Here is a 54,303-nt window from a genome sequence, read left to right on the forward strand (position 1 = left end):
CTGGCTGTTTGCAATGGGCGGCGATCGCGTCAGCGCCCGCAATGCAGGCATTCCGACAAACCGCATGACCATCGCACTGTTCGTGCTGTCCGCCGTCAGCGCCACATTCGTTGGCATGTGCCAGGCGATCCTGTTCAACTCGGCCCAGGTTTCCGGCGGAATGAACTTCATCTTCAACGCGATCGTGTCCGTGGTGGTCGGCGGCGTGCTGCTCACGGGAGGGTTCGGCTCGGTCATCGGCATCTTCGTCGGTACCATCACGTTCGCCATTGTCAGCCAGGGCATCTACTTCACCCAGATCGATCGGAACTGGTCGAACCTGATCATCGGCGTGATGCTTTTGGCGGCGGTGCTGATGAATCAGTCATTCCGGGAGCTGGCTCTGTCTTACTGGCGAGGTTCAAAACAAAGCGTGCCGAGGGCGCCCATACAGCCTTGAGCAATGCGCCTGCAGTTGCGGTCAGCGACGGCTTGGAAGAACGAAAGGTGCGACAATTATGAGCGAAAAACCTGCCATTCTCGAACTGAAAAATGTCAACAAGTCTTTCGGCCCGATCGACGTGCTGCATAACATCTCGCTGCAAATTCGCCAGGGTGAGGTCTTGTGTCTCCTCGGCGACAACGGCGCCGGGAAGTCCACTCTCATCAAGGTATTGTCAGGCGTCCACAAGCCGACCAGCGGCGAGATCCTGATGGACGGAAAGGCGGTCAGCTTTGGCCGGCCAGGCGCTGCGCAGGAGCGGGGCATTGCCACCGTGCACCAGTTTGGCGGCACGTTCCCGCTGATGAGCATCGGCCGCTCCTTCTTCGTTGGGTTGGAGCCGACAAAGGGTTGGGGTCCGTTCAAGATCTACGACCGCAAGCGCGCCAACGAGATCGCGGTGAAAGCGGTGCGGGATTTCGGCATCACGCGTATCGACGACGGTGACCGGCTTGTTGGTGGCCTGTCAGGCGGGGAACGCCAGTCTTTGGCCATTGCCCGCGCCGTGCATTTCGGCGCTCGCGTTCTGATCCTCGATGAGCCGACGGCAGCGCTCGGCGTCAAGCAGGCAGCTCACGTGCTGCGCATCGTCAATGAAGCCAAGCGGCGCGGTCTCGCGGTCGTCTTCATCACTCACCAGGTGATGCACGCGATGGCGGTGGGAGACCATTTCGCCGTCCTCATTCGCGGTGCGATCGCCGCCGATTTCCGCAAGCGCGAGAAAACCCGCGAGGAGATCACCGACCTGATGGCCGGCGGAGAAACCATGGCGGACCTCGAGGTGGAAATCGAGCATGAATTGCATGCATGATCACAATGAGAATGCGCCGCCTCTCGAGCTGGATGGGCGGGCGGCTCGATCGTTCTCCTCGGGAAACCTCTGCCTTCGACCGGCCCTGATGACCCTTGGCGCCACCAGCCACTTCACATCGAACAAAGCAGAAGAAATATGACAATACGGATTGCGGTGATCGGTGCCGGTGTGATGGGCGCCGACCACGCCAGGATAGTGGCGGAAGACCTTCCCGGAGCAAGCCTTCAGCTGGTGTGCGACATGGATGAGGCGCGCGCCCGCACTGTTGCCGACACCTTTGGTGCGCTCGACATCTCCACCGATCCAGAAGGTGTTGCCGCGCGGAAGGACGTGGACGCAATCATCGTGGCGAGCCCCGATGCCACACATGCGCCGCTGTCGAAGGCCTGTATTGCCGCCGGCAAGCGTGTGTTGTGCGAAAAGCCCCTCTCCCAAGCGTCGGCTGACTGTATCGCGGTGATGGAGGCCGAACAGAAGTCGGGCGCGAAATTCGTCCAGCTTGGTTTCATGCGGCGCTACGATCGCTCCTACGAAGAGATGAAGCGGGCGCTCGCAGACGGCCGCCTTGGCCAGCCCCTGATGATGCACAATTTTCACCGCAATGTCGAAACGCCGGCTGCAGATTTCACCGGCGCTATGGCTATCACCAATTCGGCTCCACACGAGTTCGATGTCGTGCGCTATGTGCTCTCGACGGAATATGCGTCGATCTCGGCCTTCCAGCCGAAGCGCTCAGATGCCCGCGTCGCGCCTGTCTTCATGGTGCTGGAGACGGTCGATGGCCAACTCGTCAACATCGAGATCAACAACAATGCCGCCTATGGTTACGATGTCCGTGCCGAACTGATCGGCGAGCGGGGGACCGTTGCGATCAACAATGTCGCCTACACTCGCATCGATTCTGCGTTTGCACAGAGCACGAGCTACGACGCCGACTGGCGGACCCGCTATGCCGATGCCTACCGTCGGCAGAACCGCGACTTCCTACGCTTCGCCATGACTGGTGAGTTCCCGGCAACCGCTGCGAATTGCTGGGACGGTTATTGCGCCGCCGTCGTTGCCGAGGCGGGCGTGAAGGCGTTGCACGAGGGCCGCCGCGTACCCGTAGAAATGATCGCAAAGCCGGAGTTTTACGCGTGAAGCTGGGTTTCGTTTCAGACAGCCTCGGCAACCTGCCCTTCGAAACGATGCTGGATCATGCGAAGCGCATGGGTGTCTCCGGCGTCGAGGTAAACACCTGTGGCTGGTCCACCGCGCCGCATTTTCGGCTTTCGTCCATGCTGGGCAACAGGGAAGGCCAGAAGCGCTTCGTTGGCGCGTTCGAGGAGCGCGGGCTAGAAATCGTCAGCCTCAACGCAAACGGCAATCCGCTACACCCGACCGACCCGGCCCAGGGCGAAGGGCTGAAAACCACTATTCGCGTCGCGGGCGAAATGGGCATCCGGACGGTCTGCACCATGAGCGGCCTCCCGGCCGGCAACGCTGCAGATACCATGCCCAACTGGGTCGTCTCGTCGTGGCCTCCGGAAACACAGGCCATATTGAAATACCAGTGGGAAGAGAAGCTGATTCCCTTCTGGACCGAGATCGTGGCGTTGGCTGAAGAGAACGGCGTGGAGCGCATCGCGCTTGAACTCCACGGCAACCAGTGTGTCTTCAACGTGCCCTCGCTTCTGAAGTTGCGACAGGCGGTCGGACCGGTCGTGGGGGCGAATCTGGACCCTTCGCATCTGTTCTGGATGGGTGCCGACCCGCTGGCGGCGGCCCAATCGTTGGGCGAGGCGGTTTATCACGTTCATGCCAAGGACACGATGCTCAACGCACCAGTGCAGGCGACGACTTCTCTGCTCGAGAATGGCAACCTGATGGATCTTCCGGCCCGGTCATGGAGCTACATCACGCTTGGCTTCGGCCATGGCGAGGAGTGGTGGCGGCAATTCTGCTATCGCCTCAAGATGGCCGGCTATGACGGCTGGCTTTCCATCGAGCATGAGGACGTGCTCCTGAACTCCCTGGAAGGACTCGAAAAGTCCGTGGCGCTGCTGCAGGGGGTCATGCCGTCCGCCCCCGCCGACTACAAACCGCAAGCCATCTGAAGGAAGGTTCCATGCCTTGGATCGACGCCTGTGCCGCCGACGACATCGAAGCCGAGGAAGCCAAGCGCTTCGATCATGGCGGTCGCACCTTTGCGATCTTTCGAAATGATGCGGACGAATATTTCTGCACCGACGGGCTTTGCACGCACGAGAGTATTCACCTCGCTGACGGTCTCGTAATGGGGAATACAGTGGAGTGTCCTAAACACGCATCCGTCTTCGATTTCACGACTGGGGACGTAGAGACCCCGCCCGCTTGCGAGAATCTCAAGACGTACAAGACGAAGGTCGAAAATGGCCGCATCATGATCGAGATCTGAGCCATATGGACCAGCCGTTCCAGCTTGCAGCCTGCGCCGAGATGCTCTGGCGCGACCGCCCGATTACTTGGCGCGCCGAAATGAATTGGCCATTCATCGCCAAAGCGCTGTTTGACATACAAGGCTGCCTGATCCCCTGTGGAGGCTGATTATGGGCATGTATCACAACCGTCCTCATGTCGAGGACATCCGCAAGATGAAGAAGAGCGGACAGAAAATCTCCATGCTCTTCGTCAGCACCCCGGATGAGGCGGCTGCCGCAGCCGCCGCCGGCATCCATATGCTCTCCATCGAAGGTCGATATTTCGATCCGGAAATGCGCCAGGCAGCCGGCGATTGTTTCGTACAAGTCGGTTTGCCATATGGCAGCTATGGGAGTTTCGCGGGCCGCCCGCTCGCAACAGCGGAGGACTATCTGCGTGCAGCGTTCCACTTTGCCGGCATAGGCGGCGACGCCTTTTATTGTGCGGCGTCATACGACATCCAGAAGACGTTGTGCGATAACTACATTCCTGTCGTTGGCCATATCGGCCTGGTGCCGTCTTATATCACCTGGACGGGTTGGCGCGCAGTCGGCAAGACCGCCGACGAAGCAGTGCGCATTTGGCGACACACCCAAAAGCTGGAGCAAATAGGAGTCTTCGGCGCGGAGCTGGAAGTCGTCCCAGATCGCGTCGCGAAATTCCTCACCGAAAACTCCTCGCTTGTCATGCTAGGTATGGGCGCTGGCAAATATGCCGATGCGCAGTACCTCTTCACAGAAGATGTTTGCGGTTACGGCAAGAACCATAAGCCGCGACACGGAAAAGTTTATCGAAACCTTGGCCCTGAGCTGGAGAAGATTCAGGACGAGCGCGTCGCTGCCTTTAAGGATTACAAGGCAGACGTCGATTCAGGCAGATATCCCGGTTACGAGCACACGGTTCCGATTGTGGATGCCGAGTTCGATATCTTCATGAAGACAGTTAAAGGGTGAGAACTATGTCTGTGGGCTCATCTTATCCCTCACGGACATGCGGTCGACAGCGCGTATCAGCTGACAACCGACGAGCGCCATCGCTTGACGAGCTCAAAGCGCTGATTGCCAAAAGGGAACTGACACTTCCGGCGAAGTCGGAGGCTGTCGCCCGGGTGATATTTGCGGAGCCGGATTACGTGGCTTTCGAAAATGCCGCCGCAATCGCGCGCCGCTGCCATGTATCACCCGCGACCGTGTCCCGACTTGCATCGCGTCTCGGGTTTGGGTCGTTTGAGGAAATGCAGAGCTGCTTCCGAAATCATATACTGCATCGATTCAAGCTTCAGGAAGCACACGTGAAGGCGAACTGCTGAGAAGGACCATGGCATAACACGGGCAACATGTGGCGCTTGCCTGCTGCGGAACCATACGGAATGATACGGGAATGTTCCTCGATATGTGCCAACAAAAAGGACAATGAAATCAATAATTTGAACACGTCCTCCGGGCCTGCCAAAAACTTTCAATATCAATGGTTTATGGCCAACTTCGCGCCGAAGTGGGCCAATCGAGCTTCGCTATCCCTACAGCGCCCAGTTTGATTGTTCTCGCACGAATGCGATCCATGCCGGGAAGCCCAGTCATCGTCCGACGCCATCCCGGACGGGGTTGACCGACTTCTAACTCACTGCGATGCGCAGGCCGGTGTCATCGAAAAGATGCAGATGGCTGGTATCGAACTTCAGATCCACCGTGTCGCCTGAAGCCACCGGGCATTGTCCGGCGACAACCGCCAGCATGGTCTGGCCGCCGGTTGTCTTGGTGTGGACGATTGTCTCGGAGCCGAGGGCTTCCACCAGCGCGACACGGGCCGCAACGTCTCCCTTGCCGGCATCGGCGAGGCTGATGTGATGTGGCCGCAGCCCGAGCGTCACGTCGCCATTGGCCGCGCTGACGTTCCCGTCGATCTCGAATCCAGCTGAACCGTCCAGCGTGAGGCTTGACCGGCCAGTGCCTCCGGGTGCCACCTTTACAGGCAGGAAGTTCATACGCGGTGCACCGATGAAACCGGCGACGAACAGATTGGCCGGATGATTGTAGAGGTCGAGCGGCGTGCCGATCTGTTCGATGCGACCGGCGCGCAGCACGACGATGCGGTCGGCAAGCGTCATCGCCTCGATCTGGTCGTGCGTGACATAGACCATCGTCGCCGACAGCCGCTCGTGCAGCGCGGCCAGTTCGGCGCGTGTCGAGATGCGCAGCTCGGCGTCGAGATTGGACAAAGGCTCGTCAAGCAGAAAAGCGGTTGGATTGCGCACGATGGCGCGGCCGATCGCGACGCGCTGGCGCTGGCCGCCGGAGAGCTGGCCGGGGCGCCGGTCGAGATACGGCGCGATTTCCAGCATCCGCGCGGCTTCGGCGATGCGCGCATCGATTTCGGCGCGCGCCATACGGGCGTTCTCCAGTCCGAAGGCCAGGTTCTGGCGCACGCTCATGTGCGGGTAAAGCGCGTAGGATTGAAAAACCATCGCCAATCCCCTGTCGGCGGCCGGAACGGTGGTCACGTCCTTGCCGTCGATCGCGATGGCGCCGCCTGTAGGCCGGTCAAGCCCGGCGATGAGCCGCAGCAGCGTGGACTTGCCGCAGCCGGAGGGGCCGACGAAGACGATCAGCTCGCCGTCAAGGATGTCGAGATTTATGTCGTGCAGCACGCCGACCTTGCCGAATGCCCTCGATACGCCGGTGAGTGTGATCTGGCTCATGGTAGCCTCTATTTCAGACCGGAGCCGGCAATGCCGGTGGTGATGAAGCGCTGAAGGAAAATGAACACCAGCACGACCGGGATCATGGTGACGACGGTCATGGCCAGGATGTAATGCCACTGCACGTTGAGTTGGCCGGCATAGGTGTTGAGACCAACCTGCAGCGTATAGACCTCCTTGCGCGACAAGACGATCAGTGGCCAGAGGAAGTCGTTCCAGCGCCAGACCACGGAAAAGATCGCCAGTACCGCCAGCGCGGGGGCGGTCAGCGGCAGGATGATGCGCCAGTAGATCTGCCATTCCGACGCCTTGTCCATGCGCGCTGCCTCGATCAGCTCGTCGGGGATCGTCAGCATGTACTGGCGTAGCATGAAGACGCCCGTGGGCGTCGCCACTGTGGGCAGGATCACGCCCCATAGCGAATTGAACAGTCCCATTGCCGAGACGACGGAATAGAGCGGCACCAGAATGACGGAAAGCGGCACCATCAGCGTCGCGACGATGAGCATCATCACAGCCGAGCGTCCCCGAAAATTGTACTTCGACAGTGCGAACGCGGCCATCGAATTGGTCAGGAGCGTAATCAGGGTCGCGACCACGGTGACGAAGACCGAGTTGCGCAGATAGAGGAAGAAGTCAAAGGCGAGGAAAGGCTGGACATAATTGTCGAGCGCGAAGGCGATGCTGCGCTTGGGCGTACGGTTCTTGATGTTGACGCGTATGATCTCGCCCGGATTGGCGGGATCGACCATCTGCGCGACGGTGCCGAGGCGGCGCACCTCGGCGAGCACGCGCACGCTGCCGTCGTCATTGCGCACTTCGAAGAGCTGCAGCGGCTCCTCGTAGCCTTCCACGACAGCTTCGGCGGTGACATAGGGCAAAACAGTCGGCGGGAACTCCGCCAGCGCCGCGGGCGTCTTGAACGACGAGTTGACCAGCCAGAGCGCCGGGCCGAACATGACAAGCAGCCCGCCGATCAGCCAGAACCAGGTGAAAACGTCGGTCCAGTGCCAGCCGGAGCCGCCGCGCCGGCGTAACAGAAATTCCGCAACCCTGCTCATCGCATCTTGCCCCGCTGCTCGTTGCGCCTTGCGATGCCTAGCTGGATCAAGGTCAGCACGACCAGCACCGCTCCCATGAGGATCGAGGCCGCGGAGGCGAGCCCCGGATTGCGCAGCAGCGAGGCGAAGCCGACCTCGTAGATGTACTGCGTGAGGAACAGCGTGCTGGTGCCGGGACCGCCGCCGGTCAGCACATAGACCTCGTCGAATATCTGCACGGCGCGGATGAGTGTCAGCACCAGCACGACCAGGAGGTTGGGTGCCAGCAAGGGCAGCGTTATGCGCCAGAAGACGCGCATGGGCCGCGTGCCGTCCATCTCGGCGGCCTCATAGAGGTCTTTCGGAATGGCCTGAAGGCCGGCGAGAAGGATCAGCGCATAGAAGCCGACATGGGCCCAGACCGACACCATGATCGTCGCCGTGAAGGCCCAGTTGCGCTCCACCAGCCAGTTGACCGGGGTTCCCCCCGCCTCGAACACCATCAGGTTGAGCAGTCCCTGCCGCTGCAGGATCCAGCGCCAGATGAGACCGACCACGACCGGCGACAAAAGCACCGGGAAGAAGAACACGGCGCGCCAGAAACTGCGCGCACGCAACTCACGGTTGAGCACGAGCGCGGTGACAAGCGCCACGGCGACCATCATCGCCACTTGCAGCACTACGAAGGCCAGGGTGTTCCAAACCGCGATCCAGAACAGGTCCTCGGTGCAGCTCTTCGGATCGAGATAGCTGCCGCAACTGAACAGCCGGCCATACTGATCGGCGCCGACGAAGGTGCGGTCGCCGAGGAACAGCGCCCCGCCACCGGTCATCGAATAGAGGATGTTGATAACCAGCGGAAACAGCACGAAAATGCCGAACACCAGCATGTTCGGCGCCAGGAAGAACACGGCCATGCCATTGCTGCCGGTGCGCCGTTGCAACATGCGCAGTGGCGCATCGAAAACATTCGCAAGCCAGCCGACCGGCGCCAGGATCATGGTGCCGGCGCGGGTTGCTATACCGTTTCGGACGTCTGCCATGACACTGCCGCGACGCTACTTCGATGCCTCGGCCACCTGTGCCTTGATGTCCTCGTCGATGCGGACGAAAGCCTCGTCGAGCTCCAACTCGCCCGCCATGACCTGACTGATGCGGGTCACCAGCGCGCCATAAACCGGAGTTCCCCATTTCCATGCCGGCAGGGCGGCGGCATTCGGCGCGATCTTGCCCGATGCCTTCAGGAAGGCTTCGAGCGACGCCTTGACGTTCTCGTCATCGGTCTTGTAATCGATCTTGCCGGCGAGAACGCCCTTGTGCGCGGGCAGGAACAGGGTGCGCTCGGTGAATTCGCGCATGATGTCCTCGCGGCCCAGGAAGTCCATCACCTTGCCGACTTCAGCGGCGTTCTTCGTGTATTTGACGGCGACCAATGCGGCGCCGCCCGGCATGCCGGTGCAGGCGGCGGGGCCGCACGGCGAGCCGGTCGCCACCCAGTCGAAGTTCTTGCCGATCTTGCCGGCGAGGTTGGCAACCTGCCAACTGCCCGAATAATAGTAGGCAATCTGCCCATTGATGAAGTCGTCGGCCCCGGCGCGATAGGTGGTGCCCGACGCCGACACCCAGATTTCCTTGTTCATGCGGCCGTCGGCAACCCAATTGACCAGCTTTTCGGCGAAGGCTTTCGTGCCGGCGTCGATCGGCGCCGGCAGTCGATCGCCGCCGATGTAATTGGCGCCATAAGAAATGTTCGCCGCCGAGATACGATGGCCGCTGCGGTCGATGGCAAAGGCAGCATTGAGCTGCTGGCTCTGCTGCACCTTGCCGGCAGCATCGACCCATTCGTCCCAGGTTGCGGTGTCGGCCGGGATCGGCACGCCGGCCTGTTCGAAAAGCGTCTTGTTGACGAAGCCGCCGGTCAGCGTGATCTGGGTCATGAAGCCTGGAATGACCTTGGAACCGTCAGGGCGCATCCAGTCGAACTGGTCGCCGAAATTCGTCTGCCAGTATGCTGGATCGGCAACCACAGGCGTCAGGTCGAGCCAATGATCGGCGAGTTCCTTGATGTTGGTGACGCGGGCGATATCAGGGCCCCGTCCTGCCTCGAGTTCGACCGGAAGCTGCTCCTGAACAACCTTGTAGGCGACATTGTCGAGAATGACGTTGATGTCCGGATTGTCTTTCATGAAGCGGTTGAGCAGGTCCTGTATGACCTCGCCCTCGACGCCGTCCGAGTACCACATCACGCGAACGTCGCCTGCAAACGCGGTCGACGACAGAAGGCCCGCCGAAAGGCCCAGGATTATCGAATTCATTCTCATGGTTCTCTCCTCCGCTTTTGCGGTCTTCACCGCTTGATTGTCGCTGTCCGAACTGCTTGTCGGGCTCCTTTTGATCCGATCCTCACCTGGTTGCGATGGCGTCGGCTGTGAAGAACGTGGCTTCGCCCGTGACCTGCCAGTCGGCCGGATCGACGACACGGTCCTCAGCCTCCATGCGGCCATCCGGATGGAACAGCACGTCGCCGTATTCCGGGTCATTGACATGCAGAAGGTCGTTTTTTCCATGGCCGAGGGCGAGCTGAGAAAACTGCGCCTCGAATTCCTCCAGCGACCCATATTGCCGGCGCCGGCCCAAGCGGATGATCCATGCGGCTTGGTGGCCCGGCACGCGCAGCTCGTTTCCAGCTGTCGGCCCGCGGCCGACCAGCTCGAAGGCGCTGTCGGCCTTCAGCATCGCGAACCCATCGCCGCCGCGCGCCGAAGCGATATTTTTCTTGACCCACGCTTCATCGAACGCGCTCTGTGGGAACCAGGCATGGGTAAAGTCGGGTTGCTCGGCAGCGCAGCTGAACAGCACAACGGCCAGGTCGCGGTATTGATGCACGCGCGGCAGAGATCCGGAGCCGCCCCAGTAGGACGGCCGGCCATAGCCCGAATGAATTGTCTCGCCCGGATGGTTGATCCATATCTGCGCGTCGGGATTGCCGCCGAGGCGCAGGTGCAGCACCGTTTCCTGATAACCCCATTCGTTCCAGCGATAGGCTGCTGCGCTTCCCATGGCGAAATCGCGGGTCTTGTAGTGGTAGAGCTTGGCGATCCGGTTCTGGCCCTGCGCGAAGCACCATTCCTGCGCGTCGTCGCCCGCCATGCAAGCGATGCCGGTCAGCTCTTGCGGGACGTCGAGCCCATGGTCGCGCAGGCAGAGCGCAAGCTGCGGCAGGGCATGGAAGCGCATGCCGTAGAAACCTTTGCCCCACAGCATGCGTGCAATGCCGGAAAGTTCCAGCGAACGGGCGGCGCGCAGCGTGTGTTCGTAGGAGCGGCCCTGCGCGCCGGTAAGCATGCCCTGCTGAGCCGAGCGGGCGACGATCTCGAGCAGGCGGTTGATCGCAGCCCCGGCACGCCGGCTGACGTCAGCGTCTGGCCCAAGCGCGTACAGGATGGTCAACCCCTTGAGATCGATCGGGAAATAAGGGGCGGAGTTGAATTCCGCCATTTCCCATGCCTCGAAATGATCGAGCCAAGCGCGCACGCGCGCAAGGCCCACGGTCGACTGCTCCGCGCCGGTGCGCCCCGAGCGGACAAAGCGGGCATCGGGCAAGAGATGGCCGCCGAGATAAGCGGCGGTGTGAAACAGAAGCGCATGGTTTTCGGAGAAGTACCACTGCACGTCATTGCCCGGCTCATCCATCCAATAGCGATAATTGAGGATCGCCTTGTCAATGCGGTGACGCAGATCGACCGCAATCCTGTCGCCATAGGCACCACGGCACCAGAGAAGTGGAACCAGGATGAAATCGGCGCAGTCGTGGCAATCTTCGATCGCCGGCAGTGCAGCAGCAATGATGGCGTCGGTTTCAGGGCTGCCGCGGCCCGTCGCCAGCCGCGCCAGCGCCCGCACGGTATCGGCCTCGGCGAAATTGGAGACCTGTTCCAGGGCTTCGACGATCCTGTCGGCAAGGATGGCAGGGGCGCGGCCCTGACGCGCCGCATGACAGATTTCGACGCCGAAGACCCGCCGGGCAACAAAGCCTGACGATGAGAGCGATACGGCAAAATGCCGGAAGTCGGCGGGAAGGTCTTCCGTTGCGGCAATCGTGATGCGTCTTGCCCCCGCTTCGATGCGGCGGCGAAAGACCACGGGCGCCTCGATCGACATGAAGTCGCCCTCGATCACGATCGCTACATCCATCGCAACCGGCAGCGCGACATCCGTCACCAGCGCCACTTCGCCGCCGGAATAAAATGGATGCTCGAAATGCATTGCATCGAGAGCGGCTTCCATGGCCGCCGCGACGTCGCCTTTGACGGTCGTGGGCAAGACTTGTTCGGCAGCTGGGCCTCGGAGATAGTCGAGTTGGAAGAAGTAGCGTGCGTCACGCTCGGCGAGATCGTCGAACCAGATGCTGATCTCGTTGGCGCCGGCGACGAGATCGACCTCGAAATCCTGGGAAGCCTCGAGATTGCGCCCGTAGGGCGCCATCCAGCCGGCCTCTACCCCGTTGACGAACAAGACGGCGCCGCCGCAGGTGCGCAGCCGCAGCCGCGCCCGGCCGTCCGAGACTGCGTCGAGCACGGCACTTGCCCAGGTGGCGACCACGGTCGGGCGGAACCAGAAGCCCGACAGGTCGACGCGCGGCGAACCGAACGGAAGCCAAACACGGTCCGGCTCGAACACGCCCTGCGGCGTGGGCCGTTTCCCGCGGCGTTCGGCGGCAAACTCGGTTCGGCAGGGATATTCGTGCGGGATGAAATTCTTGTGCTTGGTCAGGAAGAAGAAGGGATCCATCTCCCCTTGCATCGGCTGATCTGCAACATCGTAGCGCTGCTCAGACGTCGTGCCGACGAGCCAATAAACGACGGAGCCGCCGAGCGCGAGCGGCCGGCGCAGCGCAAGATCATGCGTAATCGGTTCCACGGTGTTCATCGCAGCGTCTCAACGGGCACGGGCGACACGTCGTTATAGGCCTGGTTCTCGCCCGTCATGCCCCAGACGAAGGCGTAGGGCCCGGTTCCGCTGCCCATATGGATCGACCAGGCCGGCGAGATGACACAGTCGCCATTGGCCACGATCAGATGGCGGGTATTGTCCGGCCGTCCCATCAGATGGATCACCCGGTCTTCCGCCGCGAGATCGAAATAGAGATAGGCTTCCATGCGCCGCTCATGCAGGTGAGGGGGCATGGTGTTCCAGACGCTGCCGGCAGCAAGATCCGTGATGCCCATCAGCAGCAGACAGGATGGCGCGACTTCGGGATGAATGTACATGCGCAGTGTGCGCTTGTTGGCGCGTCGCTCCTCGCCGAGTTCAAGCGGCTTCGCCTCGGATTTCGTGATCACCCGATGCTTGATGTCTGCGCCGGCCGGAACCGAGTTCATATAGAACCAGGCGGGGTGCGCTGCGCTGTCGCTTTCGAGCGTCACTTGTTTAGCGCCGCGCCCGACATAGAGCACATCGCGGTTGGCGAGCGCGAAGCGCTGCTGGTCGACGCTTACCGTTCCTGCGCCGCCGAGATTGGCGATGCCCATCTCGCGCGCGGTGAACAGATGAGGCGTGCCGACGTCCGCGCCATCGCCGAAACTCAGCGGCTCTCCGGTTGGGCAGGCGCCGCCGACGATCATCCGGTCGACATGGGTGTAAGCGAAGGCGATACGGCCGGGCTCGAACAGCTGCTCCACCAGAAACTCGGCGCGCAGCCGCTCCGTCCCGTAGCCATCGATGTCGCCAGGACCGGCGCCGAAGAGAACGCGCATCGTCATGCCGCTGCCTCGTCAGCTTCGGCATGGATCATCCCCTCGGTGAGGCAGAGGATCGCCAGGGCCTGGCCATAGCCGGTAGGCTGGATCGGGATGTCGCGGTAGAATTGGAGATCATGGCCCATGCGGGTGCCATAGGAAACGTTTCCGAGCACGCCGTTCTCGTCGATGCTGGCCAGCACCGCGTCGAGTGCGCGCCGGCCCGCCGGACCGCACGCCTTGGGCCCGACGCCCAGGCGCGCAGCTTTCATGAGACCATAGCCGATGCCGGCGGTGGCCGACATCTCCTCATAGGAGGTCGGGTCATCGAGCAAAGTGTGCCATGCTCCCGATGGCGCCTGCAGGCGCAGCAGCGCTTCGATCTGCGCTTCCAGCACGCCGAGCAGATAGGCTTCGACTGGCTTGCCGACACCACCATTTTCGATCAGGTCGAGGATGCCGACCGTGATCCAGGCGTTGCCGCGGGCCCAGAGAGCGCCGGCAAAATTATGTCGGCCGGCAAATGTCCAGCCATGGAACCACAAGCCGGTTTTCGGGTCGGCGAGATAGCGCGCATGGACGAGGAACTGGCGAACAGCCTCGTCGATGCAAGCTTGCCGGCCGGCCGCGCGGCCGTGGAAAGCGAGGAACAGGCCGGCCATGAACAACGTGTCGTCCCACAATTCGTCGTCGTTGATCTTGTCTGAGACATTGTGCTGGAACCCGCCCTCGGGCGTGCGAGGCATGTCGCGAAGCAGCCTTTCGGCCCATTGGCAGAGAGGCGTTTCCCAGCGCGGATCGCGTGTCTCGCCCCAGAGCAATGCCAGCGCCATCATCGGAGCGGTGGTGTTGATGTTCATCGGCGGCAGGCCCGCCCTTAAATGGCGCTCGTACCAGTCGTCGATTGTCTTTAGGAGTTTCGGGTCGCGATTGTGCCGCCAGAGGCAAACGAGGCCGTAGAGCCCCACACCCTGCGGCCATTCCCAGGAATCGAAGCTGATGTAGTCGCCGGCCGTGCCGTCGAGGTTGGGCTCGTCGAAACGGCCGTCATGGCGCAGGCCGGTCATGCCGTGCACGAGCAGGTCCAGCTTTGAGCGCATATCTCTCATGGACGACGCCACTACTCCTCCCAGGCTTGCGCGATGTCGGGCAAATGGGTGCCACAGACATTTTTATTGCGCAATCTGAAAATTTTTTGCAGCATGAAGGTCTGGTGAGGAAACAGCCGATGGTCGTCAAGGTCGAAAGCGGGAAGCGCGGCACGCCCAGCCGGCGCGTGCGGCTCGAAGACGTCGCCGCGCGCTGTGGCGTTTCCGTCAGCACGGCGTCGCGGGCGCTTGCCGGCGGCAAGGGCGTGCGCGGTGACCTCCGGTCGACGATCATCGAAACTGCCAGGAAGTTGAATTATGCGATCCCCACTTCGATCGCCGGCCGCAAGGTGATCCTCGCCGCAAGCAACGCTGCCATGATCGACTATGGCCGCAACCAGTTCACCTTCTATGTGCTCGACGGACTGAACGAGCGTGCAAAAACTCTCGGTGTCGAGCTGGTGCCGCGCTCGATCGCCGACGCCGATGATCAGATCGCGCTGCTCGATGATGCCAGGCAAGACAAGAGCGTCGTCGGCTGCCTGTTTCTGACGCTTGACGACGAGGCGGTGCTGACGCTGACCGGCGGTTTCGGCAAGCCGATCGTGCTGATAAACGGCGACGACCCGGCGATGCACCATTCGAGCTTGACGCCATGCAACCGCTCGGCGGCGCATCTCGCGACGCAGCACCTGCTCGGCCTCGGCCACCGGCGCATCCTGTTCCTGATGCGGCGCGGGCGGCGCACGATCGAGCGTCGCTTCGAAGGCTGGCAGGATGCACTGCGAGAGCGCGGCCTGGCGGCCGGCGACCTGGCTGTGGAAGTGGCGGATTGGCTGCCGGACCTTGCGGCCGAAGCGATTGCGCGGCGCATCGAGGCGCGTGGCCTCGACTTCACAGCTGTGCTCGCCGCGGGCGACAGCCTTGCTATCGGCGCGATGATGGCGATCCGGAAGTCGGGTTACGAGGTGCCGGCCGACGTGTCGATCATGGGCATGGATGACCTTCCGCAGGCGGCTTTCCAAAACCCGCCCCTCACGACGATGCATATCCCGATGCGCGAGATCGGCGCGGCGTCGCTCGACCTCCTGCTCGCCGATCTCGGCGGGGACCTACCGCCGCGCCGTATCGAATTCGCCTGCCATATCGTGCAACGCCAGTCGACCGGCCCGGTTCGCGCCTGAGACGTAAGGTTCACGCCGCTGTCCGGGCCAGGCCATCACTACATCGATGGGGTCACGTTCGAACCGTCTTCGAAGCGTCCGTAACCTCCGCCGAAGAAAAGCAGAGGTTCGCCGTCTCGCAAGGTCGCGGCGGTTACGCGGGCAACGACGATCAAATGGTCGCCGCCCTCATGCCCGGAGATCCGCACGCATTCGAACCGCGACAGGCAGCCACCCAACAGCGGCACGCCGGCATCGTTCAACTCGTGCGGGAGGCCGTCGAAAGCTTGACCGACGCGAGCGAAGCGCTGGCTCAGCTCGATCTGCTCCGCGCCCAGAACATGAACCGCGAAATGCTCGCAACCTGCGAAGGCGGCAAAGCGCCTCGAATGCCGGCCGATCGACCAGAGCACGATCGGCGGGTCGAGGGACACCGATGCAAAGCTGTTCGCGGTGATGCCGACGGGGCCATCATGCGTCATCGTGGTGACGACGGTGATACCGGTCGCAAACCGGCCGAGCGCGTCGCGGAACTCGCGCTTGCGGTCGGGGCCGGGCACGAAGCTTTTCATCGGTTGCTGCTCGGGATCGAGGAAGTGGTACATCAGGCGCCCTCCTGGCCAAGGGCCGCGGTCGAAGCTTCAATCTCGTTGAGGCGCATTCGCAGCATCATCATCGCCGCTCCCCGGTTCCGAGCGGAGTCGGCGGGGTGGTTTCCGGCACCCGGCCATAGGCATGCGGCAGCGAGCAGGTGTTGATGTTCGGCAGCACGCGCTTGCCGAAGGACATGGCCTCGTCGAGATGCGGATAGCCGGAGAAGATGAAGGCGCGGATGCCCATTTTCCGGTATTCCTCGATCTCGCACATGACCTGGTCGGTCGAGCCGACGATCGCGGCGCCGCAACCGGAGCGTGCGCGGCCCACGCCGGTCCACAGATGCGGCTCGACATAGCCTTGTGCGTCGGCGCCGGCGCGGTTCTTCGCCTGGTGCGCGACGCCCAAGGATGTCGCGTCCAGTGCGCGGGCGCGGATAATTCTGCCCTGCTCGTCGTCGAGTTTCGAAACCAGCTCCTCGGCATATTCGCGGGCTTCGGCTTCGGTGTCGCGCACAATCACGTGGACGCGCAGGCCATAATCCAATGTGCGGCCATGGGCGGCTGCACGCTCGTGAACGTCACGCATGCGGTGCGCCAACACGTCCTTCGCCTCCGGCCACATCAGATACACGTCACACTGTGCGCCGCAGAGTTCGAGCGCGTCGGGCGAATAGCCGCCGAAATAGAGCAGCGGCCCGCCATTCTGTTGGTAGGGCTTTGCGGGGTCGGCGGTTACTTTCCTGAATTGGTAGACCTCGCCCTGATGGTCGATTTCATCGCGCGTCCAGGCCTGACGCAGGATCTCGATGACCTCGCGCGAACGCCGATAGCGGAAGCGGCTGTCGGCGACTTCGCCGGGAAAGTCGGAAGAGATGACGTTTATAGTCAATCTGCCCTTCAGCATGTGGTCGAGCGTTGCGAGCGTGCGCGCCAGCATGATCGGTTGCATTTCGCCGCAACGCACCGCCGCGAGAAGGTTGATCGTCGAGGTTATCGGAGCGCAGCCCGCCACGAAGGACAGAGTATCCTGGCCAACCTGGTAGGACGACGGACAAAGGATATTGCGAAAGCCTAGTCCTTCGGCTGTCTTGACGATGTCGGAGCAGTGCTCCCAACTCGACCGCAGCGCGCCATCCGGTACGCCGAGATAGCGGAAATCATCGGAACACAAAGCGGAAAACCACGACACTTCAGCAGCATCGAGATCTGCGGACGTCACCGGAACGACCGTCAATGTCGGCACTCCCTCGTTGTCAGAGACTTGATTTCCCTGTTGCATATCATTGTTGTTTGTGTAGATCAATAGTGTATCAATTTTGCGTTGGAGACAATGTGACCACGTCCAGAAACGCCTACGCGCTTCCGATGCATCAAAAGGTCAGCGAAATGCTCATCCGCGAGATCGCGGCCGGGCGGATGATCGAGGGCGAGAAGCTTCCGCCGGAGCGCGACATGGCTGCGGGCCTCGGAATAGCGGTCGGTACATTGCGCAAGGCGCTCGGCGATCTCGAGCGCAAGGGCTTGCTCAGCCGCATCCAGGGTTCCGGCAACTACGTGCGTTCGCAACCCGAAGTGGCCAGTGTCTATTCGATGTTCCGGCTGGAACTCCTGGAGGGAGGCGGGCTGCCGACGGCGCGCGTTCTGTCAGTCGATCGGCTGGCGAAACCGGTGGACCTGCCGGTGTTCGGGTCGAGCAGCGAGGCCCATAGAATAAGGCGGCTGCGGAGCCTCGGCGGCAAGCCGGCGGCGCTGGAGGAGATCTGGCTTGACGGTTCCCGGGCGGAGACGGTTGCTATCGAAGAGCTGTCGGATTCGCTCTATCTCTACTACCGCAAGGCGCTCGGCATCTGGATCTTGCGTGCAGAGGACCGCGTCGGGGTCGACCAGGTGCCCGGATGGGCGCCGCCTGAGTTCGGCCTGGCGCCGGGCGCCGCCGCCGGTTTCATCGAGCGGACCGGCTGGATGCAGGACGGCGCCAGCGCGGAGTTTTCCAGGACCTGGTTTGATCATGGCGTCGCACGCTACGTCGCGCGGCTGCGATAGGGAACGGCTATGGCGAAGCACATTTCCTACGGCATCATCGGCTGCGGAATGATGGGGCAGGAGCATCTTCGCAATATCGCGCTGCTGCCCGATGTCGGCGTCGCGGCGATCTTCGAGCCCGACGCGACAATGCGCGCACGCGCGGCAGGCCTTGCCCCGCAAGCGTCGATCGCCGGCTCGGTCGCGGAGGTGGCGGCCGATCCGCGCGTCGATTGCTTGCTCATCGCCAGTCCGAACTATGTGCATTTCGCGCAGCTTAGGGAAATCGCTGCTATCCGGGCGCTGCCCATCCTGGTCGAGAAGCCGCTTTTCACCGATCCGGTCGACGCAGCCGCGGTGAAGGCGTTCGCCGCGACCTGTACCGCACCAGTCTGGGTCGCGATGGAATACCGCTATATGCCGCCGGTCGCTCGATTCATCGAGCAGGCGCAGGACGCCACCGGCGGCATCCGGATGCTGACAATCCGCGAACATCGCTACCCGTTCCTGAACAAGGTGGCCCACTGGAACCGCTTCAACCGTCGATCGGGAGGCACGTTCGTCGAAAAATGCTGCCATTTCTTCGATCTCATGCGGCTGATTCTGAAATCGGAACCGGTAAGGATCATGGCGTCGGCCGGACAGGAAGTGAACCATCTCAACGAAAATTATGATGGCGAGACACCCGATATCTGGGATTGCGGCTACGTCCTGGTCGATTTCGCCAGCGGCGCGCGCGCCATGCTGGAACTATGCATGTATGCAGAGGGCAGCCGCTATCAGGAGGAGATCAGCGCCGTCGGTGCGCGAGGTAAAATCGAATGCCTGGTGCCGGGTCCCGGCCGCTTCTGGCCAGCTCATCTCGGCGCGGCGCCGACGCCGCAGTTGATCGTCAGCCCGCGCTTTCCGCAGGGACCGTACACCGTCGAGATCCCGGTCGACCCACAATTGTTGACGGCCGGCGATCACAACGGCTCGACTTTCTATCAGCATCAGCGGTTCTGCGCCGCCCTGCGGGGCGAAGGGCGGGTTGAGGTGACGCTGGATGATGGCTGGAAAGCTGTCGCCATGGGTATGGCCGCACAATTGTCGGCAAACCAGGGCGCGGCCATTTCCAACCCGCTCGATGCCTGCGAGAGCGCCCAGTGTGGCTGATGGTAGCTCACGTGACCGCTTGATCTTACTGACCAAGTGGCAGCGGAGACGGCTAAATCGCAAGATCCACGGCGTGAGCCGCCTAAAGCGCGTCGCGTTTGACCGGCCTCATGCGACGCGCTTTAGGTTGTTGTTTTTATGCATGTCGTTGTCGCAAAACCGCTGCACACTTTTGCGCGACATGCATTAGTGGGATCAGTCAACCTTGCCTCCGATTGCCGCTATGGTTCGGACCAGCCTGTCCGCGACACAGGTCGATGCTCCAGCCGCCATGAGCATCTGCGGCAAGATCAACCATTCCAGCGTCCAGGCTGCACCAGAGCGCTCTTGCTCATGGATCAGCGCATGATGCATTCCCGACAATTGGACTGCGTTGTAGCGGGCAAGCGTCACCAGCATCTCGGCGTCGATGGGATTGCGCTTGTGCGCCATGGCGGACGATGAACCGCCGCCCGCCCGTTGCAGCTCGTCGCCTGCCTGCGCCATCAGCGCGATGTCCTGCCCGAACTTGCCGAGGCCGCCCGTCACAAGCGACAGCCAGTTGGCCAGCTCGGCGATGCGGTCGCGCTGGCTGTGCCATTGCGGCGCGTCGCCGAGGCTTAGCCGCCGGGCCAGCGCGGCACGGATGGCGGCGCCCTTGTTTGCGAACTTCTCGAGTGTCCCGACGGCGCCGCCGAACTGGACGACGAGAACCGATCCTCGCACCGATTGAAGCCGCTCGTGGTGGCGCTCGAGCGGTTCGCGCCAGCTTGTGACGCGGTCGGCTACGGAAATCGGAATCGCTGCCTGCATTCGGGTTCGGGCCATCAGCGGGCGATCGCCAAACCGATGGCCGAGATCGGCGAAGGCGACCACCAGAGCCGAAAGCCGTGCTTCCAACAGGTCGATACAGGCGCGAATTCTCAGGATCATGGCCGTGTCGATCACGTCCTGGCTGGTCGCACCGAAATGCACATGCTCCGAATGCGGCTCTCCCACAGCATGCCTGATCTGCCGCACGAGCTCCGGCACCATGACGCCGTCGCGCGCCGTTCCGTCCCTCAGGGCCGGGATTTCCGGCCGGAAGTTGTCGAGGACGCGTCCGATTGCGCTTGCTGCAGCCGCCGGGACGATGCCGAGTGCAGCTTCTGCGTCGGCGAGCGCTTTCTCGAATTGCAGCATCGTCGCAAGTTCGGCTTCGACGCCGAGCAGCGTCGCCATCTTCTCATCGCCGAGAAGCCCGGACAGGAGGGGATTGTCGAATGCTGCGATCATATGTCGAAGAAGACCGTCTCGTTGATGCCCTGGAGATGAATGTCGAACTTATAGATGTCGCCATCGCGCGGCGCGACCAGCGTTAACACGCGCTCTCTTTGCTCAATGCGCATCAGGACAGGATCCTCGGCGTTGGCCGTTTCCTCGTCGCTGAAATACATGCGGGTGTGAAGGCCAATGTTGATCCCACGCGCGACGATCCAGACCGTCAAATGCGGCGCCATCTTGCGGCCGTCAGAAAAGGGCACGCGACCGGGTTTGATGGTTTCGAACATGCATTCGCCCGTCGTCATGTCGGTGGGCAGCCGGCCCCAGCCGGTAAAATTCGGGTCGGCGGAGCCGCGCAGATCCGAGGGTGAATTGTAGATGCCGGCGGCGTCCGCCTGCCAGATCTCGACAAGCGCGTCGTTCAGCGGCGAGCCGGCGCCGTCGATCACACGGATGTTGACCCTGATGCGTTCGCCCCTGGTCTTGTCGTTGACCATCGCGGTGCCAAGGTCGCAATCATAAACGCCCGCGACACCGGCAAAGTTGGGCGTCAGCCCGATATGGAGGTAGGGTCCCGCGGTCTGCGAGGCGCTTTCCTTCAGCCGGCTGAGAGCCTGGACCATCAGTTGCCCTCGATGCGGTTTTCGAACAGCGTCGAGCGGCGGCCGCGCAGTACAATGTCGAATTTGTATGCCCGCGCATCCATCGGTATCGCTGCCGCCATGTCGAGTGCGGCGGTGAGGCCTTCAATAGCGCGGCGGTCGTTGATGGTCCGCACGATCGGGCACCTCCAGATCATCGGGTCGCCCTCGAAATACATCTGGGTGATCAAGCGCTGCGCGAAGCCGTGCCCGAAGATCGAGAAATGGATGTGAGCTGGACGCCAGTCGTTGGGTCCGTTGGGCCAGGGATATGGCCCCGGCTGGATAGTGCGGAAACAATAGGAGCCATCCTCGCCGGTGATGGTGCGGCCGCAGCCGCCGAAGTTCGGATCGAGTGGCGCGAGATAAGTCTCCTTCTTGTGTCGATAGCGTCCGCCGGCGTTGGCCTGCCATACCTCCAGCAACGCACCGGCGACGCCAATGCCGCGCTCGTCGAGCAGGTGGCCATAGACGAGGATGCGCGGCCCGATCGCGCTTTCGCCCGGCCCGGCAAAATTGTGTATGAGGTCATTGTCCAGTTCACCGAGGATGTTGTGGCCGAAGACCGGCCCCGTAAGCTCCGACAGGGTGTTGTCGAGGGAAAGAAGCGGCCGTTGCGGCGAGCGCAGCACGGAAGTCTTGTAGGCTGGCGTCAAGGCCGGCGGATGCCAGTTGCGGTCGCGCTGAAAGAAGGCGCCGATTTCCGGCGTGCGGTTGGCGGGAAAGCGCGACTTGGTCATGATTAGCCGGCTTGAGCGTCGATTTCGTCGAACGTCTTCCTGGCGATCTTCATCGCATGATTTGCCGCCGGTACCCCGGCATAGATTGCCACATGCAGCAGCGCCTCGCGTATGTCGTCGCGCGTCGCCCCGGTATTGACGCTGGCGCGGATATGCATCGCAACCTCTTCATCCTGCTTCAGCGCGGCGAGCAGCGCGATGGTGATCATGGAACGCTCGCGCCTGGTGATGTTAGGCCGCGACCAGACGTGGCTCCATGCAGCCTCCGTGATCAGTTCCTGGAAAGGAATGTCGAATTCGGTCTTGGCCGCCTCTGCGCGGTCGACATGGGCGTCACCCAGCACCGAACGGCGCGTCGCCATCCCTTCGAAATATCGGTCGCCGTGTCGTGGCTTGCTCATTTGCGCTCGCTTCGCATGTCGTTCAGGAAGCCACGGATCAGCCCGGTCAGCCTTTCCGGCTGCTCGACGCATGGGATGTGGCCCGCACCGGCGATGACCTCGAACCGTGCGGCGGGGATTGAGCGGGCCAGCGATTCCACCAGTTCAGGCGGCGTCGATCCGTCCTGATCACCGACGATGCAGAGTGTCGGCACTTTGATCGCGGCGCTCGTCGCAGTGAAATCGGCGTCGCGCATAGCCGCGCAGGCAGCAGCGTAGCCGGCCGGATCCTGGCGCGTCAGCATCGTTTTATAACCCGCCAGATCCTCGCCGCGATTCTTATGAAAATCCGGTGTGAACCATTTTCGCATCACGTCGTCGGCAAAGCTCGCGATGCCCTCCGACAGGGCCGCGTTGATGCGCCCGTTCCACATCTCGGCCGTGCCGATTTTCGCTGCCGTATCGCAAAGGATCAACCCCTCGATCAAATCCGGCCGCGTCTTGTAAAGGCATTGCGCAATGACGCCGCCGATCGAAAGCCCGCAGATCACCGCGCGCTTTACGCTGAGATGGTCGAGCAGCCCTGCAAGGTCTGTCGCATGGGTTTCGATTGTTTGCGGCGCGCCACCCAGTTCGCTCAGGCCGTGTCCGCGCTTGTCGAACGCAAGTGATGTACAGTCTTCGGTGAGCTTTCGCTCGACCTCGTTCCAGATGCGCATATCGGTGCCGAGCGAGTTCGCGAAGACGACCGTCGGCCTGCCGGCTGTGGGACGATGCCGGTAGTGGATCGTCGCGCCATTAATGCGAGCAAAGTTCATATCCGTCATAGCTTTGGCATTCCTTTGGGCCGCATCAGCCGTTTTTGTGCGGCAATGCGGAATGGTGCGTTCGGCGCACCATATCCTGCATACGCGCCGCGCCGTTCAACGAACTCGATAATAAACCCTTCTCCGAATGTCGGCGCATAGAGCTGGAAGAATTCGCCGTTGTCGTCGCGGTCATAAAGGATGTTGGCTGAGCGTAACCGATCGGCGACCTCCGGATCCAAACCGAAGCGCGCTTCTACGTCGTCGTAGTAGTTCATCGATATCTGAAGCGGTTCGAAGCCGTTGGCCTGCAGCTTCGCCGCCGTCGCAAAGATGTCATCCGTCGCGAGTGCCAGATGCTGGACGCCGGAACCAAAGGTTTCGGCGATGAAATGGCCGGCCAGGGTGCGGTGACTCTCGGCGCCGTTCAGCGTCAGGCGGAAGCGCCTGTCCAGACCTTCGATCACTTGACTGCGCACGAGGCCAGCCGGATCGACGATGTCGACCATCGGGGTCTTGGTCGTCCTGAAGATCGAGACATAGAACAGCAGCCAACTCGGCATCTCCTCCTGTGCCATCGTCTGCCCGACATGGTCGATACGGGTGAGGCCGACGCCATTGCCGGAACTTGCCGGCATCACCGGCGTGAACTCTATGTCCCAGACCTTCGCCAGGTCGGTCTTGGCATCGAGGAAGTAGATCAGTCCGCCGCCGACGCCGCGGATCGCCGGGATCGACAACTCGCCGGGCCCGACCCGCTGGTGAAAGATCTCGGCGCCCAGCGCCTCGGCGCGCGCCACCGTGGCGGCGGCGTCCTCGACCTTCAGGCCCATCGCGTATGCCGACGTGCCATGGACAACAAAGGAAGAATGGGCAAAGCCCTGCAGCTCGGTATTGATGACAATGTTGATCTCGCCCTGGCGGAAGAGCGTGACGTCCTTCGAGACGTGCCGGCCGGCCTCGACAAAGCCGAGCATGCGCAACAGCGAGCCAAGCTGTCCGGCGTCCTGGCGATCGGCCGCGAACTCGATGAACTCGACCCCTCCAACCCCGATGCGGTCGGGCATTGGCGGGATGGCCATGTCAAGTGCCGGTTCTTCACGCCGCACCTGATCCATCAACCAGACGAGCGAACGCCGTCCGTCGACGGAGATCGCCTTTGCCGACCCGCCACGGAACTGGTCGTTGAAAATCTCGAGCGACAGGTAGCCGTCATAACCGGTTGCGGCGACCGCCTGCATGAACTGTCGCACCGGCAGATCGCCTTCGCCTGGCATGTTGCGGAAGTGCCGGCTCCAATAGAGCAAGTCCATTTCGATCAGCGGCGCGTCGGCGAGTTGGACAATGAAGATCTTGTCCGCGGGTATCGAGCGGATCGAGCCGAGCTCAATCCTGCGGGCCAGCGTGTGGAAGGAATCGAGAACCAGCCCGACGTTCGGATGGTCAGTCCTGCGCACGATTTCCCACGCATCGCGATGATCGTTGACGTGACGCCCCCAGGCCAACGCCTCGTAGCCGACGCGCAGACCGCGCTTGGCGGCGCGCTCGCCAAGCTCGTGAAAGTCCATGGCCGCCCGGTCGATCCCGCCCAGCGAGACCGGCGACACCGACGAGCATACCAGCATCAGGTCGGTGCCGAGTTCCTGCATGACGTCGAACTTGCGCTCGGCACGATCAAACGCGCGGTTGCGCTGCGGCTCCGGCAACCCCTCAAAATCCCTGAACGGCTGGAAGAGCGTTATGGTCAGGCCTGTGTCACCAGCCATTCGGCCGACGTCGCGCGGTGAGCCGTCAAAGGCGAGGAAATCGTTTTCGAAGATTTCGACACCGTCGAAGCCCGCGGCGGAAATTGCCGCGAATTTCTCCGCCAGGTCACCGGCGATCGACACCGTCGCGATCGAAGTCTTCAAACGCGCCTCCTCCCTGGTTTGTTATGAACGAACCAGTTCGTACATAAACTAAGGCAACGCTGTCAGCATCGCAAGTTTCGGCGCGCTCAACGTTCTGCGGGAGCTTCGTCCTTGGCGACAAAACGCAACAGCATCTCGACGCTGTTGCGTTTGAGCCGTTCGAGTTGTGCCGGCGCGCCGAAGTCGCGTCCGAAGATCATCGAAAAGGTGGTGCGATTGGAAACGTTGAAGAAGCACAGCGCGCTTACTTGCCAATGGAGTTCGATCGCGTCGAGTCCCGGCCGGAAGACCCCCTCTTCGACACCGCGTGAATAGATGCGAGAGATGTGGTCGATCGCAGTCACGTTCAGTTCGCGGATCGCATCCGATTGTTCGAGGTATTGGCCGTGATGGATGTTCTCGATCATTACCATGCGGATGAATTCCTCGTGTCGGTGATGGTGGTCGAACGTGAACTCCACCAAGCGTGTCAGTGCCGCCACGGGGGGCAGGCCTTCGATGTCAAGTTGAGCCTCGCCCTCGCGCACCTGGCGATACGCGTTCTCGAGCGCGCGCAGGTAGAGACCTTCCTTGTCGCCGAAGTAGTAGTAGATCATGCGCTTGCTGAAGCGTGTGCGCGCTGCAATCTCGTCTATGCGCGCGCCCGACAAGCCGTTCAGGGCAAACTCCTTGGAGGCGATCTCCAGGATGTTGCGGCGCGTACCGTCAGGGTCCTGGATACGCGTCGTGCTCGCGTCCGGCTTCGGCTTTCGTTCTTTCTTGATAACGGCCATGCAGTTTGAGTTCCCGCCCCGGCGCAGCCGGCATTTGACTAAACTAACCAGTTAGTACATCATTCGCAAATCACGACGGCTCATTTACCGGCGCGTTTGGCGTGAACACAAGGGCGCGATCCAGGGGCGATCCAGGAATTGCCGCATTTGGGCTGGGAGGCGGCCCGCACAGGGAGGAATTTCGGGAGATGGGCGACAGCCTTGTCGACCTCCTTTGCCGTCTTGCGGACGAGCACAAGGGCGCCGCCGGCGGCGACAGCGAAAAGGTCGTGATTGGCCTCGTCGGACGCGGTATTCAGTCCTCGCGCACTCCCGGCATGCACGAGCGTGAAGCCCGGCGCCTCGGCATCGGCTATTCGTATCTTTTGCTCGATTTCGACCGGCTCGGATTTCCGGACGCGGCGATCGGCGACGTGATCGCGGCGGCGGAAATTGCCGGCTTTCACGGCCTCAACGTCACTCATCCGTTTAAACAGGCTGTCATTCCCGTCCTGGATGCGCTGTCGCCGGAAGCGCGCGCGATAGGCGCGGTGAATACGGTCGTCTTTGCCGGCGGGCGCAAGGAAGGCCACAACACCGACAGCTGGGGTTTCGCGGAGAGTTTTCGCGAAGCGATGACAGGCGCATCGATGGGCTGTGTCGCAATGTTCGGCGCCGGCGGAGCGGGCGCCGCAGTCGCACACGCGCTGATGCAAATGGGCGTTGGCCGGCTGTTCGTCCTCGACAGCCAACCCGGTCGCGCCTCGGAACTTGCGTCGCGCATGGGCGCCTTGTTCGGCGGCCGCGTCGAGACGTGGCCGGACCCGGCCGCAGCCGTGTTCATGGCCAACGGCATCGTCAACACGACGCCGATGGGCATGGCGAAATACCCCGGAACACCGTTCGACACGGCTCTCCTGAGAGCCGAAAAATGGGTCGCCGACATAATCTACTTTCCGACCGAAACAGAGTTGTTGGTCGCGGCCCGTGCGATCGGCTGCAGAACGCTGCCGGGCATCGGCATGGCGATCTATCAGGCCGTCCGCGCGTTCGAACTCTTCACCGGGCGCAAGGCCGACCGCCGCGCCATGGCAGATCATTTCGAGGCCGCCGCATGAAGGCAATGACGCCTATAATTGTATGAAGACCATAGGGAGGAAATCGACATGAAAGCTGAAATGAACCGACGCCTGTTTATGGTCGCCGCCGGCGCACTCGCCGCCGGGGCCGCCGTTCCCGCCTTCGCGCAGGACAAGCCGAAGCTGCGTTTCTCGGCCGTGTTCTCGGAACAGGACATCCGGGCCGAGATGATGAAGATGTTCGCCGAAGCCATCAAGGACGACTTTGCCTTCGAGGGTTATTACGGCGGCAACCTGTTCAAGCAGGGCACCGAACTTGTCGCCATCCAGCGCGGCAACCTCGAGATGGGCAATGTGGCCCCGCAGGACATCTCCAAGCAGATTCCGGCGTGGTCTATCGTCACCGCCGGCTACCTGTTCCGTGACGCCGCGCACGTGAAGGCGTTCTTTGCCAGCGATGCCGGTGCGGAGCTGAAGCGGATGACCGAGGACCAACTCGGCGTGAGGGTGCTCGGCCCTACCTATTTCGGCCTGCGCCAGGTCGGTCTGAAGCCGGACAAGGAAATCAAGACTCCCGCCGACATGTCAGGCATCAAGCTGCGTATGCCGGGTGGCGACGCCTGGCAATTCCTCGGCCAGGCGCTCGGTGCGAACCCGACGCCAATGGCCTACGCCGAGGTCTATACCGGCCTGCAGACAGGCGCAATCGACGGGCAGGACAACCCGTTGCCCAACGTCGAGAACATGAAGTTCTACGAGGTCATGTCGCAGATCGTACTTACCTCGCATCTTGTGGGTTTCGACCTTCTCAGCATCTCGAAAAAATTGTGGGACGAGATGGGGGCCGAGAAGCAGGCAAAGGTCCAGGCCGCGGCGGACAAGGCGATCGACTTCTCGACAGAGAAACACCTGAAGCGCGAGAAGGAACTCGTTGAAACGTTCAAGGGCAAGGGCCTGAAGATCTACGAGCCCGATGTCGCAGCATTCCGCAAGCATGTGCAGGAGCAATATCTTGCCTCCGACCTGGCCAAGGAATGGCCTGCCGGGATGGTCGACAAGATCAACGCGCTTTGACGCGACGAGCTCGCCGGCCGGTCCGCTTGCGACCGGCTGGCCGGTTTGGCCAGGCAGGGAGGCATCATGAACCCGGGATTGAGAAAGGTCGGCGGCTGGCTCTACCGGCGCGCCGAGAACGCCATCGCCATCGCAATCGGCGCCATGTTCGCCGCGTTTCTGCTGCAGGTTGCTTTTCGCTACCTTCTCAACTGGCCGACCGGCTGGAGCAACGAGCTCACCGTCGTACTCTGGATCTGGGTTGTGCTGTTCGGCGCAGCGTTCGTCGTTCGTGAAGAGGAGGAAATCCGTTTTGATCTCCTCTACGCCACAGTCGGTCCGGACATCAGGCGGGTAATGACGCTCGCCTTCGCAATCGCTCTCGTCGCGCTCTATGGCTGGTCCTTTCCGGCCGTCTTCAGCTACGTGACCTTCATGAAGGTCGAGAGCACCGCCTACCTCAAGATACGCTTCGACTGGCTGTTCTCGATCTATCTCGTCTTCGTGGTCGCCGTGATCGCCCGCTACCTATGGCTGGCGTGGCGTGCTCTGCGCGGCGAAGCACCGGCGGAATTCGACCCCACGAAAGCGAGCTCCGGCGTATGAATCTCGCGAGTCCCTTTTCGCTGTCAGTCGTTGCGATCACAGCGCTGGCCCTGCTTGGCCTGCCGATCGGTCACTCGATGATCGCCGGGTCGATCCTCTATCTCTGGCTGGAAGGGCTCGACATGGGCACCTCCGCCGAGCAGCTCCTCAACGGGCTCTACACAAGCTACATTCTGCTTGCCGTACCGATGTTCATTCTCGCCGCGGAGTTGATGAACGCCGGGACGATGACCGACCGGCTGCTGCAATTCTGCAACGCCGTCGTCGGCCGTTTCCGCGGCGGCCTGGCGCAAGTCAACGTGCTGCAGTCGATCATCTTCGCCGGCATGTCCGGCTCGGCCATCGCCGACGCTGCGGGCACCGGCAAGATGATGCAGCAACTCATGACCAGGGATGGCAAGTACCCGGCGAGCTATGCCGCTGCGCTGACAGCCGTCACCTCCGTCATCGGCCCGATCATTCCTCCGTCGATTCCGCTGGTCATCTATGCGCTGATCTCGGATGCATCCATCGGCTACCTCTTCATTGCCGGTATCGTGCCGGGCCTTCTTCTCGCCCTGACGCAGATGATCATCGTCGCCATCGACGCGCGCCGGAAGAACTTTCCGGTCGAGAAGCCGGTGCCGCTCAGGGAACTTCCGGGGATCACCTTGCGCGCATTTCCGGCGCTGATGCTGCCGGTCGTTCTGCTGGTCGGCATAAGGGGCGGCGTGATGACCCCGACCGAGGCCGCGGCGGTCGCCGCCGGCTACGCGCTGCTCATCTCGGTCGCGATCTATCGCAGCGTGACGCCGGGCCAGCTCTACCATGCGCTTCTCAACAGCGCCCGCACCACCGCCTCGATCGGCATGCTCATCGCCGGCGCCCTGGTGTTCAACTACGTTGTTACGGTTGAGAACATTCCGCAATCCCTGTCGGTGATCCTGAAGTCCTGGGATCTTTCGCCGATGGGTTTCCTGATCCTGGTCAACATCCTGCTGCTGATCCTGGGCTGCGTGCTGGAAGGCACGACTATCCTGCTGGTCATCGTGCCGGTGCTGATTCCGACGGCGCAGGCGCTCGGTGTCGACATGGTGCATTTCGGCGTAATGGTCGTCGTCAACATCATGCTCGGGCTCGTCACCCCGCCCTACGGGTTGCTGCTGTTCATCATGACCCGCATCGCGGAGGTGCCGCTGCGCGACCTGGTGCACGACGTAATGCCGTTTCTCTACGCCATGATTGCCGCCCTGATGCTGATCACCTTCTTCCCATCGCTGGTGTTGTGGCTGCCGCGCATGCTGGGCTATCAAGGATAGGACCATGACCAAGCCAATCTTCGTCCTCAACGGCCCAAATCTCAACCGGCTCGGCATGCGCGAGCCGGAGATCTATGGCAGGACGACACTCGCAGAAATCGAGGCGATGTGCCGTGACGCCGCCGGCGACCATCCGATCCGTTTTCACCAGTCGAACATCGAGGGCGAAATCGTCAACTGGGTGCATGAGGCGATCGACGACGGCGCGGGCATTCTGATCAATCCCGCGGGTTTGAGCTTCATTTCGATCCCGGTGCTCGATGCGCTCAAAATGTTTCCGGGCCCGATCGTCGAACTGCATATCTCGAACATCCATCGCCGCGAGGAGATCTATCATCGGTCGCTGGTGTCGAAAGTCGCCACCGGCGTGATCGCAGGGCTTGGCGCCGAGGGCTATCCGCTCGCGATCCGCTGGCTCATCGACCGGGTCGACCGATAGAGTATCGCCATGCCTGAACCCTGCATCATCGCTGTTGCGATCACCGGCTCGCTGCCGCGCAAGGAAGACAATCCTGCGGTGCCGATCAGCGTGGCCGAACAGATCGAGTCGACCCAGGAATCCTTTGAAGCAGGTGCGTCGCTGGTGCACATCCACGTGCGCAACGACGATCAGAGTTCATCGTCTGAACCAACGCGCTTCGCTGCCGTTCAGGAGGGGGTGCGTAGGCACTGCCCCGGCATGATCGTCCAGTTTTCGACCGGCGGGCGCGGTCGTGATCCTGCCGCGCGTGGCTCGGCACTTTATCTGAAGCCGGACATGGCCTCGCTCTCGACCGGTTCGGTCAACTTCCCATCCATCGTCTACGAGAACCATCCCGCCCTGATCGCTGATCTCGCAACCGCGATGAAGGCAAATGGCGTGCTGCCGGAGATCGAGATCTTCGACCTGTCGCACCTTCACACTGCCAGGCGGCTGGCCGACGGTGGACTTATCGGTGAGCGCCCGCACATCCAGTTTGTCATGGGCGTGCAAAACGCATTGCCTGCGGAGGAGAGATTGCTCGATGTGCTCCTCAGGGAAGCGAAACTCCTGTTTCCAAAATCCACCTGGACGGCGGCCGGAATAGGCCGCAACCAGACGATCGTCATGGAATGGGCGTTGGCGCGCGGAGCAGACGCAGTGCGCACCGGACTTGAGGATAATATCAGGATCACCAGGGAACGCCTGGCGCGCAGCAACGCCGAGCTTGTCGAACTCGCGGCGGCCTCAGTCGAGAAGTTCGGGCGGCGTGTGGCCACCGTCACCGAGGCGCGCCAAACGCTTGGTCTGGCGCTAGCATCGTAATTCCTGGCCGCAACTTCGCGCCGCGCTGTCGGACCTGTTGCGCCTTGGCCAGCGTCCTGGCACTGGCGCTGAGAACGATTTCTTGACTAGCACTCAGCCCTGGTAACGACTTCGTGCCCACAGAGATTGCCAAGGAACACAGTCGTTGCGATCCATGGAGCGTACTCGTGGGGCTGAAGGAGCACGACCGGAGCAGGGCGCGCACAATCTTATCGGCGTACTCGGCCTTCGCGAGGTGACGGGGAGAGGAGGGTTTCGGGCATCGTGTGATCGTGCAAGGCCTCACGGCTCGCCCAGCACATCGGCAGCCCAGGCCCGCTCAAACCTGGCTTCAGCCTCGTGCTGGACGTTTCGAACGCTGGCGATATCAGCGGCTTCGTATTCGCAGATCATGCGCAGCCGGTCGGATGACCAGTAACTACGGATCCAACGGACATCGTAGAGGTCGAGGCACGGCGCCATCCGCGCCTCTACCGCGTCGAGTTCTTGCTGGGTGAACGGGACTTCAAACGTCCGCTCGACGATTATGCGAGGCATGGTGCTCTCCTGTTCGATGGCTCGTTCAAGTCTGAGGGCCCGGCGTGGGTGCCGCCGTTGGAACGCTGCGCGCCGGTTCGGCAGGATGGCGCAAAACTGCTCGCGCCCTCGCGCTGAAATCCTCAAGCTCGATCGACGCTCGGCAATCGTCGTCGATTTCCGGCGCCGAAGAACTGTTGGCGGCCGCGCTGAGCAGGGCCTTGGCAATGGCGATCTCGCAGCGCCGGCGGATTTTTGAGGCGACTGTCAGTGCCTCGCTGGCGTGGAGCCGGGCTTGCTCCATTAGGCCGGCACGACAATAAAAACTCGCGGCGCTGTTGAGAGTGTAAGCCAGGTAAGACTTGTCGTCGGCGGCACGAAGCCGCGCCAAGGCGCTCTCCAGCGCCTCGTCGGCTGCATCATCCGCCGTCACGAGGGCAGCAAGCGCCTGCAGGGCATCGACGAAAGGCGTCTCCTCCCCAATCCGTGAGGCAACCGACCGTAGCTCCTCACAGCGGGCGTGCATGTCGGCATATCGTCCCATTTCGAAATGAAGCGTCGCCAGCCAGGTCAGGCATTTGTACTCGCGCCAGCGGTCTTCGCTTCGGCGCGCCAAGGCAAGAGAGCGAGCAAGATGAACGGCGGCTTGACCCTGCCGACCGTCCCATCGCTCCAGCAGCCCGCTGGCCCAATGCAGTTCGCACAACTCTGTACCAAGCGACCGCGCGATATCGCCGGCCTCCGCGATCAATTCGCGCGCGCGCGCAATTTCTGTCTCCAGCTCAAGCAGGCAGCGAGCCGTGTTGGCGAGCTGATGCGCCTGGATTTTGCGGTCAGCGTTGCGCCCTATCTCGGCCGCACGAAGCGTGCTTGCCTCGGCCTGCTCTATTTGCCCGGCCTGCTGATGGAGAATGGAAAGCAGATAGTGCCCTGTCGCCGCGGCAGCCTGCAGCCCTTGTTCCTCCGCTCCGGTGGTCGCGTCGGCGATCGCCTCTTCAATGGGGGGAAGTGACCGCAATCCGGGACCAGTCGCCGCAAGAACGCGGATCTTGAGCAGCGCAATCCGGGAAACCAGCTTCTCCGGCGCTTCCGGCAGCCACGCGACATACCGCAGCCCTCGCTCGGCCAGGCCGGCGGCCTCGGCATTGGCGAATAGCCGAAGGGCCCGCTCGCCGGCGACGATGCAAGCTCGTGCGGCCATCTCGTCATCCTCGGCGAGCACGGCGTGATGAACGAGATCGGCTGCGGCGTCACCGCCGCGCTCCGCCGCCGGTCGAAGCGCGCGCGCGATATGTCGATGCAACAACTTGCGCCTGGGATGGGACAAGCTGCGGTAGGTCACTTGCCGGACGAGGTCGTGGGTGAAGTCATAGGCGTCGCCGCCTGCCGGCCGCACCAGCCCGCGCCGCTCAAGCTCCCCCAGTGCCATCAGCAGCCCGGCAGCATCAAATGGCGCCAAGCGCGCGAGATCCTGCGGCGTGAAGGTGCGGCCATGCGCTGCAGCCCAGACCAGCGTTTCGCGCACCGGGTCGGTCAGCCCAGCCAGTTGTCCTTCTATCAGGGCTTTCACGGTACGGCCGGGGCCGGGATCCCCGCGCAGGTGAGCGCGGGCAAGTTCGAGCGCAAACAGCGGATTGCCATCGCTCGCGGCGATGATTTGAGCTGCGTCCAGAGCCGGGTCGAGCCACCGGACCAGCTCTGCCGTGTGGTCGGCGCTCAACGTATCGAGCTCGATCTCTGTCAGTCGGCCATCGCGGGTGAGCGAGCGCAGCACCCGCGCTACCGCGATATTGTCTTCGACTTCTCCAGAACGCGCTGCGCAGGCGATGACAAGACCGGGGGCTGCCTCGGTCCGGCGAGCAACATAGTGAAGCAGCGACGCGGACGCGTCGTCGATCCACTGGACGTCGTCGAGGGCAATACCCACCGGCGCGTCGGCGGCGAGCCCGTGAAGCACGTCGACAATGGCGTCGAACAGCTGAGTGCGATCCCCGACCCCGGCTTCGCCGCCTCCAAGCTCGGGGAGCAGTGGGCCGAGAAGCGAAGGCAATCCATGGCGCGGTCGCTGCCGCTGGACCGAGCAAAGGAGATCGATCCAGATGCCATAGGATCGTGCCGTCTCGGCTTCGAAGGCGCGCGCGCTGAAGGCGCGCCCGCCGGCAGCGGCCATCCCTTCGCTGAAATAGGCTAGCATGTGGCTCTTGCCGATGCCGGGTTCTCCAGTCACGAGGATGACATCCGGGCCGCTGTCGGCTGCCATCCCGACGAGGCGATCGATGCTTGTGCGCTCGGCGTCGCGCCCAACCATCGGCCCGGAAGCCGCAGGCCGCGGAGCGTCGTCCAGGGTTCCCCTGGCTGCACTGGAAGGTGCGGCTCGGGCGCCTGCGATCGGGCTCGGTCGCAGCGCCTGCCTCGCCGCCTTCAGTTCCTCGCCTGGCGGCGCGCCAAGCTCGGCTTCGAATATGCGATGCGCCCGCTCGTAATGAACGAGCGCGTCGTTGGTCCGGCCCATCTTTCCAAGCAGCCGGATCACCGCAGCATGACCGGCTTCGGATAACGGGTCGGCCGAAACAAATGCGTAGGCATAGGGCAGGGCATCCGTCGGGACGTCTTCCAGTCGCGCGATAAGCGCGGCGAGAAACCTGAACCGGAGCTGGCTCATCGCCTCCCGCTCCGCTATGCACCATTCCTGGTAGCGGTAGCAGAGCGGCAGATCGAGCCCGTCGAGGAACTCGCCTCCAAACAGCGCCACAGTCTCGGTCAGCACCTCGGTGGTCGCGGCGGCGACGCTGCTAGCGGCAAGCGAGCGCACGACCGTATGGTCGACCAGCGCATCGCCAAGCTTGATGCCGACCCGCTCACGATCCGCCACGAGCCGAGCCCTGCTGCCGTCGCCGAGCAGCGCGCGGATCTTGCTGAGGCTCCAGCGCAACTCGGCTCGCGGATCGTCCGGTCCGTCCCAGAACAGATCGCAGAGCCGTTCACGCCGGTGCACCTGACCGGTGGCAATGAGATAGCCAAGAAGCGCGCGCGTTTTGCGGGAGGCGGGCAATGCAAGGGCCTTCCCGTCGGCGCCGACAAGCTGGAGCTCGCCGAGCAGACGTACCCGGAGCGGGATAGGGCGTTGCATTCCTGGCCTGCCTGCGCTGCCTCGAGATAATTCGATGCCGGTTTCCACGGGCGCTCCCACGATTGTCGGCAAGTTTAGCCGTGAACACGGTCTTGCGAAACAGCCTTCAGGAGCCAGCCGATGACAACGACGACGGCGACGAAACCATTCAATGGAGCCCAATCTGGGAAGGCGTCCTGAGATCAACGGCAGTCCCTGCGAGATGATTGTCGCCGCGCTCACAAGAAAACCATTGCAGCTGAAGTGTAGTGGGAACGTGCATTGGGAGTAGAGGAAACCGCCATGCAAGCAAAAATTGCCGTCGTTCAGAAGCCGCCGGTCTTTCTCGATCGCGAGGCGACCATCGCCAGAGCCGTCGAGGCGATCGACGAAGCCGCCGATGCCGGCGCCACCCTGGTGATCTTCCCTGAAGCCTGGATACCCGGATATCCGACGTGGGTCTGGCGGCTGAAGCCCGGCACGGATATGGCGTTGTCAAGCGAGCTTCACGCCAGGCTGCGCAGCAACGCCGTCGACATCGAGCGAGATGATCTTGCGCCTCTGCAGCAGGCCGCCAGCCAACGTGCGGTGACGATTGTCGTCGGCCTGAACGAGATCGACAGTCGTTTCTCGGGCACAACGCTGTTCAACACCGTGGTCGTGATTGGACCGGATGGCACGCTCCAAAACCGACATCGCAAGTTGATGCCGACCAACCCCGAGCGCATGGTCTGGGGGACGGGCGACGCGAGCGGCCTCAGAGTTGTCGACACGCCGGTCGGCCGCCTGGGGTGCCTGATCTGCTGGGAAAGCTATATGCCGCTTGCGCGCTACGCTCTCTACGCCCAGAACATCGACATTCTCGTCAATCCGACGTGGGACAATGGTGAACTCTGCCTAGCCACATTGCGCCACATCGCCCGCGAGGGCGGATGCTGGGTCATCGGCACCGCGACGGCAATGCAGGGCAGCGATCTGCCGGCCGACTTTCCCGATCGCGACCGACTGTTCAAGGCCGAAGAGTGGATCAACGACGGCGACGCCGTCGTCGTCAAGCCGGGCGGCGCAATCGCGGCCGGACCGCTGAACCGCGACAAGGGAATCCTTTTCGCCGAAATTGATCCGGAAGCGGTCGGCCGCGCCCGGCGGTCGCTCGACGTCGCCGGGCACTATTCCCGGCCGGATATTTTCTCGCTGTCGATCAGCCGCAAACCGCTTGCACCCGTTGTGTTCACCGACTGAGCCGAGACAGGCTGACGACCGCGCCGGCGCTGGACGGGGAGCCGGAATGTCGTGGAGCGTCGGCCGTGACGCCGGCCGGTTAGCCGGGCGGTTGACGCTTCGCTCGTCTCCCTACCTGGCTCAACGCGGTCGCCGCAGCATCGGGACTTGCGTCGGCGATGAACCGATCTGGATCGCGCCGAGCGGTTCGAAGCCGTGGCGCCGGTAGAACGGAATGTTGCGCGGGTTCGAGGATTCCAGATAGGCGGGCGCGTGATCGCGATCGCACTGCGCGAGCGCGTACGCCATCAAGGCGTTGCCGTGACCTTCGCCCCGATGCGCCGGGTCGACGCCGATCACGGGCAAGTACCAATGCGGTTCGGCCGGATGGTACTTCGCCATCTGCTCGAATATAGCGGCGACTTCAGGGGCAAGGGAGGGCGAAACCGTGCTCTCGACAAGCGCACCAAGCGCTTCCTCGTCGGGATGCACATCGGGCGACAGCCACAGCGCCGTCCCGGTATAGCCATCGGTGCAAAAGCCGCTTCCGTTTGAGAATGCCCTGGCTCCGAAGGCGCGGACCAGTCGCGGCATGGCGGCAAGGTACTGGTGTGCATGCGGCCAGGTCCATCGCGCCATGGGATCCGCTGCAAACGCCAGAACGATTGTTCCGATCGCCGGATCTTCATCGGCCGCGGCCATAACTCTCACTGTCGGCGATTTCATGCTGCCCTCCATGCGACGCAGGTGGTCCGACGAGGCGCCCGCGCCCTCAAACGGGCGCCGCAACAAGCGGGTAGGAGTCCGTGATCAGGCAGTCCATCGGAAACCCGCTCCACATCTGGCTACCATGTTTCGCCTCCGGCGTTAAGTTTATCTCCTGACGCAACAAGTTGTTTCGAGAAACGGAAAGGCAACCCCGAGCAAGCAGACAGGAGCGATGATCAAACACAAGACCTGAACCCGCGAGGAATGGCTCGGAGCGGGGCTCGCACTGCTCGAGCCGGAGAAATGCCGCGATGGGGCACAGATCCGCTTCCTGGAGATAGTGCGCGTCCGCCCCCCGCCGGGCCGTTAGCCTGATGGCATTTTCTCGAACGTCGTCAGCCCGGTTTCCATCTTGTCCCAGGTGAGGGCCCGGATACCGTAGGTCACCACGGTCGGATTGAACCGGCCTGGATCGTCAAGGCTTGCGGCATGGACCGTGATCACGTCCGGCATGGCGGCGTATGTCAAGTGTGTCGGCGTTCCGCAGACCGGGCAGAAGGAATGGATTTTCTCATTCCCGTTGTCTGCCGCGACACGCCAGTCCGTCGTCACGCCGGTGATCGTCACGTCCGCCCGCGACGCAAACGTCAGGTAAGATCCGTGACCGGTGCCGCTTCTTTGCTGGCAATCGCGGCATTGGCAGTGGTTCTCGAAGATCGGGGCGGCCTTTGCCTCGTAGCGGACCGCGCCGCACGCGCATCCGCCGGTGTAGAGAGTATTCATCTGCTCGGCTCCATAATCCGGGTCAGGCAGCCCGTTCGGACGCGCGCGGTTTGGCGAAGACATCGATCGCCTGGCCGGTTTCGAGGAAGGATTTCAGGCTGGAGAGGACGATCGGCCAACCCTTCTTGATGCCGTTGGCCATGCCGCTGCCGGCTTCGAGCTCGTCATGGCTGACGGTCAGCCGGACCATGGCCTCGTATTCCTCGAGCTCGAAGCTTACCCGGCTGTAGCTCGCCGGATCGGACGCCTGCGAAGCGTTTGCCCAGGTGATGACGAGACGGGTCGGCGACACCTCGACGACCTTGCCGACGAGCTCGACGGTCCGTTCATCATTGGCGCGGATATGCTGCCAGCTCGAACCGGGCTTCCAGTCGGAGACGTTCTCGTGGCCCCAGTAGCGCCGTGCGAGGTCCGGCTTGGTTATCGCCTCGAACACCTTTCCCGGTGTCGAGACGATATAGGTCGTGTAGATAAAGCTGATCGTTTCCCTGGTCATTGCTACGCTCCTTTTGTTTCGCGAGCATAGGTAGATGGGGAAACCGGACCCGTGTGAGTGACAATCTTGTCGCGAATTGCATCTGATATGAAAAAAGGTTGACGCATGACGCGCTGGCAGCTTGCTCATGGACGGCATCTCGATCTTGGCGCGAAATCGTTGCTGATGGGGATTTTGAACGTCACGCCGGACAGTTTTTCCGACGGCGGAGACTTCGACCGGCCGGAGCGGGCGCTGCAGCAGGCGCGGCGCCTGATCGGCGAGGGCGCGGCGATCATCGATGTCGGCGGCGAATCCACCCGGCCCGGCGCCGGCGCCGTTTCGGCGCGCGAGGAACAAGCGCGCATCCTGCCGATCATCGAGGCGCTGTCGTCCGAAGGTGGCAGCCTGGTTTCGGTCGACACCTACAGGGCCGAGACGGCGCGGCTGGCGGTCGCCGCGGGCGCGCATATCGTCAACGACGTGCATGGCCTGCAGCGCGAACCCGACATCGCGCAGGTTGCGGCGGAAACCGGCGCCGGCCTGGTCATCATGCACACCGGGCGCGGCCGCGAAAAACTGGCGGATGTGATCGCCGACCAGTTCCTGTTCCTGAACAGATCGCTGGCGATCGCGCGCGACGCCGGCATCCCGGACGAGCGGATCGTGCTCGACCCCGGCTTTGCTTTCGCCAAGGACGGCGAAGAAAACCTCGAGCTCATGGCTCGCTTCGGTGAATTGCGCGCGCTCGGTTTTCCATTGCTCGTCGGCACGTCACGCAAGCGCCTTGCCCGTGGCCTGGTCGGCGAAAGTGACGAGGGGCGAGACGTCGGCACAGCGGCAACAAGCGTCATCCTGCGGCTGAAGGGCGCTTCGATCTTTCGCGTCCACAACGTTGCCGTCAATCGCGACGCACTGGCCTTCGCCGACGCGGTGCGCCAGCGCGAAACCGGGGAAGAGATCAGGCGGGCTCGGTGACGACGCCGATCCGCCGGTAGACGAATTGTTCGTCGTTCGAAGGAACTGCCGCAGCACGCTGGGCTTCGTCGATCAGCATGGCCATGCGCGCATGGATCGGCGATTTCGCGCAAGCCGGGTCCGTCGCGGCGGCGTCGCCGGCGATCGCCATCGCCTGGCAGCGGCAGCCGCCCCAGTCGATCTCACGCCGTTCGCAGCTGCGACAGGGCTGCTGCATCCAGTCGGTGCCGCGAAAGGCGTTGAATGCCGGCGAATCGGTCCAGATTTCGGCCAGGCTGCGCGGTCCGAAACGCTCAAAGCTGAGCGACGGGATGGTCTGTGCGGCATGGCATGGCAGCACGGTGCCGTCTGGCGCCACCATGAACGCGTCGCGCGCCCAGCCGCCCATGCACGGCTTGGGATAGATAGCGAAATAATCCGGTGGGACGAAATCGATGTTCATGATGCCGGCGAGCCGTTCGCGCGCCGCCGCGACGATCTCCGCCTGACTTTCGACCGCAGCACGCTCGGGCATCAGTTGATCGCGATTGGTCAGCGCCCAGCCGGCATACTGCACATTGGCGATCTCGAGCCGCTCCGCGCCCAGCGAAAGCGCCAGGTCGATGAATTCCGGCACTTCCTCGATGTTGTGGCGATGGATCGGCGCGTTGATGGTCAGCGGCAGGCCGGCCGCGCGGGCGCGGCGTGCCGTCTCCAGCTTCTTTTCGTGGCCGCCTTTGTGGTTGCCGATGCGGTCGGTGGTCGCCGGCCGTGCGCCTTGAAAGCTCAGCTGCAGATGATCGAGCCCGGCTTCGGCAAATGCCTCGATGCGGCCTTCGGCAATGCCGACGCCGGCGGTGATCAGATTGGTGTAGACGCCGCGCGCCGAAAGCCCGGCGATCAATTGCTCGAGGTCGCGTCGCAGCGTCGGTTCACCGCCCGACAGATGCACCTGGAGAACGCCGAGATCGGCGGCCTGCGAGAACAGGTCGAGCCAGGTCTGGGTGTCGAGTTCGCGATTGGCCTTCAGCAATTCGAGGGGATTGGAGCAATACGGGCATTGCAGCGGGCAGCGATGCGTCAGTTCCGCCAGCATGCCGATCGGAGGGAGAAGGGGCTCGCTCATAGTTTTACCAGCAGCTTGTCAGACCATTCTTGCAGGAAGGCGACGACGTCGGCCGCCACGGCCTGCTGTTCGGCGTCATAATCCGCGGCAAGCTCGGCGATGATGTGGCAGACCGTGGACCGTCCATCGCAGCGGCGCAATATATCGAGGCTGATGTCGTTAGGCCAAAACACCTTTTCCGGCGAAAGCACGGCGAACGCCTGCCGCACGGGATCGTACTGTATGCGCACGTGCTTCGGCAGCGACGGCACCGATCGTGACGAAACCAAAGCTCTTTCGCGCAGCGCCATCATCGGGCTGGCTCCGGACGGAAGGCGCCGGGCGGGATGTTTCCGGGCTCGCCATAGGCGTGTTGAAGCGCGTCGAGCATGGCCCACAGTATATCGCATTTGAACACCAGCGCATCGATCGCCTGCTGCTGGTGTTCCGCCGTGTCGGCATGGCTGAGCACGTAGGCGAGGGCGAAGTCGGCGTCGCGCGAGGCCTGTTCAGGCCGTCGGCTGAAATAGGCCAGCGTGTCCTCGGTAATGTAATCGTATTTGGCCAGCATCGCCGGGACCCGTTCGCCGATGATGAGTGGCGAGAACATCTCGGTCAGCGACGAGGCGACCGCCTCGAACAGCGTCCGGTTCGTGCAAAAGGCGAGGTAGGCGCCGACCGCGAAACGTGTCGCCGGCAGTGCCAGCCTTTCGCTCTTCACGTCATCGGCATCGAGGCCGAGCGAGGTCGCCAGATGCAGCCAGCGCGCTATACCGCCGCTCCAGCCGTCCTCGCCATCATGGTCCTCGATGCGTTTGCGCCAGGCGGCGCGAAACGCCGGATCCTCAGCATGTGCCAGGATCATGGCATCCTTGCGCGGGATGACGGCCTGGTAGCAATAGCGGTTCAGCGCCCATGCCTGCATCTCGGTCCTCGACAGCGCACCGCTGGTCATCCTGTGATGGAAAGGGTGGCGGTTGTGATAGCGCTCGGCACCGATTTGCCGCAGCACGGCTTCGAACTCGCTGGAGGACAGGCCGTTCCTGGCCGCGTCGTGGAAATCGCTCAAAATTCCATCTCCATGCCGTCGCGGGCGACTTCCCAGCCAGCCGCTTTGACCACTGCGTGTTCGGCGGAATTCTCGTCCAGAACCGGATTGGTGTTGTTGATGTGGACGAATACACGGCGGCCGATCCTCAATTCGGCCAAGCCGGCGATCGACCCATCGTCTCCCGACATTGCCAGATGCCCCATGCGCGCCCCGGTCTTTTGGCCGACGCCGGCGGCAATCATCTCGTCGTCGGTGTAGACCGTGCCATCGAACAGGACACAGGCGGCATCGGCCAGGCGCGTGCGCAGGGCCGCATCGATGCGCGCGCAACCCGGGATGTAGAAGACGGAGCCGCGGCTGCCGGCAGCGCCGATACGGACGCCGATCGTGTCGCCGGCGTCGGAACTGAAATTGGCTTCCGGCCGGCTTCTTTCCTCGAGATAGAGGGCTATCTTGCCGGGCACGGGAAAACTCTCGACAGTCACGCCGGTGTCTTGGCCGTCTGCGTCGCAGATCGTCAGTTCTTGCGCCGGCGGCAAGATGCGTCGCGGCACGAGCGCCGGATCGAGGACATTGAAGATCGAATTCGCCTCCAGCGTCGCCAGCACCTGTGTCGTTGCGTAGATGGCGAAGGGCTGCCGCTCACGCAGACTGAGCAGGCCGGCGACATGATCGACATCGGCATTGGTCAGCACCACAGCGCGGATGGGCGTCGAACGCAACGGCGCATCAGGCGCCGGCTGCAATTCAGGCGTTTGCGCAATCTGCTGGCGAATATCGGGCGAGGCGTTGAAGAGAACCCAGCCGGCCCCATCCACTGAGGCGGCGATGCTTGATTGGGTTCGCGAATGCACGCCAGCCATCCCGGTGCGAGCCGCGCGGCTCAGGCGATAGTTGCAGTTCCACTGCGGAAAGCCGCCGCCTGCCGCCGAGCCGATGATCTTCAAGCGCATTGCCATGCCCGCTCTGCGGCTTGTTCAACCAACAGCAAATCTTCGACCGCGAATGGCTTCGCGCCCGCATTGAACGCGTCAAAGCCTTTCACCAAGACCTCGCGCGGCAAGACAGTGCGTGTCCCCGTTGCCGGGGACACGCACCTCTGCGGCCTACTTCTTGGGAGTAATTTCAGCAGGCAGATACCGCGAAATCTCGAAGCCCGCAGCAACCTGGCACATGGTCGGTTTCGTCCAGCTCTTCTTCATGGCATATCTCCTCTTCTACCAGCCCGAAGGGGCCGATCCTTTTCTCAGTCAACCATTGCTGGGCACCATTGCAATGGCTCGTCCATCAGCTCTCAAAATGGACAAATGAAACGGCAGGTTCTGAAAAGTCGAAAAACAAGAAAATAACAATGCTCATGCTCAATTGCTAATCACATAAGGCTTCCTTTCCTCCAGCGGAAGGTTGGCACGCTCCCATCCATCGGCGCCGGGCGGATACCAGATCACCGAACTGTGGCCCCATTCGATGGCCCGTTTCGCGGCATTCCACGACATCCAGCAATTCGTCATGCAATAGAACAGAATGGCACGCGACTTGTCGGGACCGGCTGCGGCCGCGAGGCCCTGGCGAAAATAGTTGGCCGTCTCCTCGGAGATAGCGCCGTAACCGACATTGGCCAGCCAGGTGCTGCCTGGGATGTCCTTTCTGACCTTGGCTCTCCAAATCGTTCCTGCCGGCAAATTAGCCGGCTTCGGCGTGTTCGGCATGACGTCGAAGAACACCGCCTTCTTCTCCCGCCACAGCGCCTCCGCCTCCGCCGTCGTCACCACCCTCGCGCCCTGCAGCGTCTGCGTCACCGGCGCCCGATATTCGTCCATCCGGTAGCCGCTGGGCTCGGCGATATCGCCAGCCCACATCGGTTCGGTCAGACCCAGAAGGCCCGCGGCGACCAGCAAAATCGTCTCCTTTCCCTTCATCCCCTTCATACGTTTCTCGTCATTGCGTGATCGGATTATCGTGTTCGTCGATCAGCGGCACATCGTAGTCCAGCAGGATCCTGGTGATCTCCGCCTGGTTTTCCCTGATCACCCGGTTGAGCGTCCGCTTCCATTCCTGGTCGGATGGACGCACGCCCATGGTGATGCGGTATGACATGCGCGAGCCGGTTTTCTCCTTCACCAGCGGAACGATCGTGAGATCGGCGCCGAGTTGCTTGGCATAGTAGCCTGCCATCGGTCCCCACATGACCGCCGCATCGATCTTGCCGGCGAGCATGTCCTTGATCATGACTTCCCCCATGGAAGGGGTGAGGCGGGTATCCACCGCCAGCGGATAGATTTTTGCCGTTCGCATGAGTTTGTTGGCGGCCATGTTGGCAGTCGGCGGTGTGCTTTCGACGACGCCGATCCTCTTGCCCGCGAGTTTCGGATCCTCGATTGTCTCGACGCCTTCCATGCCGTTGCCCTTCGGGTGCACCAGCACATAGGACGAGCGATAATAGGCGTTGGTGTTCTGCACCAGTTCATCGCCCTGGGCATAGCCCATGATGATGTCGCATCGGTTGGCCGCCAGTGTGTTGCGCACGAAGCCGGTGACAAGAGGAAACCATGTATAGGCGACGGACTTTCGGCCGGTTTTCGCGGCAACCAGGTCGGCCAGCCGGTTTTCGAAGCCTTCGCCGCTCTTGTCGGTGAAGGGCATGTTCGAAGGATCGGCGCAGACGCGCAGAATGTCTGGGTCGACCAGTTCGCCCGCGGCACCAAGGCCGGCGTCCTGCGCCTGAGCGTTCGCAGACAGCAAGGCGAGTGCGCCGAGCATCGGCAGGACAAAACACAGCTTCAACGCGTCACGGCCAATCATATCATCCACCCATACAGGATGCTTCGGCATCCTTCGCTGCCTGTGCCTTGTCAGCTTTCTTTGGCGGCCTGCCGCGGGGCGCCGCGCCGTCGGCGCGGGCACGCAGATAGACGTAGAGATCGTCCATGTAGCAATAGACGTTCTTGTTGTCGCCAAAGGCAGGCATGACATTTTCCTTGCCGCCGCCGACATTCTTGCGGCCCTCGGCGACGATCGAGATGAAGGTGGCGTAATCCATTGTCTTCAGGCTGTTGAGCAGGGCCGGCGCATAGCTCGAGCCGGTGCCGTCCGGTCCGTGACAGACATGGCAATCGGAGTGATACCGGCGGTAACCGCTGAACGTGTACCAGTCGACGGTTCCGTTTTCGATCTTGTAGGTCGGATTTCCCTCCGCGTCGAAATGCTTGCCGCCTTCTTCCGTCACTGCCTTGGCTTTTTCAGCGCTGTCCTGGGCTTGCGCGAGGCTTGAAGTTGCCAGGGGCAGCGCCAGAGCGAGAGCGGAAATTACAATGCGAACGGACATTCAGCTACTTCCTTCATTTCGCCTGCACACGGTCTTGCTGTCGTGAAGCGGCATTGATCGATGTTTGAGTGCGCGGCGGAAGTGGAGAGCCCGGTCCTGGCTTCCCGGTGATCCGGGCTCTCGCTTTTCAAGCCTTGGTCTTCTCACAAGCCCTAGGCGTGCCTCGGGGTTTCCCGTGCCCGTGTATCAGTCCGGGAGACCGAAGACGGTGAGCTGGCCGCCCAGCGTCGTGTAGTCGGCAAGTGCTGCGTAGCCACCGACCGCGCCCAGACCAGCAGTCCCAACGACTGCAGCCTCGTCGCCTTGCGCACGGCCCTGATCGACGGCGCCATGCCAGGCAGCGGCGTTTTCGGGCGAAAGCAGTCCACCTGCCAGGCCGATACCGGCCCATCCGCCGACGCCGGACAGAACGGCGATGTATTGCTTGCCGTCATGCTCGTAGGCGTTGATGTTGCCGATGATGCCGGACGGGGTCTTGAACTTGTAGAGTTCATTGCCGTCATGATCGACTGCCTTGATGTAGCCCTCGAGCGTGCCGTAGAAGACGACGTCGCCGTCGGTCGCCAGCGCGCCCGACCAGACCGAGAACTTCTCGGGCTTGGACCAGACGATCTCGCCCTTGGCAGCATCCCAGGCAATGAAGTTGCCCATGTGGTCGGCTCCAGGGGGAGGATACATCGACACGGTGGCGCCCACGTAAGGCTGACCGGCGGTGTAGCTCACCTTGTAGGGCTCATAGTCCATGCAGACATGGTTTGTCGGCACGTAGAACAGACCGGTCTTCGGCGAATAGGTCGCCGGTTGCTGGTCCTTGGTTCCAAGCGCGGCCGGGCAGATGCCCGTCGAGTTGGTGTCTTCGCCGTTCTGCTGGGTCGAATATTTGGCGACCACCTGCGGACGGCCGTACTGGTCGCTGCTGGGGTCCATGTTGACTTCCGTCGCCCAGTTCACTGCCGGATCGTATTTCTTGGCGACGAGAAGCTCGCCATTGGCGCGATCCATGGTGTAGGCAAAGCCATTGCGGTCGAAATGCACCAGCACATCGCGCTTGGTGCCTTTGATGTCCATGCCGTCGACAAGGATCATCTCGTTGACGCCGTCATAATCCCACTCGTCATGCGGGGTCATCTGGTAGAGCCACTTGGCCATCCCGGTATCGGCATCGCGAGCCATGATCGTCATCGACCAGCGATTGTCGCCCGGCCTCTGGACCGGGTTCCAGGTCGATGGATTGCCGGTGCCGTAGTAGATCAGGTTAAGCTTGGGATCATAGGCGTACCATCCCCAAGTCGTGCCGCCACCGGTCTTCCACTGCTCGCCTTCCCAGGTGTTCGTGCCCGAGTCCGCGCCGACTGGTTTGCCGAGATGGGTAGTCTTTTCGGGATCGATCAGGGTTTCTGCATCGGGTCCCGTCGAATAGGCCCGCCAGGCAAGCTTGCCATCCGAAAGGTTGTAGGCCGAGATGTGGCCGCGAACACCATATTCGGCGCCAGAGATGCCGACGATAACCTTGTCCTTGACGACCACAGGCGCTGACGTGCCGGATTCGCCCTTTCCGCCGTCGATCTGATCGCCGTTCTTGACCGTCCAGACGACTTTGCCGGACTTGGCATCGAGTGCCACGACGGTGGTGTCGGCCTGGTTGAGGATGATCTTGCCGTCACCATAGGCGACGCCACGGTTGACCGTGTCGCAGCACATGATGCCAATAACATTCGGGTCTTGCTTGGGCTCGTATTTCCAGAGGATCTTTCCGTCATCCTTGAGATCGAGAGCATAGACGGTGTTCGGGAACGGCGCGTGGACATACATCACATCGCCGATGACCAGCGGCCCGCCTTCATGGCCGCGCAGCACGCCAGTGGAGAAGGTCCACTTGACCTGCAGGTTCTTCACATTGTCCTTGGTGATCTGGTTGAGCTTGGAAAAGCGGGTGTTGGCGTAGTCACCCGTCTGCATCACCCAGTCCTTGGGATTCTCGGCCATTTTCATCAGTTCTTCATTGGCCGACGTCATGTGGACCGCGCCGAACGACATGAGCGCCGCGGTCGTTAGTAGATAGGCAGTTTTCGCTAATACACGCATCAAAGTCCTCCCAGGGTGCACAATGACGAATCGTCCGTTGAGCCCACCAGGGCTTGCCCAAGCGATTCATGTGGGGGAAGTATTTCCGGCAGCGTGTCACGACCTAAGCCGAATGAGCAGAGGGCACCGTTACTGCCCATCCCACTTGGCCTACGAAAGACTGTCGCCGCTCCCTAATTGACGGTGACGCCCTTGAAGCCGGAAACAGGATGAAGCTATGTCATCCCCAGACGGAAGGCAAGAAAAATCACTTCCATCTATGTTGCACTGCAATATAGAGAAATAGATATGAAAAAACCCGGGCTGAAAGCTATTGATCGACTGTGGATGAAGCGGGATTTATATAAATCGTTAAATTTTGCGTATTTTTTGCGCAAAATGTATTGATTTTTATTTGGGAATATTCGCTGGATCGTATGATTTTAAGTATGCGCGCGTCGCTCCCTCTGGCGATAGTGGAGGAGACCTGAAATCAAGCTCAGCACCAGGATTCGGAGCCGATGTTCGTGCTGTCGGGGAGGCCTTTTGCCGGCCGGGACGGCCCTGCTCCTTTGGTACTATATGGCCCGGATGAGAACTTGACTGGCGTGGCGGCACGAGGCCATCTGGTGCGGTGATCCGTCTCGATCCATCGGGCTCGATCTGTCACGTTCCGGGCCAATCGGAGGTTCCCCATGATCAGATATGTCGGCTTTTCGAGCGTGCCGCTGTTGCTCATTTCGGCCCTGGCCTTCGCCAATCCGGCCGGTGCCGCCTCAGATTATCCGACGGCGACGGTTGTCGACTATGTGCTCGGCTGCATGCAGACGAATGGCCAGACACGTCAGGCGCTGGAGAGCTGTTCCTGCTCGATCGACGTCATCGCCTCGATCCTTCCATTCGAGGATTATGAAAGGGCCGAGACCTTCAAGAGCATGTCCCTGACGACAGGGGAGCGTTCGGGACTGTTCCGCGAAAGCGCGCCGGCAAAAGCCGCAAGCACGCAACTGAAGCGCGCGCAGGCGGAAGCCGACGTGCGCTGCTTTTAGGCCCATGTAAGATCGCCGACAGCAGCTGCTACGGTTTCGAGGCTTCAGAGTCCCGTAGCCTCCAGCGGCCATTGATTGCGAAATACCTTGCCATCCGTATCGATCGCTTCGACCTGGATTTGGCCAGTGCCGTGCGCGGTGAAATCGAACCGGAAATTGGGGTCTTCCGAAATCGATATCCCCCCTTCCATCGACAGGATCAGCCGGTCTGCCTGCGAGACCGACAGTTTCTGAACGAAATGCGCGGGGATGAAATACTGGGTCAAGGGGTTGCGCTGCAGGCCCGAATTGTTCGGGTGGCGGATCATCAGCTGCAATTCCTGCGCCTTTGTCATCGTCTCTTGCGGCGGGAATTGGCGCAGCTTCATCTGCCCCATCGTCGCAATCGCCTCGTCCTGGTTCTTGAGCGCCGGGGCGGAGCATCCGCCTGACGCCTTGACGAAGGTCTGGGCCATGTGAAGCTCGCCGCCCTGCGTCTCTGCTATGGCACGCAGGTAGGAATAGTCGTCGACGCGCACGCGCGTCGACAGATGCGTCACGCCGGCGTCCTTGCCGATCTCGAACGTCGCCGCCACCGGCGCTGGATTGACGTCGATGATCAGGGTGACGGATTTGATGCCGACGGGCGCCTTGGCCGGGTCGATATAGATGTCGACGGGCACGATGGCGGCATCCTGCGCCCGCTTCGGCGCCTCGATCCTGATGACGCCGCTATCGACCAGAATTGCCCGATCGCCGAACACGTCGCCTTTCAGATCCTGCCAGATCCTGTCCGAAGACGCGGTTGTCTGCTGGGCGTTGGCTCCGGAGGCGCCAAACAGCGTGCCGACGGCCAGGACAATCGCGGCAAGGACGGCTGCGAGCGGCAAACCGAACTGCCGGCTCCGGAAAGCGTGGTTCTGCATTCGATGCCTCCACCAATGTCAGAGAGGTGGTGCCCAGGCCGATGTCGAGGATAGACCCTTGACGATGCGTTGGCAAATCGATCCACAGCGCTTGTCGCTGCGACCTATTCCCATTCGAGTTCGGCAAAGGCGGCCGTTGCATTGCGCTCGTTGTAGTCGTCGAACAGATGCCAATTGCCTCGTTCGCTTGCGCCGGCGGTCTTGACGGCGTCGCGGAGCGGCATCCCGTCGGCGATCGCCTTGCGAATATCGCGCGCCAGAATTTCGAAATAGCGGCGCTCTCCCGTCAGCGCCGCCGGCCAGTCGGCCGGCACCGGGCCATGACCCGGCACGACGCGCACGGCGCCGATCGCGGCGAGCGCATCCATCTGGCGGAGCCAGCCGAGCAGCGATCCGTCGAGCGTCGGCAAGGAACCGATGAAAACCAGATCGCCGGCAAACAGCGTGCGGGTCGCGCTGTCGAAGACGGTCAGGTCGTTGTCGGTGTGAGCCGCCTTCCATGCCTGCAATTCGAGCACGCGTCCGCCAAGGTCGAGCTGCAGGCGATCGTCGACCAGCATCGTCGGCGGTATGATCTCGATCCCATTGATGAGCGCGTCGCCGATCTGTTCGCGAAACCTCTGCAGGTAGAACGCGCCGCGCGCCTCGAGGGCGCGCGGCAGATTGCGATGGCCGGCGATGGTGGCACCGATCTGCCGGAACGCCGCGTTGCCGAAGACATGGTCGGGGTGCATGTGGGTGTTGATCAGGTAGCGAACCGGCTTGGCGCTTATCTTGCCGATCGCGGCGATGAGGGCGTTCGCCTCGATCAGGCTGCCGCCGCTGTCGATGACGGCGACGGCGTCGGCGCCGACGACGACGCCCAGGTTGGAGATCGCGCCCTGGTTGGCGGCGCTCATCAATTCATCGACGCCCTGGAACGCGAAGACGCCGTCGGCGACTTTCCTGAGCTTGAATTCAAGGCCGTAGGCTGCTCCGAGAGCGGCCCGCCCGAGGCAACAGGGCAGCATGGCGGCGCTGGCCGCGGTGCAGGCGAAGCCGTTCACAAGCTTGCGTCGTGCCCTGTCGATCGGCATGGCTTCCTCCCGATATGGTTCCGAACTGTAAGGCGATCAGGCCACGCCCGGAAATTTTTGCTGGAACGACCGCAAAAGGTCGCTCATCACCTGTGGATTGCGATAGTGCCGCGGCAGCCTTACGTCGAACATGCCGAGCACATGGGCCGGCCGCTGCGCGAGCACGATGATGCGGTCCGACAGCATCAAGGCCTCGCGCAGATTGTGGGTTACCATCAGCGCGGTCGTGGGCCGCGCCGACCACACGGTCAAAAGCAGGTGCCGAAGCCGCTCGGCGGTCCGTTCGTCGAGTGAGGCAAAGGGTTCGTCCAGGAACAGCACCGCCGGTTCGGTGGCGAAGGCCCTGGCAAGCGCTGCCCTGCGCGCAAGGCCGAGCGAAAGCTCCGCCGGATAGAGCGCGCGCATGCCGGCGAGGCCGAGCGTCTCGAACAGCCCCTCGAGATTTTTCGCCCTCAGGCTTTTCGGCAGCGCCAGCCTGACATTCTGCTCCACCGTCCGCCACGGCAGCAAGACTGGCTCCTGGAATACGGCGGCGATCCGGTCGGAGCCGCCTTCAGGCAGTTGGAACGAGCCAGAAAAGTCCTTGTCCAACCCAAGCAGGATGCGCAGCGTCGTGGTCTTGCCGCAGCCGGACGGCCCCAGCAAGCAGGCGAATTCGCCTTGCCGGACCTCGAAGGAAAGGTCCTGGAGCGCCGTGATCGAGACGCCTTGCGCGGACCTAAAAGTCTTTTCGGCGATGTCGACCCTAAGTGGGACGACGCCGCCAACGGGTTGCATGTCGTTCAACGGGCTGCACCAGAAAGAGTTCGATGACAAGCATCACCGCCACGAAAGCCAGGGTGTAGGCAAGGATGGCGGCGACGTCGAAGAGCTGGAAATAAAGATAGATCTGAAAGCCGACGCCGTTGGAGCGGCCGAGCAGCTCGACCACCAGGACGATCTTCCAGATGAGAGCGATGCCGGATCGTGAGGCGGCGGCAAGATAGGGCTGCAGTTGCGGCAGCAGGACATGGCGGGCGCGGTCGAGAAGACCAAAGCGGTAGACGGCGGCCATTTCGGCGTAACTCGGATCAAGCGCCCTGGCGCCTTCGCGCATCGTCACCACGACATTCGGGATCTTGTTGACGGCAACCGCGCCAATCGCCGCCGCTTCGTTGAGGCCGAACCAGATGTAGGCGAGCACGATGACGACCAGCGCGGGAATGTTGAGGAACAGAACCACCCAGGGAGCGAAGAACCGGTCTGCGCTGCGGTGGCTGCCGAGGAGGACGCCGATGACCGAGCCAACAATCATAGCGACGACATATGCCGCGGCAACCCGGCCGAGCGTCGTGCCGAGATGGTAGAAAAGATCGCCGTTGGCCGCCTCTGCGAGCAGCACCTGCCAGACCTGTCCCGGCCCTGGAAAGGCACGGCTCGGCCAGGCATTTGCCGCAAGACCCCATAGCAGGCCAAGCCCGAGCAGAGAGGCCGCCACCGTCAGCACCGGTGTCAGCGCCGCTGCCAGGCCGGATTGGCTGGACATGCCGGCCGCAGCGCCAGGCGGGCGATCGCCGGTATCAGGTGCGCTCATTGCGGGGGTACCTGCCAGAACGTGCCGGGCGCCATCTCGGGGGCGCGGCCGACCAGCTTTTCGCCGCCGATCTCGGCCAGAACGCGATAGAGTTTTCCCGCGTCGGCCGCATCCTCGGCGACGGGGCGTCTGGGAATGCCCTCGCGATAGCGGTCACGCAGTTTTGCCAGTTCCTCGCCTTGCGCGCGGATAACAGGTGCAAGGCGCAGCCACTCATCGTCGGATCTGGCCAGCAAGTCCTTGGACTGCGCCGAAGCCTTGATGAAGCCCGCGATAGCGTCCGGATGTTCGTTCGCCCATTTGTCATGAAAGACATAGCCGAGCGCCGATACAGCGCCAGAGGCCCCGAGCGCCTTCGCCGCAGCATCGGCGCCGATCAGCCGACGAAAGCCGTTGGCCTCGAGCCGGGCGCAAAAATGCCAGAAATTGAGCACCGCATCGAGCTCGCCCTGCATCGCCTTTTCCGAAATCAGCGGCGGCGCGCCAAAGACGACGTCGCTGGTTGCCGGCAGGTCGAGGCCGTGATCGCGTCTGGCCAGCGCCTGGATCAGCAGCCAGCTTTTATCGAGCGGTCCGCCGGCGACGCCGAGCTTTTTTCCCCTTAGATCGGTGATCATCCGGATCGGCGCTCCCTCCTTCACCATGATCGCCCCGACGGCGGTCGAATAGGGGACCAATGTGAGGTCGACGCCTTCGGATCGCTGGCGTGAGACCCACAGCCAGTCGGAGACGATCATGTCGATCGCGCCGGCCAGCATGGCGACGTTGGTTGCATCCTCGCCGGCGAAATCGAGGACCTCCAGATCGATGCCGTTGGCTGTGTCAAACTTGTGGTGCTTCAGCGTGTCAAGCGCCCAGCTCACCGTGCCGAATTTCAGCACACCGATGCGAACCCTGCCCGTGGCGAAGGAGGGGGTCGTGGCGAAGGAGGGCTTTGGGACAACCGCTGCGGCTGTTCCAAGAGCTGCCAGCCGGAGCGTTCCTCGACGCGAAATCATCATGATGTCTCCTCCCGGGGCCATAACAGGCCGGGCGCCGATCAGATCGCACGGTCTTTGTTCGGGAAAGCGCATTTCCAGCGACTGACCTTGAGGGTCGGGTGTTCCTGCGACCATTTCGCGATTTCGGTGGGCGCCAGCATCATGCATTGGAACAGAGAGCCGCGGCTCTCGAAATAGAGATGTTCGTCTCGGCAATTGCCCGGATTGGCAATCAGGCAAACCGTCAAGATGAGGTCGACCATATCCATTCAGCACCTCTTGCGCGCTTGAAGACGCCCGCTTTGGCGAGATCCGGCCCGATCCGCGAGCCTGGACAAAACTGCCGGAGTCCCGAGGTGCCCATGGAAAACCAGAATGGTTTGAGGCTACGCGCTCGCCCGATGGCCGTCAACAACGGCGAATGGATTGGGTCTACCGGAGCCGACTCGCGCTTCGGGTTGCAGTGCGCCTTGCCCAGTCTTCCAGCTTTTGGTGGTTGGCGAAAGCCGAAGCGGCATCCAATCTCCCCCCTTGCGGGGGAGATGTCCGGCAGGACAGAGGGGGTGGGAAGGATCGCCAACTCTCGATTAAACCATTCCCAACCGAAAACAGCCTGACGGCGTGGCTGTAATTGGCTGACAGGCCGCGGGACAGCACCCCCCTCTGCCCTGCCGGGCATCTCCCCCGCAAGGGGGAGATCGGCAGCTTCGCCGACTGCGCCACGAGCGGCAATTGGTCTGAGGCGATTGCCTTGAATTCGGGGTAACGGTTGACATCCCTCATCTGCCGGGTAGCTTCCAAGATGCAGGCGCTGCAACTCCACAAGGGAGACGTTTTCGCTCTGCATAAAACGATGCATGCCGATGATCAGACAGAGGCATGCGGAAATCGTCCAGGGCACCTTGACGATCAATGAGGAAATGCCATGCGTGCAATCGCATTTTTCGCCGTCGTGTCCGTTGCGACGTTCATGACGAACCAATCGCAGGCACAGGATGCCGCCGCGGGTGAGAAGGTCTTCGCCAAATGCAAGGCCTGCCACGTCGTCGATGAGGACAAGAACAAGATCGGTCCGTCATTGAGCGGCGTTATCGGCCGGACGGCCGGCACGCATCCGGGGTTCAAATATTCTAAATCCATGACCGAGGCGGGCGCATCCGGCGTCAAATGGGACGAAGCCACGCTGACGACCTATCTTCGCGATCCCAAGGCCATGATCAAAGGCACGAAGATGGCGTTTCCCGGTCTCAAGAAGGACGAGGATCTCGCCAACGTCATCGCCTATCTGAAGCAATTCTCCAAGTAACCCGGTTCTTCCGCAGGAAGTAACCCGGTTCTTCCGCCGGAGTAACGCGACTTCGCCGGCCGTTCGTAACTGCGTTCGGCCGGCGCCTGCACTGGTGGCGCTGGTCACGCGGCGTCTTGCAGCCTGCGCATCGCGGAAGGCAGGTCGAGCAAGCCGTCGCAAACCAGGTCGGCGCCAAGCTCTTCAACTGGAATTTGTGTGTAGCCGCCACGCAGCAGAATAGCCGGCATGCCGGCGGCGCGGGCGGCGGCCACGTCTGCGCCGCTGTCTCCGACCATCAGCGCGTCACGAGGCTCGACCTGAAGCTGGTCGAGCGCCAGCAGCAGAGCGTCGGGCGCCGGTTTCAGGCAAGTCACCGCGTCTCCGCCGACGATCGCGCCGAGATGCTCCGTCAGCCCGAAATGCAGCAGGATTTCGCGAGCCGCCAGCTGCGGCTTGTTGGTCACCACGCCCATGGCTATTCCGCTCAAGTGGAAGTGGGTGAGAACCTCCCTGACGCCGGGCACCAGCGTCGTCAGGCCGGTCAGATGTCTGCGGTAGATCGGCGCCATGGCGCGGTTAGCTTCATCGAGCGCGCTGCCGAGCAGCGGCGCGCCGGATGCCGCGAAGGCGCGCTCGACCAGTTTCCTGACGCCGCCGCCGATCATCGCCTTGACCTGCTCCAGGCGCAGCGGCAACAGATCGCGACCGGCCAGCAGCTCGTTGACGGCGGCGGTTATGTCAGGCGCCGAATCGACCAGCGTGCCGTCGAGGTCGAACAGGATCGCTTTCGGCGATCGAAACCGCCTGCCTGCGCCGACGTTCATGCAGCATCCTTCCACTTGATCGAGCAGCCGATCGTAGCGATCTGGTCCAGCGGTCCGTCGCCGGTTCGGGCAATTTGTCTCATCGCCTCGAAAAGGTCGCGTCTCAGTCCAGGCGGTCCAGCGTCGCGCCGCGCCGCGTCCAGCCGGCCGCGATATTGCAGTGTCAATTCGCTGTTGAGCCCAAAGAAATCCGGAGTGCAAACGGCTCCATAGGCACGCGCCACCGTCTGGCGCTCGTCGTGGAGGTAGGGGAAAGTGAAGCCGTTCG

Annotated in this window: 58 protein-coding genes and 2 pseudogenes (2 of these 60 running past the window's edge); 23 read left to right on the top strand and 37 right to left on the bottom strand. The window is 62.3% G+C overall.

Features of this window, described 5'->3' with window-relative positions; genetic code table 11:
• From AC0L16_RS04355 to AC0L16_RS04390, 8 genes and pseudogenes are all read left to right on the top strand, one after another.
• On the top strand, positions 1-439 hold the end of the coding sequence (locus AC0L16_RS04355) for an ABC transporter permease (protein WP_473619212.1). It extends 584 nt beyond the left edge of the window; 439 of the gene's 1,023 nt are visible here — the last part of the coding sequence; its start codon lies off the left edge, out of view; its stop codon occupies positions 437-439.
• A gap of 58 nt (positions 440-497) precedes the next feature.
• Positions 498-1,292 carry an ATP-binding cassette domain-containing protein gene (locus AC0L16_RS04360; protein WP_473619213.1) on the top strand — a complete coding sequence of 265 codons (795 nt, stop codon included), beginning with the start codon at positions 498-500 and terminating at the stop codon, positions 1,290-1,292.
• 138 nt (positions 1,293-1,430) lie between these two features.
• Positions 1,431-2,435 carry a Gfo/Idh/MocA family oxidoreductase gene (locus AC0L16_RS04365; protein WP_473619214.1) on the top strand — a complete coding sequence of 335 codons (1,005 nt, stop codon included), beginning with the start codon at positions 1,431-1,433 and terminating at the stop codon, positions 2,433-2,435.
• A complete protein-coding gene (locus AC0L16_RS04370; RefSeq protein WP_473619216.1) occupies positions 2,432-3,391 on the top strand; it encodes a sugar phosphate isomerase/epimerase family protein in 960 nt (319 codons plus the stop codon). Before AC0L16_RS04365 ends, AC0L16_RS04370 begins: the two co-directional genes overlap by 4 nt.
• Positions 3,392-3,402: 11 nt before the next feature.
• Positions 3,403-3,711 (top strand): MocE family 2Fe-2S type ferredoxin, encoded by a 309-nt coding sequence (locus AC0L16_RS04375; RefSeq protein WP_473520379.1) that lies wholly within the window; start codon positions 3,403-3,405, stop codon positions 3,709-3,711.
• Positions 3,712-3,716: 5 nt separating this feature from the next.
• Positions 3,717-3,803: pseudogene (locus tag AC0L16_RS04380) on the top strand (hydroxypyruvate isomerase); the annotation flags it as partial.
• 59 nt (positions 3,804-3,862) lie between these two features.
• Entirely contained in the window at positions 3,863-4,687 is an 825-nt protein-coding gene (locus tag AC0L16_RS04385) for a 3-methyl-2-oxobutanoate hydroxymethyltransferase (protein ID WP_473619217.1), read from the top strand.
• A 5-nt stretch (positions 4,688-4,692) separates the two neighbouring features.
• A complete protein-coding gene (locus AC0L16_RS04390; RefSeq protein ID WP_473619219.1) occupies positions 4,693-5,043 on the top strand; it encodes a MurR/RpiR family transcriptional regulator in 351 nt (116 codons plus the stop codon).
• Between the two features lie 306 nt (positions 5,044-5,349).
• Here AC0L16_RS04390 and AC0L16_RS04395 read toward each other — a convergent pair whose 3' ends face one another.
• The 7 genes from AC0L16_RS04395 to bglB all read right to left on the bottom strand — a co-directional run bounded on the left by AC0L16_RS04395 (position 5,350) and on the right by bglB (position 14,310).
• A complete protein-coding gene (locus tag AC0L16_RS04395) occupies positions 5,350-6,432 on the bottom strand; it encodes an ABC transporter ATP-binding protein (protein ID WP_473619220.1) in 1,083 nt (360 codons plus the stop codon).
• Positions 6,433-6,440: 8 nt separating this feature from the next.
• Positions 6,441-7,493 carry a carbohydrate ABC transporter permease gene (locus AC0L16_RS04400; protein ID WP_473619222.1) on the bottom strand — a complete coding sequence of 351 codons (1,053 nt, stop codon included), beginning with the start codon at positions 7,491-7,493 and terminating at the stop codon, positions 6,441-6,443.
• A complete protein-coding gene (locus AC0L16_RS04405) occupies positions 7,490-8,515 on the bottom strand; it encodes a carbohydrate ABC transporter permease (protein WP_473619223.1) in 1,026 nt (341 codons plus the stop codon). The genes AC0L16_RS04400 and AC0L16_RS04405 overlap by 4 nt, the downstream gene beginning before the upstream one ends.
• A gap of 15 nt (positions 8,516-8,530) precedes the next feature.
• A complete protein-coding gene (locus tag AC0L16_RS04410) occupies positions 8,531-9,793 on the bottom strand; it encodes an ABC transporter substrate-binding protein (protein WP_473619224.1) in 1,263 nt (420 codons plus the stop codon).
• 82 nt (positions 9,794-9,875) lie between these two features.
• Positions 9,876-12,401 (bottom strand): hypothetical protein, encoded by a 2,526-nt coding sequence (locus AC0L16_RS04415; protein ID WP_473619225.1) that lies wholly within the window; start codon positions 12,399-12,401, stop codon positions 9,876-9,878.
• The gene (gene kduI / locus AC0L16_RS04420; protein WP_473619226.1) at positions 12,398-13,234 is read right to left on the bottom strand and encodes a 5-dehydro-4-deoxy-D-glucuronate isomerase; all 837 of its coding nucleotides are present in this window, start codon (positions 13,232-13,234) and stop codon (positions 12,398-12,400) included. Before kduI ends, AC0L16_RS04415 begins: the two co-directional genes overlap by 4 nt.
• Positions 13,231-14,310 carry a beta-galactosidase BglB gene (gene bglB, locus AC0L16_RS04425; protein WP_473619228.1) on the bottom strand — a complete coding sequence of 360 codons (1,080 nt, stop codon included), beginning with the start codon at positions 14,308-14,310 and terminating at the stop codon, positions 13,231-13,233. The genes kduI and bglB overlap by 4 nt, the downstream gene beginning before the upstream one ends.
• A 128-nt stretch (positions 14,311-14,438) precedes the next feature.
• Between bglB and AC0L16_RS04430 the strand changes: the two genes are divergently transcribed.
• Positions 14,439-15,482: a LacI family DNA-binding transcriptional regulator gene (locus AC0L16_RS04430; protein WP_473619229.1), complete on the top strand. Its 1,044-nt coding sequence runs from the start codon at positions 14,439-14,441 to the stop codon at positions 15,480-15,482.
• A gap of 38 nt (positions 15,483-15,520) precedes the next feature.
• On the opposite strand, the gene AC0L16_RS04435 is transcribed toward AC0L16_RS04430, so the two are convergent.
• Both AC0L16_RS04435 and AC0L16_RS04440 read right to left on the bottom strand, forming a co-directional pair.
• Positions 15,521-16,066, bottom strand: coding sequence for a flavin reductase family protein (locus AC0L16_RS04435; protein WP_473619231.1), 546 nt, complete (start codon positions 16,064-16,066; stop codon positions 15,521-15,523).
• Positions 16,067-16,133: 67 nt separating this feature from the next.
• Entirely contained in the window at positions 16,134-17,291 is a 1,158-nt protein-coding gene (locus AC0L16_RS04440) for an LLM class flavin-dependent oxidoreductase (RefSeq protein ID WP_473619232.1), read from the bottom strand.
• A 131-nt stretch (positions 17,292-17,422) separates the two neighbouring features.
• Between AC0L16_RS04440 and AC0L16_RS04445 the strand changes: the two genes are divergently transcribed.
• Together AC0L16_RS04445 and AC0L16_RS04450 are read left to right on the top strand one after the other, a co-directional pair.
• Positions 17,423-18,100, top strand: a complete 678-nt coding sequence (locus AC0L16_RS04445) for a GntR family transcriptional regulator (protein ID WP_473619443.1) — start codon at positions 17,423-17,425, stop codon at positions 18,098-18,100.
• Between the two features lie 9 nt (positions 18,101-18,109).
• Positions 18,110-19,234, top strand: a complete 1,125-nt coding sequence (locus AC0L16_RS04450) for a Gfo/Idh/MocA family protein (protein WP_473619233.1) — start codon at positions 18,110-18,112, stop codon at positions 19,232-19,234.
• A 195-nt stretch (positions 19,235-19,429) separates the two neighbouring features.
• Here AC0L16_RS04450 and AC0L16_RS04455 read toward each other — a convergent pair whose 3' ends face one another.
• The 7 genes from AC0L16_RS04455 to AC0L16_RS04485 form a co-directional block, all read right to left on the bottom strand.
• Positions 19,430-20,488: a 3-carboxy-cis,cis-muconate cycloisomerase gene (locus tag AC0L16_RS04455; protein WP_473619234.1), complete on the bottom strand. Its 1,059-nt coding sequence runs from the start codon at positions 20,486-20,488 to the stop codon at positions 19,430-19,432.
• On the bottom strand, positions 20,485-21,099 hold the full coding sequence (gene pcaG / locus AC0L16_RS04460) for a protocatechuate 3,4-dioxygenase subunit alpha (protein ID WP_473619236.1): 615 nt from the start codon (positions 21,097-21,099) through the stop codon (positions 20,485-20,487). Before pcaG ends, AC0L16_RS04455 begins: the two co-directional genes overlap by 4 nt.
• Positions 21,099-21,857 carry a protocatechuate 3,4-dioxygenase subunit beta gene (gene pcaH / locus AC0L16_RS04465; protein ID WP_473619237.1) on the bottom strand — a complete coding sequence of 253 codons (759 nt, stop codon included), beginning with the start codon at positions 21,855-21,857 and terminating at the stop codon, positions 21,099-21,101. The genes pcaG and pcaH overlap by 1 nt, the downstream gene beginning before the upstream one ends.
• 2 nt (positions 21,858-21,859) lie before the next feature.
• On the bottom strand, positions 21,860-22,258 hold the full coding sequence (gene pcaC, locus AC0L16_RS04470; protein WP_473619238.1) for a 4-carboxymuconolactone decarboxylase: 399 nt from the start codon (positions 22,256-22,258) through the stop codon (positions 21,860-21,862).
• Positions 22,255-23,055 (bottom strand): 3-oxoadipate enol-lactonase, encoded by an 801-nt coding sequence (gene pcaD, locus AC0L16_RS04475; protein WP_473619444.1) that lies wholly within the window; start codon positions 23,053-23,055, stop codon positions 22,255-22,257. The genes pcaC and pcaD overlap by 4 nt, the downstream gene beginning before the upstream one ends.
• A gap of 5 nt (positions 23,056-23,060) precedes the next feature.
• Entirely contained in the window at positions 23,061-24,953 is a 1,893-nt protein-coding gene (locus AC0L16_RS04480) for a bifunctional sugar phosphate isomerase/epimerase/4-hydroxyphenylpyruvate dioxygenase family protein (RefSeq protein ID WP_473619239.1), read from the bottom strand.
• Positions 24,954-25,039: 86 nt separating this feature from the next.
• Complete coding sequence (locus tag AC0L16_RS04485; protein ID WP_473619240.1) at positions 25,040-25,726, bottom strand: TetR/AcrR family transcriptional regulator; 687 nt, start codon at positions 25,724-25,726, stop codon at positions 25,040-25,042.
• Between the two features lie 188 nt (positions 25,727-25,914).
• Between AC0L16_RS04485 and AC0L16_RS04490 the strand changes: the two genes are divergently transcribed.
• The 7 genes and pseudogenes from AC0L16_RS04490 to AC0L16_RS04520 form a co-directional block, all read left to right on the top strand.
• On the top strand, positions 25,915-26,823 hold the full coding sequence (locus AC0L16_RS04490; RefSeq protein ID WP_473619241.1) for a shikimate dehydrogenase: 909 nt from the start codon (positions 25,915-25,917) through the stop codon (positions 26,821-26,823).
• Positions 26,824-26,871: 48 nt separating this feature from the next.
• The gene (gene dctP / locus AC0L16_RS04495; protein ID WP_473619243.1) at positions 26,872-27,858 is read left to right on the top strand and encodes a TRAP transporter substrate-binding protein DctP; all 987 of its coding nucleotides are present in this window, start codon (positions 26,872-26,874) and stop codon (positions 27,856-27,858) included.
• 66 nt (positions 27,859-27,924) lie between these two features.
• Positions 27,925-28,443: a TRAP transporter small permease gene (locus tag AC0L16_RS04500; RefSeq protein WP_091595709.1), complete on the top strand. Its 519-nt coding sequence runs from the start codon at positions 27,925-27,927 to the stop codon at positions 28,441-28,443.
• Positions 28,440-29,741: a TRAP transporter large permease gene (locus tag AC0L16_RS04505; RefSeq protein WP_473619244.1), complete on the top strand. Its 1,302-nt coding sequence runs from the start codon at positions 28,440-28,442 to the stop codon at positions 29,739-29,741. The genes AC0L16_RS04500 and AC0L16_RS04505 overlap by 4 nt, the downstream gene beginning before the upstream one ends.
• 4 nt (positions 29,742-29,745) lie before the next feature.
• Entirely contained in the window at positions 29,746-30,180 is a 435-nt protein-coding gene (locus AC0L16_RS04510) for a type II 3-dehydroquinate dehydratase (RefSeq protein WP_473619245.1), read from the top strand.
• A gap of 9 nt (positions 30,181-30,189) precedes the next feature.
• Positions 30,190-31,026 (top strand): 3-oxoadipate:acetyl-CoA acetyltransferase, encoded by an 837-nt coding sequence (locus AC0L16_RS04515; RefSeq protein ID WP_473619246.1) that lies wholly within the window; start codon positions 30,190-30,192, stop codon positions 31,024-31,026.
• Between the two features lie 154 nt (positions 31,027-31,180).
• Positions 31,181-31,279 (top strand): annotated as a pseudogene (locus AC0L16_RS04520) (hypothetical protein); the annotation flags it as partial.
• 29 nt (positions 31,280-31,308) lie between these two features.
• Here AC0L16_RS04520 and AC0L16_RS04525 read toward each other — a convergent pair.
• Both AC0L16_RS04525 and AC0L16_RS04530 read right to left on the bottom strand, forming a co-directional pair.
• Positions 31,309-31,563 carry a nickel-binding protein gene (locus AC0L16_RS04525; RefSeq protein ID WP_473619248.1) on the bottom strand — a complete coding sequence of 85 codons (255 nt, stop codon included), beginning with the start codon at positions 31,561-31,563 and terminating at the stop codon, positions 31,309-31,311.
• Between the two features lie 25 nt (positions 31,564-31,588).
• Positions 31,589-34,672, bottom strand: coding sequence for an ATP-binding protein (locus AC0L16_RS04530; protein WP_473619249.1), 3,084 nt, complete (start codon positions 34,670-34,672; stop codon positions 31,589-31,591).
• 282 nt (positions 34,673-34,954) lie between these two features.
• Between AC0L16_RS04530 and AC0L16_RS04535 the strand changes: the two genes are divergently transcribed.
• Entirely contained in the window at positions 34,955-35,893 is a 939-nt protein-coding gene (locus tag AC0L16_RS04535; RefSeq protein ID WP_473619250.1) for a carbon-nitrogen hydrolase family protein, read from the top strand.
• A 120-nt stretch (positions 35,894-36,013) separates the two neighbouring features.
• On the opposite strand, the gene AC0L16_RS04540 is transcribed toward AC0L16_RS04535, so the two are convergent.
• The 3 genes from AC0L16_RS04540 to AC0L16_RS04550 all read right to left on the bottom strand — a co-directional run bounded on the left by AC0L16_RS04540 (position 36,014) and on the right by AC0L16_RS04550 (position 37,859).
• On the bottom strand, positions 36,014-36,598 hold the full coding sequence (locus AC0L16_RS04540; RefSeq protein WP_473619251.1) for a GNAT family N-acetyltransferase: 585 nt from the start codon (positions 36,596-36,598) through the stop codon (positions 36,014-36,016).
• 348 nt (positions 36,599-36,946) lie between these two features.
• Positions 36,947-37,363 (bottom strand): GFA family protein, encoded by a 417-nt coding sequence (locus tag AC0L16_RS04545; RefSeq protein ID WP_473619252.1) that lies wholly within the window; start codon positions 37,361-37,363, stop codon positions 36,947-36,949.
• A 22-nt stretch (positions 37,364-37,385) separates the two neighbouring features.
• On the bottom strand, positions 37,386-37,859 hold the full coding sequence (locus tag AC0L16_RS04550) for an SRPBCC family protein (RefSeq protein ID WP_473619254.1): 474 nt from the start codon (positions 37,857-37,859) through the stop codon (positions 37,386-37,388).
• A gap of 105 nt (positions 37,860-37,964) precedes the next feature.
• On the opposite strand from AC0L16_RS04550, the gene folP reads away from it, so the two are divergent.
• Positions 37,965-38,816 carry a dihydropteroate synthase gene (folP, locus tag AC0L16_RS04555; protein WP_473619255.1) on the top strand — a complete coding sequence of 284 codons (852 nt, stop codon included), beginning with the start codon at positions 37,965-37,967 and terminating at the stop codon, positions 38,814-38,816.
• Here folP and pqqE read toward each other — a convergent pair.
• From pqqE to pqqB, 4 genes are read right to left on the bottom strand one after another with little or no spacing between them, the layout of a single operon-like run.
• On the bottom strand, positions 38,800-39,921 hold the full coding sequence (gene pqqE / locus AC0L16_RS04560; protein WP_473619256.1) for a pyrroloquinoline quinone biosynthesis protein PqqE: 1,122 nt from the start codon (positions 39,919-39,921) through the stop codon (positions 38,800-38,802). The genes folP and pqqE overlap by 17 nt on opposite strands.
• Positions 39,918-40,214, bottom strand: a complete 297-nt coding sequence (gene pqqD, locus AC0L16_RS04565; protein WP_473619258.1) for a pyrroloquinoline quinone biosynthesis peptide chaperone PqqD — start codon at positions 40,212-40,214, stop codon at positions 39,918-39,920. Before pqqD ends, pqqE begins: the two co-directional genes overlap by 4 nt.
• Positions 40,211-40,969 carry a pyrroloquinoline-quinone synthase PqqC gene (gene pqqC, locus AC0L16_RS04570; protein ID WP_473619259.1) on the bottom strand — a complete coding sequence of 253 codons (759 nt, stop codon included), beginning with the start codon at positions 40,967-40,969 and terminating at the stop codon, positions 40,211-40,213. Before pqqC ends, pqqD begins: the two co-directional genes overlap by 4 nt.
• Positions 40,966-41,904 carry a pyrroloquinoline quinone biosynthesis protein PqqB gene (gene pqqB, locus AC0L16_RS04575; RefSeq protein ID WP_473619445.1) on the bottom strand — a complete coding sequence of 313 codons (939 nt, stop codon included), beginning with the start codon at positions 41,902-41,904 and terminating at the stop codon, positions 40,966-40,968. The genes pqqC and pqqB overlap by 4 nt, the downstream gene beginning before the upstream one ends.
• 220 nt (positions 41,905-42,124) lie before the next feature.
• Between pqqB and AC0L16_RS04580 the strand changes: the two genes are divergently transcribed.
• A complete protein-coding gene (locus AC0L16_RS04580) occupies positions 42,125-42,262 on the top strand; it encodes a hypothetical protein (RefSeq protein ID WP_023797673.1) in 138 nt (45 codons plus the stop codon).
• A gap of 50 nt (positions 42,263-42,312) precedes the next feature.
• On the opposite strand, the gene AC0L16_RS04585 is transcribed toward AC0L16_RS04580, so the two are convergent.
• The 4 genes from AC0L16_RS04585 to AC0L16_RS04600 all read right to left on the bottom strand — a co-directional run bounded on the left by AC0L16_RS04585 (position 42,313) and on the right by AC0L16_RS04600 (position 46,361).
• Positions 42,313-42,870, bottom strand: coding sequence for a PQQ-dependent catabolism-associated CXXCW motif protein (locus tag AC0L16_RS04585; RefSeq protein WP_473619446.1), 558 nt, complete (start codon positions 42,868-42,870; stop codon positions 42,313-42,315).
• A 19-nt stretch (positions 42,871-42,889) separates the two neighbouring features.
• Positions 42,890-43,753 (bottom strand): substrate-binding domain-containing protein, encoded by an 864-nt coding sequence (locus AC0L16_RS04590; protein WP_473619260.1) that lies wholly within the window; start codon positions 43,751-43,753, stop codon positions 42,890-42,892.
• Position 43,754: 1 nt separating this feature from the next.
• Positions 43,755-44,276, bottom strand: a complete 522-nt coding sequence (locus AC0L16_RS04595) for a c-type cytochrome, methanol metabolism-related (protein ID WP_473619262.1) — start codon at positions 44,274-44,276, stop codon at positions 43,755-43,757.
• A gap of 186 nt (positions 44,277-44,462) precedes the next feature.
• Positions 44,463-46,361 carry a methanol/ethanol family PQQ-dependent dehydrogenase gene (locus tag AC0L16_RS04600; RefSeq protein WP_473619263.1) on the bottom strand — a complete coding sequence of 633 codons (1,899 nt, stop codon included), beginning with the start codon at positions 46,359-46,361 and terminating at the stop codon, positions 44,463-44,465.
• Between the two features lie 674 nt (positions 46,362-47,035).
• Between AC0L16_RS04600 and AC0L16_RS04605 the strand changes: the two genes are divergently transcribed.
• A complete protein-coding gene (locus AC0L16_RS04605) occupies positions 47,036-47,389 on the top strand; it encodes a hypothetical protein (protein WP_473619265.1) in 354 nt (117 codons plus the stop codon).
• Between the two features lie 44 nt (positions 47,390-47,433).
• On the opposite strand, the gene AC0L16_RS04610 is transcribed toward AC0L16_RS04605, so the two are convergent.
• From AC0L16_RS04610 to AC0L16_RS04635, 6 genes are all read right to left on the bottom strand, one after another.
• The gene (locus AC0L16_RS04610; RefSeq protein ID WP_473619266.1) at positions 47,434-48,294 is read right to left on the bottom strand and encodes a quinoprotein dehydrogenase-associated SoxYZ-like carrier; all 861 of its coding nucleotides are present in this window, start codon (positions 48,292-48,294) and stop codon (positions 47,434-47,436) included.
• 104 nt (positions 48,295-48,398) lie between these two features.
• A complete protein-coding gene (locus tag AC0L16_RS04615; RefSeq protein ID WP_473619267.1) occupies positions 48,399-49,370 on the bottom strand; it encodes a quinoprotein relay system zinc metallohydrolase 2 in 972 nt (323 codons plus the stop codon).
• Positions 49,371-49,406: 36 nt separating this feature from the next.
• Complete coding sequence (locus tag AC0L16_RS04620; RefSeq protein ID WP_473619448.1) at positions 49,407-50,147, bottom strand: ABC transporter ATP-binding protein; 741 nt, start codon at positions 50,145-50,147, stop codon at positions 49,407-49,409.
• Positions 50,116-50,895 (bottom strand): ABC transporter permease, encoded by a 780-nt coding sequence (locus AC0L16_RS04625; protein ID WP_473619449.1) that lies wholly within the window; start codon positions 50,893-50,895, stop codon positions 50,116-50,118. Before AC0L16_RS04625 ends, AC0L16_RS04620 begins: the two co-directional genes overlap by 32 nt.
• 44 nt (positions 50,896-50,939) lie before the next feature.
• On the bottom strand, positions 50,940-51,944 hold the full coding sequence (locus tag AC0L16_RS04630) for an ABC transporter substrate-binding protein (RefSeq protein ID WP_473619269.1): 1,005 nt from the start codon (positions 51,942-51,944) through the stop codon (positions 50,940-50,942).
• Positions 51,945-51,982: 38 nt separating this feature from the next.
• Positions 51,983-52,192, bottom strand: a complete 210-nt coding sequence (locus AC0L16_RS04635; protein WP_473619270.1) for a hypothetical protein — start codon at positions 52,190-52,192, stop codon at positions 51,983-51,985.
• Positions 52,193-52,848: 656 nt separating this feature from the next.
• Between AC0L16_RS04635 and AC0L16_RS04640 the strand changes: the two genes are divergently transcribed.
• Positions 52,849-53,229 (top strand): c-type cytochrome, encoded by a 381-nt coding sequence (locus AC0L16_RS04640; RefSeq protein ID WP_473619272.1) that lies wholly within the window; start codon positions 52,849-52,851, stop codon positions 53,227-53,229.
• 104 nt (positions 53,230-53,333) lie between these two features.
• On the opposite strand, the gene gph is transcribed toward AC0L16_RS04640, so the two are convergent.
• Together gph and AC0L16_RS04650 are read right to left on the bottom strand one after the other, a co-directional pair.
• Positions 53,334-54,035, bottom strand: coding sequence for a phosphoglycolate phosphatase (gph, locus tag AC0L16_RS04645; RefSeq protein WP_473619273.1), 702 nt, complete (start codon positions 54,033-54,035; stop codon positions 53,334-53,336).
• A protein-coding gene (locus AC0L16_RS04650; protein ID WP_473619275.1) for a thioredoxin family protein crosses the window boundary here: on the bottom strand, positions 54,032-54,303 show its 3' end. The gene runs 286 nt beyond the window's last position; 272 of the gene's 558 nt are visible here — the last part of the coding sequence; its start codon lies off the right edge, out of view; it ends in the stop codon at positions 54,032-54,034. Before AC0L16_RS04650 ends, gph begins: the two co-directional genes overlap by 4 nt.

The sequence above is a fragment of the Mesorhizobium sp. WSM4848 genome, from assembly GCF_055811375.1.

What these genes read in the sequence shown, in the direction of transcription:
- AC0L16_RS04510 (WP_473619245.1), top strand. Translation starts at nt 29,746, where the DNA reads ATGACCAAGCCAATCTTCGTCCTCAACGGCCCAAATCTCAACCGGCTC.
- pqqB (WP_473619445.1), bottom strand. Translation starts at nt 41,904, where the DNA reads ATGCGCTTGAAGATCATCGGCTCGGCGGCAGGCGGCGGCTTTCCGCAG.
- AC0L16_RS04445 (WP_473619443.1), top strand. Translation starts at nt 17,423, where the DNA reads ATGCATCAAAAGGTCAGCGAAATGCTCATCCGCGAGATCGCGGCCGGG.
- AC0L16_RS04385 (WP_473619217.1), top strand. Translation starts at nt 3,863, where the DNA reads ATGGGCATGTATCACAACCGTCCTCATGTCGAGGACATCCGCAAGATG.
- AC0L16_RS04580 (WP_023797673.1), top strand. Translation starts at nt 42,125, where the DNA reads ATGGTCGGTTTCGTCCAGCTCTTCTTCATGGCATATCTCCTCTTCTAC.
- pqqD (WP_473619258.1), bottom strand. Translation starts at nt 40,214, where the DNA reads ATGATGGCGCTGCGCGAAAGAGCTTTGGTTTCGTCACGATCGGTGCCG.
- AC0L16_RS04415 (WP_473619225.1), bottom strand. Translation starts at nt 12,401, where the DNA reads ATGAACACCGTGGAACCGATTACGCATGATCTTGCGCTGCGCCGGCCG.
- AC0L16_RS04630 (WP_473619269.1), bottom strand. Translation starts at nt 51,944, where the DNA reads ATGATGATTTCGCGTCGAGGAACGCTCCGGCTGGCAGCTCTTGGAACA.
- AC0L16_RS04595 (WP_473619262.1), bottom strand. Translation starts at nt 44,276, where the DNA reads ATGTCCGTTCGCATTGTAATTTCCGCTCTCGCTCTGGCGCTGCCCCTG.
- AC0L16_RS04450 (WP_473619233.1), top strand. Translation starts at nt 18,110, where the DNA reads ATGGCGAAGCACATTTCCTACGGCATCATCGGCTGCGGAATGATGGGG.
- AC0L16_RS04615 (WP_473619267.1), bottom strand. Translation starts at nt 49,370, where the DNA reads ATGCCGATCGACAGGGCACGACGCAAGCTTGTGAACGGCTTCGCCTGC.
- AC0L16_RS04620 (WP_473619448.1), bottom strand. Translation starts at nt 50,147, where the DNA reads ATGCAACCCGTTGGCGGCGTCGTCCCACTTAGGGTCGACATCGCCGAA.
- AC0L16_RS04550 (WP_473619254.1), bottom strand. Translation starts at nt 37,859, where the DNA reads ATGACCAGGGAAACGATCAGCTTTATCTACACGACCTATATCGTCTCG.
- AC0L16_RS04365 (WP_473619214.1), top strand. Translation starts at nt 1,431, where the DNA reads ATGACAATACGGATTGCGGTGATCGGTGCCGGTGTGATGGGCGCCGAC.
- AC0L16_RS04375 (WP_473520379.1), top strand. Translation starts at nt 3,403, where the DNA reads ATGCCTTGGATCGACGCCTGTGCCGCCGACGACATCGAAGCCGAGGAA.
- AC0L16_RS04435 (WP_473619231.1), bottom strand. Translation starts at nt 16,066, where the DNA reads ATGTACCACTTCCTCGATCCCGAGCAGCAACCGATGAAAAGCTTCGTG.
- AC0L16_RS04545 (WP_473619252.1), bottom strand. Translation starts at nt 37,363, where the DNA reads ATGAATACTCTCTACACCGGCGGATGCGCGTGCGGCGCGGTCCGCTAC.
- AC0L16_RS04410 (WP_473619224.1), bottom strand. Translation starts at nt 9,793, where the DNA reads ATGAGAATGAATTCGATAATCCTGGGCCTTTCGGCGGGCCTTCTGTCG.
- AC0L16_RS04500 (WP_091595709.1), top strand. Translation starts at nt 27,925, where the DNA reads ATGAACCCGGGATTGAGAAAGGTCGGCGGCTGGCTCTACCGGCGCGCC.
- AC0L16_RS04390 (WP_473619219.1), top strand. Translation starts at nt 4,693, where the DNA reads ATGTCTGTGGGCTCATCTTATCCCTCACGGACATGCGGTCGACAGCGC.
- AC0L16_RS04540 (WP_473619251.1), bottom strand. Translation starts at nt 36,598, where the DNA reads ATGAAATCGCCGACAGTGAGAGTTATGGCCGCGGCCGATGAAGATCCG.
- pcaC (WP_473619238.1), bottom strand. Translation starts at nt 22,258, where the DNA reads ATGAGCAAGCCACGACACGGCGACCGATATTTCGAAGGGATGGCGACG.
- AC0L16_RS04400 (WP_473619222.1), bottom strand. Translation starts at nt 7,493, where the DNA reads ATGAGCAGGGTTGCGGAATTTCTGTTACGCCGGCGCGGCGGCTCCGGC.
- AC0L16_RS04515 (WP_473619246.1), top strand. Translation starts at nt 30,190, where the DNA reads ATGCCTGAACCCTGCATCATCGCTGTTGCGATCACCGGCTCGCTGCCG.
- AC0L16_RS04455 (WP_473619234.1), bottom strand. Translation starts at nt 20,488, where the DNA reads ATGATCGCAGCATTCGACAATCCCCTCCTGTCCGGGCTTCTCGGCGAT.
- AC0L16_RS04535 (WP_473619250.1), top strand. Translation starts at nt 34,955, where the DNA reads ATGCAAGCAAAAATTGCCGTCGTTCAGAAGCCGCCGGTCTTTCTCGAT.
- AC0L16_RS04430 (WP_473619229.1), top strand. Translation starts at nt 14,439, where the DNA reads ATGGTCGTCAAGGTCGAAAGCGGGAAGCGCGGCACGCCCAGCCGGCGC.
- AC0L16_RS04530 (WP_473619249.1), bottom strand. Translation starts at nt 34,672, where the DNA reads ATGCAACGCCCTATCCCGCTCCGGGTACGTCTGCTCGGCGAGCTCCAG.
- AC0L16_RS04610 (WP_473619266.1), bottom strand. Translation starts at nt 48,294, where the DNA reads ATGCAGAACCACGCTTTCCGGAGCCGGCAGTTCGGTTTGCCGCTCGCA.
- AC0L16_RS04590 (WP_473619260.1), bottom strand. Translation starts at nt 43,753, where the DNA reads ATGATTGGCCGTGACGCGTTGAAGCTGTGTTTTGTCCTGCCGATGCTC.
- AC0L16_RS04525 (WP_473619248.1), bottom strand. Translation starts at nt 31,563, where the DNA reads ATGCCTCGCATAATCGTCGAGCGGACGTTTGAAGTCCCGTTCACCCAG.
- folP (WP_473619255.1), top strand. Translation starts at nt 37,965, where the DNA reads ATGACGCGCTGGCAGCTTGCTCATGGACGGCATCTCGATCTTGGCGCG.
- pqqE (WP_473619256.1), bottom strand. Translation starts at nt 39,921, where the DNA reads ATGAGCGAGCCCCTTCTCCCTCCGATCGGCATGCTGGCGGAACTGACG.
- AC0L16_RS04585 (WP_473619446.1), bottom strand. Translation starts at nt 42,870, where the DNA reads ATGAAGGGAAAGGAGACGATTTTGCTGGTCGCCGCGGGCCTTCTGGGT.
- pcaH (WP_473619237.1), bottom strand. Translation starts at nt 21,857, where the DNA reads ATGACCAAGTCGCGCTTTCCCGCCAACCGCACGCCGGAAATCGGCGCC.
- pcaD (WP_473619444.1), bottom strand. Translation starts at nt 23,055, where the DNA reads ATGAACTTTGCTCGCATTAATGGCGCGACGATCCACTACCGGCATCGT.
- AC0L16_RS04625 (WP_473619449.1), bottom strand. Translation starts at nt 50,895, where the DNA reads ATGTCCAGCCAATCCGGCCTGGCAGCGGCGCTGACACCGGTGCTGACG.
- AC0L16_RS04395 (WP_473619220.1), bottom strand. Translation starts at nt 6,432, where the DNA reads ATGAGCCAGATCACACTCACCGGCGTATCGAGGGCATTCGGCAAGGTC.
- AC0L16_RS04505 (WP_473619244.1), top strand. Translation starts at nt 28,440, where the DNA reads ATGAATCTCGCGAGTCCCTTTTCGCTGTCAGTCGTTGCGATCACAGCG.
- AC0L16_RS04635 (WP_473619270.1), bottom strand. Translation starts at nt 52,192, where the DNA reads ATGGATATGGTCGACCTCATCTTGACGGTTTGCCTGATTGCCAATCCG.
- AC0L16_RS04640 (WP_473619272.1), top strand. Translation starts at nt 52,849, where the DNA reads ATGCGTGCAATCGCATTTTTCGCCGTCGTGTCCGTTGCGACGTTCATG.
- AC0L16_RS04600 (WP_473619263.1), bottom strand. Translation starts at nt 46,361, where the DNA reads ATGCGTGTATTAGCGAAAACTGCCTATCTACTAACGACCGCGGCGCTC.
- AC0L16_RS04490 (WP_473619241.1), top strand. Translation starts at nt 25,915, where the DNA reads ATGGGCGACAGCCTTGTCGACCTCCTTTGCCGTCTTGCGGACGAGCAC.
- AC0L16_RS04405 (WP_473619223.1), bottom strand. Translation starts at nt 8,515, where the DNA reads ATGGCAGACGTCCGAAACGGTATAGCAACCCGCGCCGGCACCATGATC.
- AC0L16_RS04360 (WP_473619213.1), top strand. Translation starts at nt 498, where the DNA reads ATGAGCGAAAAACCTGCCATTCTCGAACTGAAAAATGTCAACAAGTCT.
- AC0L16_RS04605 (WP_473619265.1), top strand. Translation starts at nt 47,036, where the DNA reads ATGATCAGATATGTCGGCTTTTCGAGCGTGCCGCTGTTGCTCATTTCG.
- kduI (WP_473619226.1), bottom strand. Translation starts at nt 13,234, where the DNA reads ATGACGATGCGCGTTCTCTTCGGCGCCGGTCCTGGCGACATCGATGGC.
- bglB (WP_473619228.1), bottom strand. Translation starts at nt 14,310, where the DNA reads ATGCGCTCAAAGCTGGACCTGCTCGTGCACGGCATGACCGGCCTGCGC.
- gph (WP_473619273.1), bottom strand. Translation starts at nt 54,035, where the DNA reads ATGAACGTCGGCGCAGGCAGGCGGTTTCGATCGCCGAAAGCGATCCTG.
- AC0L16_RS04485 (WP_473619240.1), bottom strand. Translation starts at nt 25,726, where the DNA reads ATGGCCGTTATCAAGAAAGAACGAAAGCCGAAGCCGGACGCGAGCACG.
- dctP (WP_473619243.1), top strand. Translation starts at nt 26,872, where the DNA reads ATGAAAGCTGAAATGAACCGACGCCTGTTTATGGTCGCCGCCGGCGCA.
- pcaG (WP_473619236.1), bottom strand. Translation starts at nt 21,099, where the DNA reads ATGGTCCAGGCTCTCAGCCGGCTGAAGGAAAGCGCCTCGCAGACCGCG.